The sequence below is a fragment of the Paraburkholderia sp. CNPSo 3272 genome (assembly GCF_024206495.1).
Taxonomy (GTDB): domain Bacteria; phylum Pseudomonadota; class Gammaproteobacteria; order Burkholderiales; family Burkholderiaceae; genus Paraburkholderia.
In genome coordinates this window covers 1-55,626 of the sequence record NZ_JAMBPQ010000046.1, presented here as the reverse complement: position 1 = coordinate 55,626, position 55,626 = coordinate 1, and the positions used below count along the sequence as shown (strand labels likewise).

General features: G+C 65.5%; 51 protein-coding genes and 2 pseudogenes (1 of these 53 only partly in view). 23 read left to right on the top strand and 30 right to left on the bottom strand.

The genetic code is table 11. From position 1 onward, the window contains the following. A protein-coding gene (locus tag M3I53_RS32955) for a DUF799 domain-containing protein (RefSeq protein ID WP_254319987.1) crosses the window boundary here: on the top strand, nucleotides 1-245 show its final stretch. It extends 421 nt beyond the left edge of the window; only the last 245 of its 666 coding nucleotides appear in the window; the start codon falls outside the window, past its left edge; the stop codon is at nucleotides 243-245. A gap of 92 nt (nucleotides 246-337) precedes the next feature. Here the strand turns inward: M3I53_RS32955 and rpoD are convergent, their stop codons facing one another. The 3 genes from rpoD to M3I53_RS32940 form a co-directional block, all read right to left on the bottom strand. Beyond that, entirely contained in the window at nucleotides 338-2,320 is a 1,983-nt protein-coding gene (rpoD, locus tag M3I53_RS32950; RefSeq protein WP_254319986.1) for an RNA polymerase sigma factor RpoD, read from the bottom strand. A 651-nt stretch (nucleotides 2,321-2,971) separates the two neighbouring features. After that, nucleotides 2,972-3,409: a GFA family protein gene (locus M3I53_RS32945; RefSeq protein WP_254319985.1), complete on the bottom strand. Its 438-nt coding sequence runs from the start codon at nucleotides 3,407-3,409 to the stop codon at nucleotides 2,972-2,974. Nucleotides 3,410-3,668: 259 nt separating this feature from the next. Further along, nucleotides 3,669-4,010, bottom strand: coding sequence for a helix-turn-helix transcriptional regulator (locus M3I53_RS32940; RefSeq protein ID WP_254319993.1), 342 nt, complete (start codon nucleotides 4,008-4,010; stop codon nucleotides 3,669-3,671). A 79-nt stretch (nucleotides 4,011-4,089) separates the two neighbouring features. Between M3I53_RS32940 and M3I53_RS32935 the strand changes: the two genes are divergently transcribed. Further along, nucleotides 4,090-4,986: a hypothetical protein gene (locus tag M3I53_RS32935; RefSeq protein WP_254319984.1), complete on the top strand. Its 897-nt coding sequence runs from the start codon at nucleotides 4,090-4,092 to the stop codon at nucleotides 4,984-4,986. After that, nucleotides 4,934-5,182, top strand: coding sequence for a hypothetical protein (locus tag M3I53_RS32930; RefSeq protein ID WP_254319983.1), 249 nt, complete (start codon nucleotides 4,934-4,936; stop codon nucleotides 5,180-5,182). Before M3I53_RS32935 ends, M3I53_RS32930 begins: the two co-directional genes overlap by 53 nt. A 210-nt stretch (nucleotides 5,183-5,392) precedes the next feature. Here the strand turns inward: M3I53_RS32930 and bcsR are convergent, their stop codons facing one another. From bcsR to bcsB, 9 genes are all read right to left on the bottom strand, one after another. Then, nucleotides 5,393-5,602 (bottom strand): BcsR/BcsP family cellulose biosynthesis protein, encoded by a 210-nt coding sequence (gene bcsR, locus M3I53_RS32925; protein WP_254319982.1) that lies wholly within the window; start codon nucleotides 5,600-5,602, stop codon nucleotides 5,393-5,395. After that, complete coding sequence (gene bcsG, locus M3I53_RS32920; RefSeq protein ID WP_254319981.1) at nucleotides 5,602-7,188, bottom strand: cellulose biosynthesis protein BcsG; 1,587 nt, start codon at nucleotides 7,186-7,188, stop codon at nucleotides 5,602-5,604. The genes bcsR and bcsG overlap by 1 nt, the downstream gene beginning before the upstream one ends. Before the next feature lie 39 nt (nucleotides 7,189-7,227). Beyond that, nucleotides 7,228-9,822 (bottom strand): UDP-forming cellulose synthase catalytic subunit, encoded by a 2,595-nt coding sequence (bcsA, locus tag M3I53_RS32915; RefSeq protein ID WP_254319980.1) that lies wholly within the window; start codon nucleotides 9,820-9,822, stop codon nucleotides 7,228-7,230. Continuing rightward, complete coding sequence (gene bcsQ / locus M3I53_RS32910; RefSeq protein WP_254319979.1) at nucleotides 9,819-10,652, bottom strand: cellulose biosynthesis protein BcsQ; 834 nt, start codon at nucleotides 10,650-10,652, stop codon at nucleotides 9,819-9,821. The genes bcsA and bcsQ overlap by 4 nt, the downstream gene beginning before the upstream one ends. Beyond that, complete coding sequence (locus M3I53_RS32905) at nucleotides 10,649-10,852, bottom strand: hypothetical protein (RefSeq protein ID WP_254319978.1); 204 nt, start codon at nucleotides 10,850-10,852, stop codon at nucleotides 10,649-10,651. Before M3I53_RS32905 ends, bcsQ begins: the two co-directional genes overlap by 4 nt. Before the next feature lie 12 nt (nucleotides 10,853-10,864). After that, entirely contained in the window at nucleotides 10,865-12,703 is a 1,839-nt protein-coding gene (bcsE, locus tag M3I53_RS32900) for a cellulose biosynthesis protein BcsE (RefSeq protein ID WP_254319977.1), read from the bottom strand. A gap of 72 nt (nucleotides 12,704-12,775) precedes the next feature. After that, complete coding sequence (locus M3I53_RS32895) at nucleotides 12,776-16,903, bottom strand: cellulose synthase subunit BcsC-related outer membrane protein (RefSeq protein ID WP_254319976.1); 4,128 nt, start codon at nucleotides 16,901-16,903, stop codon at nucleotides 12,776-12,778. After that, nucleotides 16,885-18,219: a cellulose synthase complex periplasmic endoglucanase BcsZ gene (bcsZ, locus tag M3I53_RS32890; protein WP_254319975.1), complete on the bottom strand. Its 1,335-nt coding sequence runs from the start codon at nucleotides 18,217-18,219 to the stop codon at nucleotides 16,885-16,887. The genes M3I53_RS32895 and bcsZ overlap by 19 nt, the downstream gene beginning before the upstream one ends. 2 nt (nucleotides 18,220-18,221) lie before the next feature. Further along, nucleotides 18,222-20,636: a cellulose biosynthesis cyclic di-GMP-binding regulatory protein BcsB gene (gene bcsB, locus M3I53_RS32885; protein WP_254319974.1), complete on the bottom strand. Its 2,415-nt coding sequence runs from the start codon at nucleotides 20,634-20,636 to the stop codon at nucleotides 18,222-18,224. A gap of 720 nt (nucleotides 20,637-21,356) precedes the next feature. Here bcsB and M3I53_RS32880 point away from each other — a divergent pair. Together M3I53_RS32880 and M3I53_RS32875 are read left to right on the top strand one after the other, a co-directional pair. Beyond that, nucleotides 21,357-22,088 (top strand): PIG-L deacetylase family protein, encoded by a 732-nt coding sequence (locus M3I53_RS32880; protein WP_254319973.1) that lies wholly within the window; start codon nucleotides 21,357-21,359, stop codon nucleotides 22,086-22,088. Then, nucleotides 22,085-22,780: a 4-carboxy-4-hydroxy-2-oxoadipate aldolase/oxaloacetate decarboxylase gene (locus M3I53_RS32875; protein ID WP_254319972.1), complete on the top strand. Its 696-nt coding sequence runs from the start codon at nucleotides 22,085-22,087 to the stop codon at nucleotides 22,778-22,780. Before M3I53_RS32880 ends, M3I53_RS32875 begins: the two co-directional genes overlap by 4 nt. An 85-nt stretch (nucleotides 22,781-22,865) precedes the next feature. Here M3I53_RS32875 and M3I53_RS32870 read toward each other — a convergent pair whose 3' ends face one another. Beyond that, on the bottom strand, nucleotides 22,866-23,993 hold the full coding sequence (locus M3I53_RS32870) for an aminotransferase class V-fold PLP-dependent enzyme (RefSeq protein WP_254319971.1): 1,128 nt from the start codon (nucleotides 23,991-23,993) through the stop codon (nucleotides 22,866-22,868). Between the two features lie 436 nt (nucleotides 23,994-24,429). Between M3I53_RS32870 and M3I53_RS32865 the strand changes: the two genes are divergently transcribed. Then, the gene (locus tag M3I53_RS32865; RefSeq protein WP_254319992.1) at nucleotides 24,430-25,530 is read left to right on the top strand and encodes an NADH:flavin oxidoreductase/NADH oxidase; all 1,101 of its coding nucleotides are present in this window, start codon (nucleotides 24,430-24,432) and stop codon (nucleotides 25,528-25,530) included. 34 nt (nucleotides 25,531-25,564) lie between these two features. Here M3I53_RS32865 and M3I53_RS32860 read toward each other — a convergent pair whose 3' ends face one another. Both M3I53_RS32860 and M3I53_RS32855 read right to left on the bottom strand, forming a co-directional pair. Beyond that, complete coding sequence (locus M3I53_RS32860) at nucleotides 25,565-25,957, bottom strand: cupin domain-containing protein (protein ID WP_254319970.1); 393 nt, start codon at nucleotides 25,955-25,957, stop codon at nucleotides 25,565-25,567. Nucleotides 25,958-25,959: 2 nt separating this feature from the next. Then, on the bottom strand, nucleotides 25,960-26,550 hold the full coding sequence (locus M3I53_RS32855; protein ID WP_254319969.1) for a LysE family translocator: 591 nt from the start codon (nucleotides 26,548-26,550) through the stop codon (nucleotides 25,960-25,962). 101 nt (nucleotides 26,551-26,651) lie between these two features. Here M3I53_RS32855 and M3I53_RS32850 point away from each other — a divergent pair, with 101 nt between their 5' ends. Continuing rightward, nucleotides 26,652-27,542, top strand: coding sequence for a LysR substrate-binding domain-containing protein (locus M3I53_RS32850; RefSeq protein WP_254319968.1), 891 nt, complete (start codon nucleotides 26,652-26,654; stop codon nucleotides 27,540-27,542). A 27-nt stretch (nucleotides 27,543-27,569) separates the two neighbouring features. On the opposite strand, the gene M3I53_RS32845 is transcribed toward M3I53_RS32850, so the two are convergent. Beyond that, a complete protein-coding gene (locus M3I53_RS32845; RefSeq protein ID WP_309249562.1) occupies nucleotides 27,570-28,460 on the bottom strand; it encodes a LysR family transcriptional regulator in 891 nt (296 codons plus the stop codon). Between the two features lie 122 nt (nucleotides 28,461-28,582). Between M3I53_RS32845 and M3I53_RS32840 the strand changes: the two genes are divergently transcribed. Then, nucleotides 28,583-29,323, top strand: a complete 741-nt coding sequence (locus M3I53_RS32840; RefSeq protein ID WP_254319966.1) for an SDR family NAD(P)-dependent oxidoreductase — start codon at nucleotides 28,583-28,585, stop codon at nucleotides 29,321-29,323. 104 nt (nucleotides 29,324-29,427) lie between these two features. After that, nucleotides 29,428-29,523: pseudogene (locus M3I53_RS32835) on the top strand (NADP oxidoreductase coenzyme); the annotation flags it as partial. A 99-nt stretch (nucleotides 29,524-29,622) separates the two neighbouring features. Here M3I53_RS32835 and M3I53_RS32830 read toward each other — a convergent pair. Together M3I53_RS32830 and M3I53_RS32825 are read right to left on the bottom strand one after the other, a co-directional pair. After that, on the bottom strand, nucleotides 29,623-30,174 hold the full coding sequence (locus M3I53_RS32830) for a hypothetical protein (RefSeq protein WP_254319965.1): 552 nt from the start codon (nucleotides 30,172-30,174) through the stop codon (nucleotides 29,623-29,625). A gap of 146 nt (nucleotides 30,175-30,320) precedes the next feature. Continuing rightward, a complete protein-coding gene (locus M3I53_RS32825) occupies nucleotides 30,321-30,881 on the bottom strand; it encodes an isochorismatase family cysteine hydrolase (protein ID WP_254319991.1) in 561 nt (186 codons plus the stop codon). A gap of 167 nt (nucleotides 30,882-31,048) precedes the next feature. On the opposite strand from M3I53_RS32825, the gene M3I53_RS32820 reads away from it, so the two are divergent. After that, nucleotides 31,049-31,933, top strand: coding sequence for a helix-turn-helix domain-containing GNAT family N-acetyltransferase (locus tag M3I53_RS32820; RefSeq protein WP_254319964.1), 885 nt, complete (start codon nucleotides 31,049-31,051; stop codon nucleotides 31,931-31,933). Nucleotides 31,934-32,001: 68 nt separating this feature from the next. Here M3I53_RS32820 and M3I53_RS32815 read toward each other — a convergent pair whose 3' ends face one another. Both M3I53_RS32815 and M3I53_RS32810 read right to left on the bottom strand, forming a co-directional pair. After that, entirely contained in the window at nucleotides 32,002-33,261 is a 1,260-nt protein-coding gene (locus M3I53_RS32815; RefSeq protein WP_254319963.1) for a LysR family transcriptional regulator, read from the bottom strand. Nucleotides 33,262-33,301: 40 nt separating this feature from the next. Continuing rightward, a complete protein-coding gene (locus tag M3I53_RS32810; protein ID WP_254319962.1) occupies nucleotides 33,302-34,045 on the bottom strand; it encodes a GntR family transcriptional regulator in 744 nt (247 codons plus the stop codon). A gap of 373 nt (nucleotides 34,046-34,418) precedes the next feature. On the opposite strand from M3I53_RS32810, the gene M3I53_RS32805 reads away from it, so the two are divergent. From M3I53_RS32805 to M3I53_RS32785, 5 genes are all read left to right on the top strand, one after another. Beyond that, nucleotides 34,419-35,264: a gallate dioxygenase gene (locus M3I53_RS32805; protein ID WP_254319961.1), complete on the top strand. Its 846-nt coding sequence runs from the start codon at nucleotides 34,419-34,421 to the stop codon at nucleotides 35,262-35,264. Further along, nucleotides 35,261-35,620, top strand: a complete 360-nt coding sequence (locus M3I53_RS32800) for a protocatechuate 3,4-dioxygenase (RefSeq protein ID WP_254319960.1) — start codon at nucleotides 35,261-35,263, stop codon at nucleotides 35,618-35,620. Before M3I53_RS32805 ends, M3I53_RS32800 begins: the two co-directional genes overlap by 4 nt. Before the next feature lie 197 nt (nucleotides 35,621-35,817). Beyond that, nucleotides 35,818-36,933 carry a porin gene (locus tag M3I53_RS32795; RefSeq protein WP_375542618.1) on the top strand — a complete coding sequence of 372 codons (1,116 nt, stop codon included), beginning with the start codon at nucleotides 35,818-35,820 and terminating at the stop codon, nucleotides 36,931-36,933. 161 nt (nucleotides 36,934-37,094) lie between these two features. Then, nucleotides 37,095-38,204, top strand: a complete 1,110-nt coding sequence (locus tag M3I53_RS32790; RefSeq protein WP_254319959.1) for an NAD(P)/FAD-dependent oxidoreductase — start codon at nucleotides 37,095-37,097, stop codon at nucleotides 38,202-38,204. A 60-nt stretch (nucleotides 38,205-38,264) separates the two neighbouring features. Then, entirely contained in the window at nucleotides 38,265-38,537 is a 273-nt protein-coding gene (locus M3I53_RS32785) for an antibiotic biosynthesis monooxygenase (RefSeq protein ID WP_254319958.1), read from the top strand. A gap of 24 nt (nucleotides 38,538-38,561) precedes the next feature. Here M3I53_RS32785 and M3I53_RS32780 read toward each other — a convergent pair whose 3' ends face one another. Continuing rightward, nucleotides 38,562-39,683, bottom strand: coding sequence for a CmpA/NrtA family ABC transporter substrate-binding protein (locus M3I53_RS32780; protein WP_254319957.1), 1,122 nt, complete (start codon nucleotides 39,681-39,683; stop codon nucleotides 38,562-38,564). Between the two features lie 19 nt (nucleotides 39,684-39,702). Next, complete coding sequence (locus M3I53_RS32775) at nucleotides 39,703-40,287, bottom strand: ANTAR domain-containing response regulator (RefSeq protein WP_254319956.1); 585 nt, start codon at nucleotides 40,285-40,287, stop codon at nucleotides 39,703-39,705. Nucleotides 40,288-40,695: 408 nt separating this feature from the next. On the opposite strand from M3I53_RS32775, the pseudogene M3I53_RS32770 reads away from it, so the two are divergent. Further along, nucleotides 40,696-42,458 (top strand): annotated as a pseudogene (locus M3I53_RS32770) (SulP family inorganic anion transporter). A gap of 56 nt (nucleotides 42,459-42,514) precedes the next feature. On the opposite strand, the gene M3I53_RS32765 reads toward M3I53_RS32770, so the two are convergent. After that, nucleotides 42,515-43,534 carry an alcohol dehydrogenase gene (locus M3I53_RS32765; RefSeq protein WP_254319955.1) on the bottom strand — a complete coding sequence of 340 codons (1,020 nt, stop codon included), beginning with the start codon at nucleotides 43,532-43,534 and terminating at the stop codon, nucleotides 42,515-42,517. 150 nt (nucleotides 43,535-43,684) lie between these two features. Further along, nucleotides 43,685-44,653: a LysR family transcriptional regulator gene (locus tag M3I53_RS32760; RefSeq protein WP_254319954.1), complete on the bottom strand. Its 969-nt coding sequence runs from the start codon at nucleotides 44,651-44,653 to the stop codon at nucleotides 43,685-43,687. A gap of 108 nt (nucleotides 44,654-44,761) precedes the next feature. On the opposite strand from M3I53_RS32760, the gene M3I53_RS32755 reads away from it, so the two are divergent. Then, nucleotides 44,762-45,163: a hypothetical protein gene (locus M3I53_RS32755; protein ID WP_254319953.1), complete on the top strand. Its 402-nt coding sequence runs from the start codon at nucleotides 44,762-44,764 to the stop codon at nucleotides 45,161-45,163. A gap of 132 nt (nucleotides 45,164-45,295) precedes the next feature. After that, a complete protein-coding gene (locus M3I53_RS32750) occupies nucleotides 45,296-45,877 on the top strand; it encodes a LysE family transporter (RefSeq protein WP_254319952.1) in 582 nt (193 codons plus the stop codon). A gap of 68 nt (nucleotides 45,878-45,945) precedes the next feature. Here the strand turns inward: M3I53_RS32750 and M3I53_RS32745 are convergent, their stop codons facing one another. After that, nucleotides 45,946-46,845, bottom strand: coding sequence for a LysR family transcriptional regulator (locus M3I53_RS32745; protein ID WP_254319951.1), 900 nt, complete (start codon nucleotides 46,843-46,845; stop codon nucleotides 45,946-45,948). 186 nt (nucleotides 46,846-47,031) lie between these two features. Between M3I53_RS32745 and M3I53_RS32740 the strand changes: the two genes are divergently transcribed. After that, a complete protein-coding gene (locus tag M3I53_RS32740; protein WP_254319950.1) occupies nucleotides 47,032-47,808 on the top strand; it encodes an SDR family NAD(P)-dependent oxidoreductase in 777 nt (258 codons plus the stop codon). Here M3I53_RS32740 and M3I53_RS32735 read toward each other — a convergent pair. Next, the gene (locus M3I53_RS32735; protein ID WP_254319949.1) at nucleotides 47,793-48,413 is read right to left on the bottom strand and encodes a TetR/AcrR family transcriptional regulator; all 621 of its coding nucleotides are present in this window, start codon (nucleotides 48,411-48,413) and stop codon (nucleotides 47,793-47,795) included. The two genes, M3I53_RS32740 and M3I53_RS32735, sit on opposite strands and share 16 nt — an antisense overlap. 180 nt (nucleotides 48,414-48,593) lie before the next feature. On the opposite strand from M3I53_RS32735, the gene M3I53_RS32730 reads away from it, so the two are divergent. The 4 genes from M3I53_RS32730 (at nucleotide 48,594) to M3I53_RS32715 (ending at nucleotide 51,337) form a co-directional block, all read left to right on the top strand. Continuing rightward, complete coding sequence (locus tag M3I53_RS32730; protein WP_254319948.1) at nucleotides 48,594-49,364, top strand: alpha/beta hydrolase; 771 nt, start codon at nucleotides 48,594-48,596, stop codon at nucleotides 49,362-49,364. A gap of 142 nt (nucleotides 49,365-49,506) precedes the next feature. Continuing rightward, a complete protein-coding gene (locus M3I53_RS32725) occupies nucleotides 49,507-49,983 on the top strand; it encodes a carboxymuconolactone decarboxylase family protein (RefSeq protein ID WP_254319947.1) in 477 nt (158 codons plus the stop codon). Continuing rightward, nucleotides 49,980-50,837, top strand: coding sequence for a sigma-70 family RNA polymerase sigma factor (locus M3I53_RS32720; RefSeq protein WP_254319946.1), 858 nt, complete (start codon nucleotides 49,980-49,982; stop codon nucleotides 50,835-50,837). The genes M3I53_RS32725 and M3I53_RS32720 overlap by 4 nt, the downstream gene beginning before the upstream one ends. A 92-nt stretch (nucleotides 50,838-50,929) precedes the next feature. Continuing rightward, nucleotides 50,930-51,337 carry a DUF2000 domain-containing protein gene (locus M3I53_RS32715; protein ID WP_028202441.1) on the top strand — a complete coding sequence of 136 codons (408 nt, stop codon included), beginning with the start codon at nucleotides 50,930-50,932 and terminating at the stop codon, nucleotides 51,335-51,337. Between the two features lie 16 nt (nucleotides 51,338-51,353). On the opposite strand, the gene M3I53_RS32710 is transcribed toward M3I53_RS32715, so the two are convergent. The 4 genes from M3I53_RS32710 to M3I53_RS32695 all read right to left on the bottom strand — a co-directional run. Further along, on the bottom strand, nucleotides 51,354-53,156 hold the full coding sequence (locus M3I53_RS32710) for a chloride channel protein (RefSeq protein ID WP_254319945.1): 1,803 nt from the start codon (nucleotides 53,154-53,156) through the stop codon (nucleotides 51,354-51,356). Nucleotides 53,157-53,161: 5 nt separating this feature from the next. Then, a complete protein-coding gene (locus M3I53_RS32705; RefSeq protein WP_133186597.1) occupies nucleotides 53,162-53,575 on the bottom strand; it encodes a MarR family winged helix-turn-helix transcriptional regulator in 414 nt (137 codons plus the stop codon). Nucleotides 53,576-53,684: 109 nt separating this feature from the next. Further along, on the bottom strand, nucleotides 53,685-54,842 hold the full coding sequence (locus M3I53_RS32700; protein ID WP_254319944.1) for an HPP family protein: 1,158 nt from the start codon (nucleotides 54,840-54,842) through the stop codon (nucleotides 53,685-53,687). A 277-nt stretch (nucleotides 54,843-55,119) separates the two neighbouring features. After that, the coding region (locus M3I53_RS32695; RefSeq protein WP_254319943.1) for a hypothetical protein at nucleotides 55,120-55,626 on the bottom strand (507 nt) is incomplete at its 5' end.

The following is a 55,626-nucleotide window of genomic DNA, read 5'->3' as shown; positions in this document are numbered from 1 at the left end:
TCGATCTGAAAACCGGCAAGGTACTGTGGCAAGGCGCGGCAAGCGCCAACAGCAACGAAGGGAGCAACAGCAGTGGCGGCGGCTTGATCGGCATGCTGGTGATGGCGGCGGTCAAGCAGATCGCGAATTCGCTGACGGACAAGAGCCACGATATCGCCGGTATCACGAGCTATCGTCTCTTGCACGCGGGCCCACCGACGGGCCTGCTTTACGGCCCGCACTCGCCGAAATACGGCACGGATTGACCGGCGTTCGCGTCGCATAAAGAAAAAGCCCGTCACCGGAAGGTGACGGGCTTTTTTCAATCCAGCTCCAGAGAGCGCAGCGATAAAACCGCTTAGCGCTCCAGGAACGGACGCAGCTTGTCTGCGCGGCTCGGGTGCATCAGCTTGCGCATCGCCTTGCTTTCGATCTGGCGGATACGCTCGCGCGTCACGTCGAACTGCTTGCCCACTTCTTCGAGCGTGTGGTCCGACGTCGTGTCGATGCCGTAGCGCATGCGCAGCACCTTCGCTTCGCGCGGCGACAGCGCCTTGAGCGCCTCGTCGATGGCAGCGCGCATGTTCGCGTGAATCGCGGCATCAGCCGGCGAAGCCGAACCTGCGTCCTCGATCATGTCGCCGAGCGTCGCGTCGCCGTCGTCGCCCACCGGGCTTTCGAGCGAGACCGGTTGCTTGGCAATCTTGAGGATGCCGCGCACCTTCTCTTCGGTCATGCCCATACGCGCGGCGAGGTCCGCCGGATGCGCCTCCATGCCCGTTTGCTGCAGGATCTCGCGCGAAATGCGGTTGAGCTTGTTGATCGTTTCGATCATGTGCACCGGCACGCGGATCGTGCGCGCCTGGTCGGCGAGCGCACGGGTTACGGCCTGACGCACCCACCACGTCGCGTACGTCGAGAACTTCCAGCCGCGACGATATTCGAACTTGTCCACCGCCTTCATCAGGCCGATGTTGCCTTCCTGGATCAGGTCGAGGAACTGCATGCCGCGGTTCACGTACTTCTTCGCGATCGAGATCACGAGACGCAGGTTGGCCTTGACCATCTCGCCCTTCGCCTGACGCATCTTCGATTCGGCGGCGGTCATGCGGCGATTGATCGCCTTGATCTGCTGCAGCGACAGCGACGCGGCCGCTTCGATCTCGGCGAGCTTGCGCTGCTCTGCCTGGATAGCCGGCAGGCTGCGCTCGATGGAGGGACCGTACTTGCTCGACGCGGCTGCGGCGCGCACACCCCAGTCCAGATCGGTTTCGTGGCCCGGGAACTGCTCGACGAAGGCTTCGCGCGGCATGCCGCAGCGATCGACGACGATGGAGAGCACATTGCGCTCGATCGCGCGAATCTGCGCGACCTGCTCGTGCAGCAGCGAGCACAGGCGGTCGATGGTGCGGGCCGTGAAGCGGATCGGCGCGAGTTCCGTCTGGATGTCGGCGCAGATCTTCATTTCCGCAGCCGAGGCGCGCGCATTGGCGTCCGTCGTGCAGGCCATCTGTTCGAACAGCGTGCGAACGCGCGCGAAGATCGCGAGGCTGTCTGCCTTCAGCTGCGCGAGCAGGGCTTCGTTGGCCTTGCTGTTGTCCGCGTCGCTGTCTTCGTCGTCGCTCGAGTCGTCCGACTCTTCTTCTTCCGCCGCCTGGACTTCCACTTCTTCGCTCGCGTCGGGGTCGGCTGCCGTGGCGGGTTCCTGCGCGGCTTCGTCGCTGCCGATTCCGTCGACGAGTTCATCGATGCGCATCTCTTCAGCCGCGACGCGGTCGGCGTCGGCGAGGATGGTCGCGACGATCGACGGGCATGCCGCGATCGCCTGGATCATTTCCTGGAGGCCGTCTTCGATGCGCTTCGCCACTTCGATTTCGCCGGCGCGCGTGAGCAGCTCGCTCGAACCCATTTCGCGCATGTACATGCGCACCGGGTCGGTCGTGCGGCCGAATTCGGAGTCGACAGTCGAGAGCGCGACTTCGACTTCTTCGTCGGCTTCGTCGTCGGCCTGCCGGTCGGCGCGGGAATCTTCGTTCAGGAGCAGCGTGTCGGCATCGGGCGCCTGCTCGTACACCTGCACGCCCATGTCGTTGAACGTGGCGACGATCGTTTCCAGCGCGGCCGTCTGCGCGAAGTTGTCGGGCAGATGGTCGTTGATGTCCGCGTGGGTCAGATAACCGCGTTCACGGCCGAGCTTGATGAGCGCCCGCATTTGATGCTGGCGTTTTTCGAGTTGCGAGCCTGCGTCCATGGGCGTCGTATCGCCGGTCTTGTCTTTGGACGAGCGGCGTGCGGGGCGGGCAGACGAGGTCAGCGCGTCGTCCCGGTCATGGCTTGTCAATACATTCTCCTCGAAGGGATAGCCCGACAAGGGCAAAAAGGGTCACGCGCCAGTGGCGTGGCGTCCTGGCGATGACGAAATTGCAGGGGAGTGGGCGGGGGCGCATGCCGGTCCCGCCAAGCGAGCGCCAAACGTCTGACGACGTGGCAGCCTGGATTTTCGTGCAATGCAGAAAGACCGCGTATGGTAGTGCGTTACGGCATGCGAGGCAACCCGAATCGTCGCGTTTGCGGCACATTGCCCGCCTTCAGGGTCGTATCGCTGGGTAGCGCTCCACCTTACATATTTCCTACATGAGTCCCTTAGACCATTTTTCAAGTGAGAAGTTCCGGATTTTGTCACTCGCCTGGCCTATCGGATGCCGACCAGCCATGCCACATCGCGGCCCGATTCGCAGCCGATGTCCAGCGTCCCTTGGGGCCGGAAATACCGCATGAGACGCATAGAGGTCGTCGCGCGCAGGCTGGTTCGCCCACTTCGACCTACATGTCGCCATGGAGTCCATATGGGGCTCGCGGTTCCGGTGACAAGGGGGAAGGACGCTTCGAGACCTGGCCGATCAATGCCGCGGGCAGTAGCACAGTAATACCGGTATGGCCGCTCTGCCACCCTCGCCGGTGGCCCCACGCGACGGACACGACGCAGGCGGCGTCAGAGCGGGAATTCGTCGTACTGGGGCAGCGAGTCGGCGATCTCGAACCACGGCGCTTTCGAGCGCACGAAGATATGGCCGGCGGGGCGGATATCCGGCGGATCGGTCAGCGTGCCGAGCGTCACGTGCACATACGCTCCTTCGCGCACGACTGAATAGAGCAGCGAGCCGCAGCGGCCGCAATGCATGTCGTGGGCGGCCTGCGGATCGCCGTAGATCATCGTCTGCCCTTCGCCCTCGGTGAGTCGGAGCGCCTCGCTTTCGATGCCCGCGAACGGTTTGAACGCGGACCCCGTGGCACGCCGGCACTGCGAGCAGTGGCAATTGAACGCGTAGCGGAACGCATTGGCTACCGCATAGCGCACGGCGCCGCAACGACACTGGCCATGCAACGTGGCAGGAGCATTCGTGGGGGCGGGGGCAGTATCGGCGGACATGATGGGCGCGGTGCTCTGATGGCAAGTGTCGAACATTGCGCACGGGCGGCTGCCGTGTGTGCCGTCACATCATACGTTTGAGTTGTCTGAGGCGCAGGGAAAACGCAAAGGTCACCACATATGGGGATTGGCCGGCCAGTCATGGCCTTCGCCCGGTTCGTGGCGCCGCTATTGCACCGAAATGCACGGCAAATTTCCCATGGATGGTTACCTTTGGAGCCCTCGCGTAAAACGCACCGCTCAAGCCCATCGGGGCGAATCACGCCCCCCGTTCCCTCAATTCCTTTAAACCCTTGATGACGACGAGCAGCGCGCGGCCGTGCTCTTCCGAACCGTCCCACGCCTCGACGATCGCATTGCGCAGCAATTCGTTGTAGGCGGCCGCGTGCCGGCTGGACGGCGGCGCCTGCACGCCATAGAAACTGCATAGCTTATTGAATGACGCGCTCCGGCGCACACGCCGCCCGTTCGACGTGCGAAGACGCGAGACAGTGGGCTGGCTGACTCCGGAAAGCCGCGCAATTTCACTAGCGGAGCGTGAATCGTCCGATAACCGCCGCAGCAGTTCCTGCACCGGAAAATGAGTGTCTGGGGCTTCCATGTCATGCATTATACCTATACAGTAACGGTTATTGAATTGCCCGCCAAACTCGGCGGGCGGCTGCATTCCGAGGAAGTCGATGGCACTACAACACCTACCGCCCACGTTTTGCTGGTCCCGCATCGGGCCAGAGCCCGGCGTGGATCTCCCCACGCTGATCCTGCGCAAGGAGTGGGAGCGGCGGCAAGGCGGCGGGCGCTTCCTGTGGGGCATCGGCCAGTCGCTCGGCAGCAGCGCTCAAATCGCCGCGCTGCGCACCGGCTCGCTTCTCGCGCTGTTCTCGCCGGCGGCAAGCCGCCCGCGCGCCATGCAAGACAAGCGCGGCAAGCGTGCCGGCGTGGTCGTCTGGAATGCGTGGGTCGATGCGAGCGGCCAGGTGCGCCAGCTTCCGCAGCACGTGTTCGTCACGAGCAGCGCCACGCTGCCCTCGGGCGCCGCGCGCGAGCATCACTACGCGCTCGCGTGCGTCTCGCCAGCCGAACTCAGCGTCGGCAGTTCGCTGCGGGTGGTTCCGGAGCGGCTGCGCAGCGTGAGCACGGCGAAGCCGCCATGCCGCTCGCAGGGCACGGTGGTGGTGGATTGCGTCGAGCGCGCCGCCCAGGCGGGCGGCAAGAGCCATCCGCTCGTGTTTACGGCGGAACTGGAGGCGCCGTACTTCGTGCGCCTCACGCAGCCCACGCTGGTCAAGGCGCGCGACCTCGCGGCCATTCACGAGGCGTCGCGCATGGGCGACTTCGACACTTACTCAGATCTCACCAAACGCGTGCGCAGCGAGGCCTGCGCGCAGCAGGCGCGCGGCGTTACGCGCGATCTCTTCGACGTGCCGCCTGCCGATCACACGGCGTCTTCACGGCTTGGCGGCGCAAGAACGCGCCATGTCTCCCGGGCGGGAGACTGGACACAGCTCACGATGGAACTCTTCCATGGCGATTCACATCCGTTCACAAGAGGCCGAGGCCGCGCAACGCTTTTTTGAGGCGAGCCGCAACGTCGACCGGGCATTTCGCGCCTTGCGTGCCGAGGCCCACGACCATGTGGCCGCGCCGCCCGCCTATGGCGCCGCGCAATCGCGGCTCGACCGCGCACTGGATGAACTGGCGCGTGCCGAGGCGTTGTTCGATTCGGTAACCGAAGTACAAACGCGTCAGATGAGTGATCATCAGGATCACTGAGGAACTGCTGCGATGACCCGCGAAGCGGCACCCCCCGGTACGGCTTCCACTACGCTGGCGACGATCCCGAAAGCGAGGCATTCGAGCGGCGCTACATCGCGCCCACGGGCCGCTCGCTGACCTGCATGCCGCTGGAGCACTGCGTCCTCGCGCAGCGTGCGGGGCCCAGCGGATCCTGAGCGCACCGCAGAGGCGAGTTCGCGCGCTAACTCAGCCTTTTCCCCCCTCCACCGGCAATTCCAGCACGGCCGCCACCAGCGGCCAGCGCTTCGCGGCCGCCTGCCAGGCGTCCTCGGCCTGAACGTCGAGATAGCGGTCGCGGTCCACGCCCTCGACGAGACGCGCGAGCGCGTCGATATCGCTCGGCAGCGCGGGACCACTGCGCGAACGCCGGCCGGACCCCCACAAGCGCATCGCCATTACTTGCCCTCCACCCACACGCCGTCCGGCGTATGGATCACATAGCCGGTTGGCGTCGTCATCGTCACCGTGCCTTCGTTTTCGCCGACCATGCGCGTTTGCGGCAGGTTGTTCGCATACTGAGCGAGCGGCGGCGCGCCGGTGGCGAACGGGCTGTGCGCCACGAGATTCGACAACAGCTGCGCGAGCGCGAGATAGCTCGTGGGCGTGTCGATCGTCGTCACGCCGCCGGTGTGCTCGCTGCCGGCCGGCAGACCCACCACCTTCACGCCCACCGGCACGTGGACGATGTTCGGCGTGGGGATCTCGCGCATGCCGGCAATCTGGTTCTCTTCGCCCTGCAGCGCCGCGCCGTGTTCGGGTACGAAGACGATCACCGCCTTGCGGCCCGACTGCGCGACGAGGTCGATCAGCTTGTCGACGTCTCCGAGCAGCCGCTGCAGGCGAATCGGGTAGGACTGCAGGCTCGTGAGCTTGTCGTTCGGCGCGGGCAGCCGGTTGCCGTCGTGCATCGAGACCGTGTTGTAGTAGAGCGCGACTGGCCCGCCGCCAGCGGCAATGCGCTGCTTGTACCAGCGCGAAAGCACGTCGTAGTCGTCGGCCAGCGCGGAACCGTCGAACTCCTTCATGAACTCCGGGAAGCCTTCGTTCGCGGGGATCGTCACGCCCGGCACGCCGATTTCACTGATCACCGTACTGCGGAAATTGTCGAAACGGCCGTTGTGGTTGAGCAGCGCGTTCGGCGTGTAGCCGGCCTGCGCGAGCTGCGCGAACAGGTGGCACTCGGCAGGCGCGGGATCGTAGAGCGCCTTGTGCGGCTCTTGCCCGCAGGTGGCGCGCAGCACGCGGATCGCGGCGGGCCCGCTATAGCTGGCACCCGAGCTGAAGTTCTGGAAGATATAGTCGAAGCGCGAGAAGAGCGGGTTGTTGCGCATCTTCACGACATCCATGTCGTTCCACGAGAGCGAGCAGATGTGCACCATGATGATGTCGAACTGCGCGTTCGCATCGGTGGTGAGCGGCGTGAAACTCACGTGCCGACCTTCCTCGTTCGCGCGGAACGCCGCGAGCTGCTGGTCGTAGCTGCCCGACTGCTCGTCGCGCTTCTTGCCCGTGCCGCTGTCCTCGTCGCCGTTGCTCGCAAGCGAAGCGTTGGCGGTGGCGTTCGCCACGAACGAACCCACGCCCTGCCAGACCGGCATGACGACGAGCGCGATCAGCACGAGCGTCGTCACGCGCACCCAGCGGTTGATGAGGAAGTAGAGCAGCACGGCGATCACCGCCGACACGACCATCGAAAGCGAAATCACGCGCCGCGTGAGCTCGAACATGTACGAGGGCGTGAAGGTGAGGAGCACGGGGATCTGCGAGATCGCCCGGCCGATATCGGGCATGCTCGACTCGTGGTACGCAATGGCGATGCCTACGATCACGGCGATCACATCGCGCGCGATACGCAGCCACCGGTTGTGCAGCGGCACGAGCAGCAGGATGACGAAAGCGAAGTTCATCCACCACTCAGGCTTGAGCGTGCCGATCGAGTAGAGGTACAGCTTGGCGAGGAAGTAAAGATTCCAGAGACCCATAGTGTTTCGTGTTCCAGGGTATAGCGGTGGTTCCGGTTATCAGGGCTGGCGGACCTGGCCGGCCCGGCGTCGCGTAAAGAAGTTTTCCAGCGCGTCGAAGAACGCGTCGATGAGGCGCATGTAGCCCTGCCAGCTCAGCTCGATCAACTGAACGAGCCCGTGCAGCGGCGCGTCGGAAGGCGGCACGTCCTCCCATTCGAGCCAGGCATCGGCGCGGCCGAACGTGCATTCCACGAGCTTGCGCTCGGTCTCAACCGTCATGCCGACGAAGCGCACGCCGAGGCGCCGGTCGGCCAGACGCGCGACTACGGCGGGGAAGTCGTGCTCCAGCACGCCGCGCGCGAGCGTCACGTTGATGCGCTCGCCGGGTTCGAGCTTCGCTACGGCGTCGGCGGGCAGCATGAGACCGAGGCCGCCCATCGAATAGTTCTCGGTCTTGCACGCGAGCGTGCGGCCGTCGGGCAGCGTGAGCATGGCGGGCACGCGCAGCGGAATGCGGTGCGCCACGCGCACCTGCTTCGCCTCTTTGGCCACGCCGAGCGCGAGCCCGAGAATGGTGAGATTCACGCCGGCCCAGAAGAGGTTCATGAACACGGTGGCGGGCTCGTCGGACCGCCAGATCGTGAGGCGGCCGATACCGGCGAGCACAGAGCACACGTTGATCGCGAGCAGCACGAGGTAGGGCTTCGAAATCGTCCAGTCGAGGTACTCGTGCTCGATATGGCCGCCCTTCGAGGTCACGTTGAACTTGCCGAGCTTTGGATTGATGAGCGCCATGGTGGTGGGCAGCACGATGTACCACGCGAGCACGGACTCATAGGCTTCGGCCCAGAACGAGTGCCGGTAGCGTCCCTGGATGCGCGAGTTGGCAATCGCGGCAATCACGAGATACGGCACCACGTAGGCGAGGATCACGGGCGCGGGCGTGTTGATCACGTGCAGTCCGAAATACAGGTACGCGCCGGGCATCACGAGGAAGATGAGCCGCGGGAAGCCGTAAAAGAAGTGCAGCATGGCGTTGCTGTAGCACATGCGCTGGAAGAACGAGAGCCCCTTGCCGATCCACGGATTGTCGACGCGGAAGATCTGCGTCATGCCGCGTGCCCAGCGGATGCGCTGGCCGATGTGGTCGGCGAGGCTGTCGGTGGCGAGGCCCGCGGCCTGCACAGTGCGCAGATAGGCCGAGGTATAGCCGTGGCGATGCAGCCGCAGCGAGGTGTGGGCGTCCTCGGTCACGGTCTCGGTCGCGATGCCGCCAATGTGCTCGAGCGCCGAGCGCTTGATGACCGCGCACGAGCCGCAGAAGAACGTGGCGTCCCAGAAGTCGTTGCCGTCCTGGATCAGCCCGTAAAAGAGGCTGCCTTCGTTGGGCACGCGGTGGAACGTGTCGAAGTTGCGCTCGAACGGATCGGGCGAGAAGAAGTGGTGCGGCGTCTGCACCATCGCGCATTTTTTGTCGGCGAGAAAAACGCCCACGGTCGTTTGCAGGAAAGAGCGCGTGGGAATGTGGTCGCAGTCGAAAATCGCGATGTACTCGCCCTGCGTGAGCGGCATCGCGTGGTTGATGTTGCCGGCCTTCGCGTGCGTGTGTTCGTCGCGGCGCAGGTAGCCCACGCCCGCCTCGCGCGCGAAGTCGCGGAATTCGTCGCGGTCGCCGTCGTCGAGAATGTAGACGCGCAGCTTGTCGCGCGGCCAGTCGATCGAGCTTGCCGCGAACACGGTTGGCCGCACCACCGAAAGCGGCTCGTTGTAGGTCGGTATGTAGAGGTCGACGGTCGGCCAGTCGGCGGGGTCGTCGGGCAGCGGCTGCGGCTTGCGGCGCAGCGGCCAGGCGGTCTGCACGTAGCCGAAGATCAGCACGATCCACGTGTAGAGCTCGGCCGCGTAGAGGATGTAGCCGACGATGGCCTCGGCGGGGCTCGAAAGATGCAGCGTTTGCGTGCTGCGCCACCAGACGTAGCGGCCCGTCATGAGGATCGAGAGCATCACCATGAGCATGGTGGCGAGGCGCCCCGGCAGGCGGCGCGCGATCATCACCACGACGTACACGAGCAGAAACAGCAGCACCTGGCCGGCGAACGGCAGCGGCGTCGTGCACACGGCGACAGCCGCGACGAACGCGAGCCACAGCAGGCCCTGGCGAAGGTAGGGCACGTTGTCGAGCGCCGCCGAAAGCTTCTCGAGCTGCTGCTCGATGCCTTCCCAGGGCACGTCGGGCAAGCGGGCGCCGACTGCCGCGCTCGCGCGCGAGGCGCGGCGATAGACGGGTTCGAGCCGCCTGTCGAGCCACGCGCGCAGCGCGAAGCGATGGTGTCCTTGCGGCGCCTTGTGAAGCTTGCGCAAGTCGGCGGCGAGACGCTGACGCGCGCGCCGCGGGCGCAGGAAGATGCGCAGGAGCCACGCGCCGACGCTGCGGTCGCGGCCCATGTTCAGCCGCTGGCCGATGTCCTTGCCGAGCCGCGCGAAGGCGAGCGCGGGCAGGTCGCGCTGGCCTGGGCGCGGCGGCCGGAAGAAGGCGCGCAGCAGCCACTGGCCGCCCGGCGCGTCCGGCGCGAGATTGAACTCGGGCGCGCTCAGGCGGCGCAGTGAGCCCCAGAACGCGGTCCACAGGGCGACGATGCGCTCGCGGATCATGGCGTGCTCCCGCGCGCGACGTGTTGCGCGAGCAGTTCGTCGGGTGCGTCGAGGCTCGCGCCCGTGCTCCAGTGCGAGAGCCACGAGGCGATGCCGTGAAGGTCGTGCGCGGCCTGCGAGCTGGGCGCGCTCAGGCAGAAGTTCTCGCCCGCGGCGAGCGCGGCGGGCACGCCGGTGTCCGCATGCACGAGATACGGGAGCATGGCGGCGCCGAGGCGCGCGCGCAGCAGCGCAACGACGTCCATGTGCAACTGGCGCGCCGGCACGACTGCATTGGCGACGAACACGCTGCGCTTCTGTGCGCGCACGAGCGCGGCGATCAGGCGCGGCAGTGTCGCGCACGCGGTGGCACAGGGCGTGAGGACGCCGAGCACGAGGTCGGCGGCGTCGATCGCCTGGCGCGCGTGAGCCGAGGGCCACGTACCCGCATCGACGAGCGCGATCGTCTGCGCCGGCAGGTCCACGCGGGCGAGCAGTTCGCGCAGCCAGCCGGGGCGAGCGTCGAGTAAGGCGCTGGCGTCGTCGTCGCGCGGGTCGTCGGATGCATGGCCATCAGCGAGGCTGCCCCACGGCAGCACGAGCACGCCGTCGTCGCTTTGCAGCGCGGCCCGCGACCAGGCGTCGCCGGCGCCGGGGCCGCCCGCCAGGTGCGTGACGAGCCCTTCGCGCGCGTTCTCGCGCAGCCCGAAATGGAGTGCCAGCACGTTGCGCGGGTCGCATTCCGCGGCGAGCGCAACGTGTTCGCGCGCCGCCAGCAGACCGGCGAGCGCCGTGGTGAGGGTGGTGCGGCCCGCACCGCCCACACTGGAGACGATGGCGATGGTCTTCATCGGCGCGGCCCCGTCTGGCTGAAGCGGCGCTGGCCGCGAATCAGCAGGGCGTCGACCTGCGGCGGGAGCTGGAGCGGGCGCGAGCGCGCGGGGCGCAGCCACATGGGCACGAAGCGCGCGAGGCGCAGGCGCCAGCCGATCCAGTAGAGCGGCACGGCGAGTATCAAGCCCCAGACGAAGTAACCGAGGAAGAGGTCCATGTTGTCGCTCTCCTATGCTTTGAGCGGCAGCGGCGCGCGCTGCGGCGCGGCTCGCGGTTTCGCGTTGTCGGTGCGCGCGGCGGCGTCGAGCGCGGGCAACAGGTCGCCGTTTATGGGAGCGATGTTGTCGGGCACTGCGGGTTCTGTCGTGGGGGCGGTCGCTGCGCCAGGCGCGATCGCGGAGGCCGCCGCTAGCGGCACGGTCTGGCCGTTGGCATGCACCGAGACGGCCGCGGGCGCGGCGGGCTGCCCTTCGTTGATCGCGAGCCAGCCCGAATAGTCGGGCGGCGGCGTGGTGTTGATTTCCTCGCCGAGCGTGGCCAGCGCCTCCGTGATCGCGCGGCCGTCGCCGTAGCGCTCCTCGCCCTGGAACAGCTCGGCGAGCGGCCGCTGGAACACGCGTCGGCACACGGCGTCGGCGTCGCTCATACGGCAGGCGAAGAAGAACACGTAGAGGCTGTCGCCGCTCGCCGTCACGATGTCGCCCGCGCGGCGCAGATGGCACGCCTTGAGCGCATCCACGTGCGCGACTTCCGGCATCAGCGCGAGGCGAATCAGCACGCTCGGCAGCTGGATTACACGGCTGCGCTCCACCGCTGCGCTCACGAGTTCGACGAAGTGCGCCGCGCCCACGTAGCCGCTCTCCTCGCCATGCACCACGGCGGCGAGCGCCGCACGGTAATCGGCGGGCATGGGCCGCGAATACACCTGGCCGTGCAGACTGTCGACGATGGCTTCGACCTGCGCGAGCGGCGTCTGCCGCGCGATTACGCGGTTCGCGCCGAGGTTGAGCATGAGCGACTCGTAGCGCATGGCCACGGCGTCTTCGCGCACCATGATCTTCAGCGCTTCGCCGCACTGCAGGCGCAGCGTGTGCACCTGCTCGGCGAGCATTTCGAGGTCGCGGTTCACGCTGAAATCGAGAATCACCGTGGCCGCGACCGAGGTGCGCGCGGCGGCCACCGCGGCCTCGTTGTTATCGACGATCTGCCAGGCCGGCGGCAGGACGCGCTCGTGCAACATCGCGTCGCGCGAAACGATCACGCGGCCTTCGTCGGGCGCGAGCAGGCCCGCCTCGCCGATCTCGGTTTCGAAGGTGCCGCCGGAAACCGTGAGCCGGTGATCGGCGGCGGAAAAGCGCAGCGGCACGCTCTGGCTGCCATGCACGGCATCGCCCGCGCGCCAGAACGCGACCTCCCAGTGATACTGCCCCTGCACCTGGTGCAATTGCGCGGCGCCCGCGAAGCGCGCCTGGAAGGCGGCCAGCTCGGGATGCTCCTGATCGTCGCCGAGGCCGGGCGGCGCAGCCACCATCAGCACGCCGTAACGATGCTGCGCGCACCAGCCCGCAAGCTGCGCGCCTTGAGCTGCGAGCGCGGCGGGGTCCTGCCAGTTGAAGAACGCCTCCGCGCCTTCGATGAAGAACTGGCTTTCGGGCGCGGCGCACTGCTCGGCGAGCGCGTTGAGCGCTTCGATCAGCACCTGCGCGCCGTCGCGCTCCGGCAGGGGGCGCAGCGCGCATACGTTTGCCCACGCATGCGTCGAACCGTTCTTGTCGAGATCGACGCCATGATCGCGCAGCGCGGCCGCGAGGCTCGCGCCGTCACGGGTGGACAGGACGGTGGCGGGACCCGTGAGCGCGGCGGCGGCGGTTTGCCAGAACAGCGCGTCGCGTGCGGGCGACGCGCTCGCGTACACCACGTGCACCTGGCCCGCGCCGAGCGAAGCGAGCGAGGCCGGCAGGCCGTCGATCGCGAGCGGCTCGCGGCGCGCGAGCCGCGAGAACAGCGAGCGGCGCGTATCGCGGCCGGCGCCGGCGGGCGCAGCGGAAAGGGTGGCGGGATCGTTCATCGTATTGCTCGTCTCGCGAATTTCATCGTCGCGGGTTTCATCGTCGTCATGCGCGCTCGCTCCGTGGCCATGTCAGTAGGCCGAATAAGGGACGACCGGCCGCGGCGGGAACGGCACCGGCCCCTTCTGCGGCGAGAAGAAGTAGCGCAGGTAAAGCACCCCCACGTTCGGCGCATAGTCGCGCGAGCGGTCGAGCCGGAAGCGGCCGCCCACCACGAAGTGCTCCGTCACGCGATATTCGGCCGCCGCTTCGACCGCATAGCTGAAGCCGCCGCCCGAGCCGCCGCCAAAGAACGGCGAACCAAGGTCGTTGGCGCTCATGAACGCGAGCGCCTGGGCCTGCAGGCCTGGGCGCGTCGGGTAGAACGGCGACTCGTTCTCGTTCGTGAACGACATGCCCACCGATCCGTCGATCTCCCAGGAGAGCTTCTTGTAGCGTCCGGTCCAGTCGAGCGGAATGCTGACCGAAAAATAGCTTTGCGGACTGTAGTAGCCGCCGTTGCCGAACGTGTAGTTGTGTTCGTTCTTCGAGTACTTCCAGTAGTTGAGCGTGAGGCCGCTCGACACGATCTGGTCGGGCCGTTTGAACACCGACCAGTCGTAGCCGCTGCGAACCTTGAACTCCTGATTGGTTTCCACGTTGGTGCCGGTCAGCAGGCCGAAGCCGATGCTCGTGAAAATCGTGCCGGGCCCGAAGTCCTGCGCGCCGCGCGCGGTGAAGCCGTTGCGCACCACGCCGCCCCACTTCTCGCCCGTGACCGGATCGATGCCGCCCGCATAGGAAACGAGGCTCGCGGTCACAGGACGGCGCGAGACGTCGAGCGCGAGCGACGAACCGCTCGGGAAATCGTGGCGGTACTGAATGCCGCCGAGCACGCTCGTGATCGGAAAGCCCACCGGCGTGCTGCCGATGTCGGCGCGCCAGCTATTGTTCGCACCGCTGAACTCGTAGCCCGCCGCGAGCGCGACGCCCGTCGCGGTCTCGTTGACGGATCCGAGCCCGGCGTTGCCGAGCGCGGCGATCTTGCCGTACTTGTAGGCGATGTCGAGGTCGTTGCCGGGCAGCGTGCCGGCGTTCAGATAAACCGTATCGGCGTGGAAGAAATAGTGGCCCGTATACCCATCAGGAATGCGAACGTATACCGGGACTTCGGTGGCGTGCAGCTCGGAAATGCCGGGGTCGCCCGAGAGGTTCGACTGGTACCAGCCGGTCGCGACCTGCCCCTGCTTGCGGTCTTCCAGGCTTTGCAGCGCGCGGCCCGCCGACGTCGTGCCGTCGGCGTCGGGCTGTGTGCCTTCGGCCACTTCCTGCGTGCGCGAAGTGCGATAGAGGCTCGCGGCTTCGTTGTAGTTGCCGCGCGCCTGCGCAACGCGCCCCGCCTGGATCGTAATGTCCGGATTGTCCGGATACTGCTCGCGCAGTGGTTCGACCACGGCGGAAGCCTCGTCGTTCAGCCCGAGCGCGGTGAAGCGCCGCGCCACGGCAAGGCGCGTGTCGATGTCGTTCTCCGCGGTGTCGGCAAGCACTGCGCGCACCATGTCGGCGGCCTCCCGGTCTCGGCCCACGCGCTCCAGCATACGCGCAACCGCGAGGCGTGCATCGGCGTCGTCGGGTTGCGTCACGAGCACCTTCTGCGCGGAGGCCATCGCGCCCTTGTAGTCGCCCTTCGCTTCGCGCAGATCGACGTCTTCGAGCAGCCAGCGTTTGGTCGTCTTGAGGCGGTCGGGCACGGCGTCGAGCGTGTGGCGGGCGCCCGTCAGGTCGCCCGCCTCGATCTGGCGGTCGGTCTCGCGCGCGACGAGGCGCAGTTCCTGGTCGTCGAGGCTGGCCTTCTGCTCATCGGTGATGCCGGGCTGATCGCGCGTCGCGTCGATCCAGTTCGCCCACGCGTCGTCGCGGTTGGCTGCCGCCAGCAGCTCGCCGTAGCGCACGCGCGCGCCGTTCGCCGCCGGGTCGTCGGGGTGCGCCGCGAGCCAGTCCTGCACGAGCTTCAGGCCCCGGTCCGGCTCGCCGATCGCGATCCACTCGCGCCCGACCGTGGCGAGCATCTGCGGGTCGTTGGCCGCGTTCGCGTCGGCGGCGGCGGAATCGAGCAGCGCGCGCGCCTCGTCTTCCTTGCCCTGAGCGATGAGCTGGCGGGCCTGCGCGATCTTTTTCTGCGCGGCGAGATTGCCCATCAGTTGGCGCATGCCTTCGCTGCGCTGTGCTTCGGGCACGGCGTCGAGTTGCGCGGCGGCCGCATCGACGTCGTCCACGGAATTCAGATAAAGCGCCGTGGCGTAGCGCATGTCGGGCGCCTGAGAGACCTTCAGGCCGTCTTCCATGACCTGGCGGCCCAGTGCGGGCAAGCCCAGATCACGGTACTGGCGCGCGAGCCTGAAGCGCGTCCAGGCGTCATCGGGCGTGAGGCGCACGGCTTCTTCGAGTTTCGCGATGGCCGGGCTCTTGCGGTTGTCCGCGAGCAGCTGGTCCGCCTGGATCGAGAGCAGTTCGGCGCGCAGCTGCTTTTGCTCCGCGCTCGAACCGCTCACGCGCGGCGTCGTGGCGGCGATGAGCGGCTCGATCTCGCTTGCGCGGCCCGTTTCGCGCAGTACCGTCACGAGGCCGCGCAGCGCGTCCATGTCGGGCTTGGGCGCGTTCACGAGCGGCCGCAGCACGGCTTCGGCTTCGGGCCACTTCTTCTGCGCGATGAGCGCGTTGCCGAGGATATCGCTGGCAGTCGTGTTGCCCGGATCGAGCTTGAGCGCCTCGCGCGCGAGCGTTTCGGCTTCTTCGGGCTTGCCCTGCGAATTGGCTTCGCGCGCCTTCGCAATGGTGCCCCAGATGGCGGCCGTCTTTTCGAGGCTGCGCCACTTGCCGGCGTTGTCCGGGTCGAGCTTGAGGGCGCGCGCGAACAGCTCGCGCGCCTCGTCGTGGCGGCCTTCGCGCAGCCGCACGAGACCGAGCGCGCCGATGGTTTCGCCGTCGTTGGGGTTCGCGCGCTGCGCGCTTTGCAGCGAGGTTTCGGCGTCCTTGAGATCGCCGCGATCGAGTTGCGCAAGTCCGCGCGCGCGATCGGCGGCGCCGGGGCCGGGGGGCCGTGCACGCGCCTGGGTTGACGCTCGCGCGTTGCCCGCTGCCGTGGCCGGCGGCGCGCTAATGACGGCCGATGGGTTCTGCGCCAGGGCTTGCGCCTGCGCCTGGCCCTTCGCGCCGAGCTTCTTGCCGAGATCGGCGACGGTCTGCTTCGCATCGGAGTCGTCGGGCACTTCCTGCAGATAGCGCAGATACCACACGTAATAGGCGGGATCGTCGTGCCCGGCGCTCGCGAGCGCGCGCCGCCAAAGTTCGAGCGCGAACGCACGGTTGCTGTCCTGCCGCTGGTACACGTGGTAGATCAGGTTGAGGCCTTCCATGCGCGTATCGGCGCGGTCGGTGAGCAGGTCGCCGAGGATCAGCGCGAGACGGGGATCGTTCGGATTCTGCTTCACGCGCGTGCGCAATTCGCCGATCGCCTGCGCGCGGCCCGCGGTCGTGCCGGCAAGGATGCGGTAGTAGTCGCCCGCGAGATCGCCCGCGGGCGCACCGTTCGGAAAGAGCTTGAGCAGGCGCGCCGAGGCTTCCTCGCTCTTGCCGGCGGCCGCGAGCAGGCGGATCTGCGCCATCTCCATCTTGCCGCTCGTGGCGACGCGGTAGGCGTCGTCGAGTTCTTTCGTCGCGCTCGCGTTCGGTGCGACCTTCTTGAGCTGCGCGAGGATTTTCGCGGCTTCGGCCGGGCGATTCGAGCGCAGCTCGATTTCGCCGAGCAACGCGAGCGCGTCGGGCTGCTGTGGATCGAACAGCAGCGCTTTTTGCACGAGCCCGCGTGCGATATCCGGACGATTCTTGCCTTCCCACATCCGTGCGGCCGAGAGCAACTGCGCGGCTTGGGCGGCCGGCGTGGCGGCGTTGGCCGCCGGCTGCGGGCCTGCCTGCGCCGAGGCGAGATACGGCGAGGCCGCGAAGAGCAGCGCGACGATCGGTGCGAGTCGGGGTGCGAATTTCGGTGCGAGTTTGGGTACGAAATGCGGTGCGATGCTCGGCAACAAGCGTTGCGGCACGCGTGTAAGCGCCTCGCCTCGCAAGGCGTGCGCAGCCGCGCGCCGCGCTTCACGGCGCGCGCTGCGCAGATGGGCAGCGCGGCGGGCAGACACGAGGGCGTTCAGCGCGGCGTGGGGCATGCGCTCGTCCATGCTGGGGCAACGCGGCCTTGCGCGTCGAAATGATAGAGCCCGTCGAGGTAGCCGAGCCCGAACAACATCAGCACGCTGCTGTAGTAGCCAGGCGGCGACTTTTGCGCGAGCGTGCGGCTGCGCTCGGCCTGAGCGCTCGCGAGATCGCCGCGGCCAAGTGCAGCCAGATACGGCGCGACCGCGGCGGAAAAGCCGCCGTTGCCCTCGTTGGGCCCCGGTGTGCCAGTGGTCGTGTCGACGCGCTCGGGCGGAAAACCATGCGCGCCGACGAAGTCCGCGAGCGGCCTGAAGGTGGCGAGCGTGCTGGCGCGCAGTGGGTCGCCGCCCGCGAGCATGCCGGCCCACAGATACACGCGGATCGCGTTGTAGGCGCTTTCGGCGTGCGTTTGCGCGTCGGGGGCGAAGCCGCCTTTCACGTGATATTCGACCCAGTCGGGCGAGTAGCCCTTGGGCGCGGTCTCGTTGACGAGTCTCGCCGACGAGGCGAGCAGCGCCTTCCATTCGCCCGCCTCCGGCAGCGCGAGCATGAAGCGCCGCATGACCTGCAGCGGCACATAGCTCGGGTTCAGGCGCCAGCCGTCCTTGCCGATCGTAAAGCCCACGGGTCCCGGCAGCACGGTGCGGCCCAGACCCGGCAGTACGGCGGTTTCCTCGCGCACGATGTTGCGGGCCATCACCGTGCCGAGCGCGGTGTAGCGGCGCTCGTTCCAGAGGCGTCCGGCTTCGAGCAGCGTGTAGGCGATCCAAAGATCGGCGTCGCTGGCGGGGTTGCTGTCGATCACGCCCCACTGCGGCTCGCCGGCATGCGCGGCGCCTGAAGTGTCAGACGCCGCCGACGCCGCAACCGGCTTGCCGTCTTCGCCGATGTCGCGCCGCCCCCAGATCCATGCGGGCAGACGCGTGGCGAGGTCGCCCTGCGCGAGATTGTTTTCGGTCCACGTGAGGACCTTGTCGAAGCTCGCGCGGTCGTTCGCGACCAGCGCGAAAAAGAGCGCGTAGGACTGTCCTTCGGAGACGGTCACCTGGCGCGGCGTGCTCGCGTCGATCACGCGGCCATCGGCGCTCAGCAGCGTGCTGCGAAACGCAGTCCATGCAGGCCAGGCGCAGGACGCGGGGCCGGCCGATTTTGCGGCGCTGGCGCTGGGGCGAGCGGCCGGCGCGGCCGCGAGCGCCGTCGCAGCCGGCATTAGCAGCGCCAGTGGTGCGAGCGGCACGAGCGGCGCGCAGGCGAGCGCGCCCGCCGCGAGCCAGCGCATGAGCCGTGGCGCCAGAGCCGGCGCGAGCGTAGCCAAATCCGGACGCATCGTCAGGTCCCGGAGCGGCGGGAGGCCATGCGGCCGAGCGCCCAGAACACGGTGAGCGCAACGATCAGACCGGCCAGAATGCCCGCGAGCGCCATCAGCGCCGGGTAGCGCGAGATAAACACCCAGGCGCGCGCATACCACGGCAGATCGCCGACGAAATAGCGGTAGCCCACGCGCAGGCCCTCCACCTGGCCTTCGCGCACGAGCGTGAGATCGCCGTGCATCTGCGAGATCTTGCCGCCGTCCTGAAGCGCGTCGAGCACGTCGCCAAGCTGCGCCGACGAGGTGGCGGCGAGCGCCACCACGCTCCTGCCCGACTTCAGCGGCGACTCGAAGCCGATCAGCGCCGCCATCGGTCCGCCGAGCGTGACGATCGAGCGGCCCGACGGTGTCGGGTCCTCGTCTTCTGTGCCGCCAAGCCAGCCGGGCCAGCCGCTGCGCTGGTCGCGCGTGGTCACCTCGGTCCTGCCGCGCTCGATGAGAAGCGGCAGGTCCTTGCCCCACTTCTCGAGCAGTTGCGCGCCCGAGCCCGAGCCGATCACGAGCAGGTTGCTGTCGCGCACGCTGTCCACCTGGCTGGCGGGGACGATTGTCAGGCGCAGCGAGGGCAGGCCGGTCCACTGACCCATGTGGCCGAGCAGCGTGAGCACGGCTTCCTGATCCGTCGTGTCGGGTTGGTCCGGAATCACGAGGGCCGTGTCGGAGAGGTCGGCCATGCGCGTGAACGGATAGCCGCTGTTCGCGAAGAAGGCGAGGTTGGGCAGCGCCGTGTAGTGTGCGAAGCCGCTGAAGTCGATGACCGAGTCGGGATCGACGGCCGCGCGCGCGACATCGTTGGCGGTGGAGGTGCACAGCCCCGTCTTCTGTGAATCGATATGGAATTGGAACTGGAACTGGTTGTCGCTGCCCACGCGGAACGCGGGGATTTCCAGATTGCTCGATGAGCGGCTGTCCGAGCCAGAAAGCAGCGGCACGTTGATGCGCGCTTCGTCGGAGGCGCGCGTGACGGGACGCAGCCGTTGCGAGCGCACGAGTTGATCGTTGATGCTCACGTTGAGCACCGAGTCGTTCCATGCGGAAGGCGCCGTGTAGCGATAGCGGATGTCGAGCGGCACGTTGCCCCGCGCCCACGCGTAAAGGTCGGCGGGCACGCGCAGGTTCACGCGGATCGCGGGCGGGTTGTAGCCCGACACCTGGAGCTGCTGCGGGTCGGTCACCAGTTCGCGGAACAGCACGGGGCGGTCGGTGGGCATCCAGTTCGGGGCGTCGTAGGGCTTGCGCGCCGGACCGAGATCGATTGACTTCACCATCACGCTGTTGCCGGCCATGCCGGCCTGCCCGAGCGCGACCGCGTAGGCGGCGTTCAGGAGTTCCTCGGGCGTGCGGCCCGCGAGCACGAGGAGCTTGCGGCCCGACTGCGGGTCGGCGGCCGGGTTCGCCATGACCGAGACCGTGGGGCCCTTGATTTCCGGCAGGTTCAGCCCCTCGGGCACCTGGCCCGGCAGCACGAGCGCGATGGCGTTGGCGTCGGGCGGCACGGTGCGCGATACCGGGAAGCGCGAGCCGCGATAGCTCGCGAGCGCGCCAAGCCACGAGGAGACGATGCCCGCCGCGTGCAGCACGGGCACGCCCGCGTTGGCGGCGAGCACGAACGGCACGCGCACGAGGCGGTTGTCGTGGCGGTCGAAGAACGGCAGAGGCAAGAGCCCGAGGTTGTCTGGCAGAACGATGCCCGCCGTGTTGAGCGTGAGCGACGTGTCGGGACTGATGTCGGCCCAGAGGCTCGAATGATAGGGATCCTCGCAATGATCGAGCGTGTAGTGCGCGATCATCTGCACGCTGATGCGGTTGTAGTCGGTGAAAAGGCGCGGGTCGAGATCGATCTCGCTCGTCACGAGCTGCCCGGCGGTCTCCTTCACGAGCGGAATTGTCGCGACGACTTCACCGTTCACAAACACCCTGAGATGCGAAAGCGACCAGATCAGCGAAGGCGAGTAGGTGTAGACGAGCTTGAGCTTCGCGCTGGTCACGACTTCGTCGGTGCGCACGTCTACATTCATGCCGCCGGTGGGATCCAGGCCGCGCAGCTGGATCGGCCCGTACGCACCCATCTGGCGCAACGTGAACGTGCGCGTGCGCGGCTGCCCGAGCGGCGTCGACGCGGCAGGCTCCGGAATGACGGCGCCCGGTGCCGTCTGGATGACGACGGGCCCCGCGACGGCGGTGGAAGCAGCGGCCGGAGCGGAGGCCGCAACTGGGGCGCCGGGAGCAGACGCGGGAACGTCACTTGCTCTGGGCGCTGCCGCCTTGGTCGTCTGCGTAGCGGCGACAGCCGATTGGTCCACCGCGAAGAGGCTCGCCCCCAGCAGCAATCCGGCGACGAGCGCGCCCAGCCCAGCTTGAACGGAGAGTCGCATCGCAACAGCCCTTTGTTTTCTTCGCAGTGGCTGTCTTTGTCTCGCAAAGACAGCGGCCATGGATATTGGCGGCGTGGTGCCGCCAAGCGTTATCTCGAAACGGCGTCAATGTGTGGTGGAGTTTAACGGAGAGCCACGGATCGCGCCCTATGAATGCGCCTGTTTATGCCCGTTGCGTAAAGCGTGCAGATGACGGGCTGGCGCGGCCTGGCGGCCGGTTTGACAGTTGGGCGCACGGGTTGGGCCAGGAGTCGGAGCGCTTGACAATTCCTGCGCGCGCAACCAAAGACGGCGGCGTTGCGAACGCGCAACGCGGGCGCCGGAGGTAGTGCGCCAAGAGCCAGCCTCCCGTCTCGTTCGATTACTGAGGATGACGAATAGACGAGGCACGCTCTGTCACTCGCCCACCTCGTGAACGCAAACCCGGCCCGGCCTTTGCTGCCCACCATCGGTTGCGCGCGCTAACATCGCGCGGGCGGGGCTCGATGCGAAGGTGACGGTCGTGGCGGGACGCGCGACGAGCGCATCGAGCGCATCGAGCGATTCGAGCGCGGGGCATGGCCGCATGGGGAAGACGCGGCCCGGCCCCGTTTTCGCGCCGCGTTCCTTGCGACGCCGATAAGCAGATTCGATGCCTTTCGGCAGTCCTTTCGTTGGTTAGCACGGTGCGCCCAAACCTACAATGGGGCTTCGTGATGATCGACGTCTGGTGAACCGGAAATGACTGAAAAATCGATGCTCGTGGTGAGCGCGCACAGCGCGGATTTCGTATGGCGCGCAGGCGGTGCGATTGCCCTGCACAAGGAGAATGGCTATCGTGTGAAAGTGGTGTGCCTCTCGTTCGGTGAGCGCGGCGAGTCGGCGAAGCTCTGGCGCAAGGGCCCCGACATGACCATCGAGAAAGTGAAAGCCGCGCGCCGCGAGGAGGCGCTCGCCGCGGCCGAGATTCTTGGCGCGGAATGCGAGTTCTTCGATCTGGGCGATTACCCGCTGCGCGTTTCCGATGAAGCGCTCCTGCGCCTCGTCGACGTCTATCGCGACGTGCAGCCCGCGTTCGTGCTGAGCCATTCGCCGAAAGACCCGTACAACTTCGATCATCCGCTCGCCATGCACGTAGCGCAGGAAGCGCGCATCATCGCCCAGGCCGAAGGCCACAATCCGGGGCAGAAGATCGTCGGCGCGCCGCCGGTCTACGCGTTCGAACCGCACCAGACCGAGCAGTGCGAGTGGATTCCGAACACCTTCCTCGACATCACCGAAGTGTGGGATGTGAAGCGCCGCGCCATCGAGTGCATGGCGGGTCAGGAGCACCTCTGGGAGTACTACACGCGTGTCGCGCAACAGCGCGGCGTGCAGGCCAAGCGCAACATCGGTATCACGGCGAAGCGCGACATTCAATACGCGGAAGGCTATATGCGCCTGACGCCCGCAGTGGTGGGAGATCTGTCATGAAACGTGGTGTCGTCGTCACCCAGATTCCGCGCGCCGACGCGCGCCATATCGAAATCCTCAAGGAAGCCGGCACGGCGACCGTGCACGAGGCGCAAAGCCGCCTCGGCCTGCTCGCAACGTATCTGCGGCCGATTTATTCGGGCGCCGCGATTGCGGGCTCGGCCGTGACGGTGCTCATGCCGCCCTCGGACAACTGGATGCTGCACGTGGCCGTCGAGCAGTGTCGCGAAGGCGACGTCGTCGTGGCCGCGCCCACGTCGCCCTGCGAAGATGGCTATTTCGGTGAACTGCTCGCCACCTCGCTCGCGGCGCGCGGCGTGCGCGGTCTCATCATCGACGCCGGCTGCCGCGACGTGCGCGCGCTGAAGGCGATGGACTTCCCGGTGTGGTCGAAGGCCGTTTCGGCGCAAGGCACGGTGAAGGAAACGCTCGGTTCGGTGAACGTTCCGGTGGTGTGCGCGCAGCAGATCGTGCATCCGGGCGACGTCGTCGTGGCCGACGACGACGGCGTGGTCGTGGTGCCGTTCGCCACCGTTGCGAAGGTGGTGGAAGCGACCCAGGCGCGCCTCGCCAAGGAAGAAAAGACGCGCGCGGTGCTCGCCGGCGGCACGCTCGGCCTCGACTACTACGGCATGCGCGAGCGCCTTGCCGAAAAGGGTCTGCGCTACGCGGACACTCCGGCAGACGCTTGAGTCCGCTTCACACGAGGCGCGCCAAAAACGACAACGAGCGCCGCAAGGGCGCTTGTTTCGCTTCGCGATGAACTAACGAAGCGATTTAAAGAATGCGGTCCAACGCCTTCGCGAACCTCGCGACCGTGCCTTCGATGTCATGCAGTTTTTCGAGGCCGAACAACCCGATGCGGAAGGTCTTGAAGTCTTCAGGCTCGTCGCATTGCAGGGGAACGCCCGCCGCGATCTGCAGGCCGGCATCGGCGAACTTCTTGCCGGATCGAATGCCGTCGTCGTCCGAGTAGCTGACCACGACGCCCGGCGCCTCGAAGCCTTCGGCCGCGACGCTTCGGAAATCCTTGCTGATTAGCAGTGAGCGAATGCGCTTGCCGAGTTCGAGCTGCTCCGCCATCACCTTGTCGAAGCCGTATGCTTCGGTTTCCTTGATCACGTCACGCAGCGTCGCGAGACTGTCCGTGGGCATGGTTGCGTGGTAAGCGAATCCGCCGCTCTCGTAGGCTTCCATGATCTGCAGCCACTTGCGAAGATCACAGGCGAAGCTGGTGCTAGTCGTGGCGTCGATTCGTTCGCGGGCGAGCGGGCCGAGCATGACGAGCGCGCAGCAGGGTGACGCGCTCCAGCCCTTTTGCGGTGCGCTGATCAGGATATCGACGCCGCTTTTCTCCATGTCGACCCAGACCGTACCGGAGGCGATGCAGTCGAGTATGAACATGCCGCCTACGGCATGCACGGCGTCGGCCACCGCGCGCAAATACGCGTCGGGCAGCATCATTCCCGATGCGGTTTCGACGTGCGGCGCAAAGACCAGATCGGGCTTGTTTTCCTTGATCGCCGCGACGACGTCTTCGACAGCGGGCGGTGCGTAGGCGGCCTGCCTTCCCTGTTCGACCGGGCGCGCCTTCAAGACGATCGATTCAGAGGGAATGCTGCCCATGTCGAAAATCTGCGACCAGCGGAAACTGAACCAGCCGTTGCGAATCACGAGGCACTTCCTGTTCGTCGCGAACTGCCGGGCAACGGCTTCCATGCCGAAGGTCCCGCTGCCCGGGACGACCACGACCGACTTCGCGTTGTAGACTTTTTTCAGGGAACTGGAGATATCCCGCATGACGCCCTGAAAGAGCTGCGACATGTGATTGATCGAGCGGTCGGTGTAAACCACTGAATATTCGAGGAGTCCCTCGCGGTCGACGTTGGGAAGTAAACCTGGCACGCTCGCCTCCAAAAAAAGGATGAACAAGGTGAGCAGCATGTGCGATTCGATGCTGCTGCACCCATGCAGATGGGTTTTGTCGCGACGAAAATAGATTCTAGCGAAAGCCGTCTGCAGGCTGGCGCATATTTTTCTGTGCTACCTGGACAGGTCCAAAGCGCTGGTGCGTCCCAGCCAATGGTGCGATGCGGCAGAACCGCAGTCTGGCTCACCTGCCCCGAGGGACAGCATAATCCCTCAGAAGCGGCCGCGACTCGTCGTTGATGATTATTCCCGGCGGGAATTGGCCTTATGAAGAATCTGCGAATTAACGCTCCACGATCTGGCCACTAGGATCTATCTGTCACTCATCACCCGATAGAAGATCTTCATGCTCATACTCGCAGGCAAGGTCGCCGCCAATAGCGGCGCAAGCGGCGCAACAACCGGCACCCATTTGAGCCATCCATTGCTGTTCACGCCGATACAGGTCGGCAACCTGGAGCTGGCCAACCGGATCGTGATCGCCCCGATGGCCCAGTACTCGGCCGAAGACGGGCAGATGAACGATTGGCACCTGATTCATCTCGGCCAACTGGCGCTTTCAGGCGCGGCGGCGCTCACCATCGAGGGGACGGCGGTCACCCCCGAGGGGCGCACGAGTTACGGCGACGTGGGGCTCTATTCCGACGAGAGCGAAGTCGCCATGGCACGCGTGCTGCAGAGCGTTCGGCGCTGGTCCGACACGCCGGTCGGCATCCAGCTCAACCATGCTGGCCGCAAAGGGTCGCGGCAGAAGTTGTGGGACGGCGGCGCACAGATTCCCCATGGTCACGCAAATGGCTGGAACACCTATGGCCCATCCCCGGTCGCTTTTGCGGCCGGCGACACACCGCCCACCGCCCTGGACCGCGACGGACTGGCCGCCATTCGCAATGCCTTCGCGGCCGCCGCGCAACGCGCCTCCCGGCTCGACCTGAACTTCATTCAGATCCTCGGTGGGCACGGCTATCTGCTCCATCAATTCCTCTCGCCGCTCTCGAATCACAGGGACGACGAATATGGCGGCTCATTGGAAAACCGGATGCGCTTTCCACTCGAGGTTTTCGAGGCCGTGCGAGACGCGTTTTCGCACGATCGCCCCGTGACGATGCGGATCTCCGCGACTGACTGGGTGGACGGCGGGTGGTCCGTGCACGACGCGATCGCTTTTGTCCACGCACTGGAGGCCAGGGGCTGCGCCGCGATCAACGTCTCGAGTGGCGGCTCGAACCCCGCCGCGCAAATCCCGGTCGGGCCTGGCTATCAGGTTCCGTTCGCGCGGGCCGTGAAGCAGGCGACGACGCTCCCAGTCATCGCCGTTGGCATGATCACCGAATTCGAACAAGCCGAGTCCATCCTCAGCACGGGAGACGCCGATCTGATCGCGCTGGCCCGGGCCGTGCTCTTCGACCCGCGCTGGCCGTGGCACGCTGCCGCTCACTTCGGGGCCCAGGTCAAGGCGCCGAAGCAGTATCTTCGCGCTCAACCGAATCGGCTGCCTAAGCTGTTCGTTTGAAGCCGTCTTGTCGAGGCCCGCGGGCGGGCCCGCATCAGCGTGCTTTGCCTAACTGCTCTTCGATCGTCCTCGTCAATGGGGATTCCACGCGCCCCGTATGCATCGTCTGCACGGGCTCGATCAGCACGACCCAGCATTCGTCCTCTGCGACGGGATTGTGCAGCGTGCCGCGCGGCACGACGTGCATCGAGCCCGCGGGCAGATCGACGACACGCCCGTCCTCATACTCGATTTTCAGGTGCCCGCGCACGACGAAGAACAGTTCGTCCTCGTGCTCGTGGTCGTGCCACACGAGCTGCCCGCGCACTTTCGCGATCTTCACGTACTGATCGTTGACCTGGGCGACGACTTTCGGCGACCAGTAATCGGACACGCCGGCGAATGCGGCTTCGAGGTCGAACGATTCGGCAAACGGATGACCAGACATCGTTATCTCCATGCTGGAATGACGGATGCGGCGAGCAGTACGCCCATCGCAAGATTGAGGATGCGCCAGTGACGCGGCGTGCGAAAGAGGCGGGCGAGCAGCACGCCGAGCGCGCACCACAGTGCGAGTGAGACGCACGCAGACACGCCGAACGCGGCGCCGAACAGCAGCGCGAGTCGGTTCGGACTGCTTGCGAGCAGCGAGAACGACGCCGCCGCGCCGACCGTCATCGCCCAGCTTTTCGGGTTGAGCCATAGCAGCAGGAATCCGTTGACGAGCGTGATGGGGTGCGCGGGGCCGTTACCTGCGTTCGGCGGCCCGCTGCGCGCGATGCGCCACGCGAGCCACAGCAGATACGCGGAGCCGACTGCCTTGACGGCCGTTTGCAGCGACGGTAGCGCGAGCAGCAGACCGCCCAGCCCGAGTCCGGCGACGGCGGCGAGCACAGCCAGGCCGATCGCGATACCGAGCATCAGCGGAATCGAACGCGCGAAGCCGAAGCGCGCGCCCGAAGCGGTGGCGAGCGTGGTGGCGCCGCCGGGCGTCACGGTCGCAATGACGACAAACAGGAGAAGCGGCAGGATCGAGGTCATCGGTGCACATCCGGAAGAATGAAACTTGCACTGTACGGATTGCCGACGCATCATCAAAGGCAATAATCCTGATGCGATCCATTACGCAGCATAATGCATCCATGAGCCGAAACCTCGACCTCGATCTGATCCGCACCTTTGTTGCCGTCGCCGATAGCGGCAGCATGACGGTCGCCGCGAATCTGCTGCATATGACGCAAGGCGCCGTGAGCCAGCAGGTGAAGCGTCTGGAAGACGTGCTGGATTGCCTGCTGTTCGTGCGCAAGACGCGCAAGCTGGAGCTATCGCGCCATGGCGAGCTATTTCTCGTGAAGGCGCGCCAGCTGCTGCAGCTGAACGACGAAATCTGGGCCGACATGACCGGCCGATCGCTGCGCGGCAGCCTGCGCGTGGGCGTGCCCTACGATCTCGTGACACCGCTCGCACCCGCGATGAAGGCGTTCGCCGATGCGCATCCGCAAGTGGAAATTTCGCTCGTGTGTGCGGCGTCGCCGGAATTGAGCGAAGCGGTGCATAGCGGCCGCGTGGATATATCGCTGGTCGAATATGTCGCGAGCGAAGCCGAAGGCGAGGTGGTCCGCATCGAGCCGTTGGTGTGGGTCAAGGGGCGGGGCAGCGATGCCTGGCAGAAGCGGCCGTTGCCGCTGTCGATGGTGGACGAGCGATGCGCCTTCCGGCCGGTCGTGCTCGGCGCGCTCGCGGACGAAGGCATTGCGTGGCGCACGGTATTCGAGAGCGGCAACATCGAGGCGACCGCCGCGACGGTGCGTGCGGGCCTCGCGATCACGACCTGGCTCGCCTCCACGGTGCCGGCGGACCTCGAGACGCTCGCGCCTCAAGCAACCGGCTTGCCCACGCTGCCGCCGTTTGCGATCTGCCTGCGATTGCCCGCAACGGTTCAGCCTGCGGCGCAAGAATTCGCGCGCCACGTACGCGAATCGATGTCGAACGACGCAGGCACTCGACGCCCGCAGCTCGCGAGCATTGCCTGATGTCTTGCGTTCGAGGCCGTCGCGCTTCTACAAGCGCTGCGGCAGGGCATCCGCAAAAAAGTCGGTAATCCTGCGCACGCGCGCAGGCACGAAGCGACGGCTCGGCCAGACGATGCTGATATCACGGGCGTCCCCAATGAAGTCGTCCAGCACGGTGACGATATCGGGATGCTTGAGTTCGTCGGTCAGCGAAAGCTTCGCGAAGAGGCCGATTCCCACACCCGCGAGCACGGCCGATCGGATAGTCTCGACGCTATTGGACGACAGGTTGCCTCGCACCGGCACGCTGAACCGGCCTTGCGGTCCATGAAACGGCCAGTTCGCCGATTCCATCAGGCCGCCGTAGACAAGGCAATTGTGCCTGGCGAGTTCCGCAGGATCCTTCGGTATGCCGTGTTGCTCGAAATAGCGGCGCGATCCCACGCAGACCAGCGGGGTGCTGGCAATTTTTCTCACAACCGAATCCGGATCGTTGACGGTGCCCACGCGAATCGCGAGGTCGATTCGATCCTCCACCATATCGCGGACGAAATCCGACAACACGAGATCGACCCGCAGCCCAGGATGGCGCGACAGCAGTGCGGGAATGAGCGGGAGAATGTGCAGACGGCCGAACGTCGAGGCGGCGGCGATGCGGACAAGGCCCGAGACATCGAGCGTGCTGCTGCTCAGTTCGTTGTCGGCCACTTCGATCTCGTCCAGCAACGGCTTGGTGCGCTCGTAGTATTTCTGCCCCTGATCCGTAAGGGTCACGCTGCGTGTGCTTCGGTTCAATAGCTGCACGCCGAGGCGCTTTTCCAGCGCACCGATCGCCTTGCTGATGGCGGACTGTGAATCGCCGGTTCTACGCGCCGCGGCGGAAAAGCCGCCCGCTTCGACAACGGCGATGAAGGCGTTCAGTTCGTGAAACCGATCCATTGCATATCTCTCGTGAGACCCATTCCCTCGAAGAATAGATCTCATGATAACTCCGCTAATTATCATTCGTTGGGGTGGCAATTACGATGTCTCTACCATTCACGACGAGGCAGAAAATTCCAATGTCCACTCTCACAGGCAAGGTTGCCGTCATTAGCGGCGCGACGACCGGTATCGGCTTGGCGATCGCCCAGCGGTTCGTCGCCGAAGGCGCTCATGTGTTTATCTTCGGCCGTCGGCAAGGCCAGCTCGACGAGGCCGCCGAACTGATCGGACGCAACGTGACGGCGATCCAGGCCGACGCCGCGAATCTCGATGACCTCGACCGCGTCGCCGCGGCAGTCAGGGAAGAAAAGGGTGTCGTCGACATCATCGTGTCGAACGCGGGCTTTACCGAGCAGGCTTCGATCGACACCATCACGCCCGAGCATTTCGACAAGGCATTCAACCTCATGGCGCGCGGCCCCGTATTTCTGGTGCACAAGCTGCTGCCGATGATGACGGGCGGTGGATCGATCGTCCTGGTTTCTTCGGCCATGCACGTCATGGGCATTCCCGGGCACACCGCCTACGCGGCGACCAAGGCCGCGTTGCGTTCCTATGCGCGCACCTGGGCCGCCGAATTCAAGGATCGCGGCATTCGCGTCAACATGCTCAGTCCTGGCGTCACCGACACGCCGATACTCGACGCCCAGTCGGCGACACGCGAGGATCTGGTGAGCATGTACAAAAGCATGGTCCCGCTCGGTCGACTCGCCCGGGCCGAGGAAATGGCTAGCGCGGCACTCTTTCTCGCCTCCGAACAGAGTTCCTATATGACGGGCGCGGATTTGATGAATGACGGCGGCATCGGCCAGGTCTGAGGACCGGGGCACGCGGTCCGCCCAGAGTGATCTTTCCGTTATGCAGGAATGCGAATGGACAATTCAATGAGCTACGCAATCATCGGGCTTGGCAAGATCGGCACGAACTCGGGAAGATCGGCGAGGGCGGTCTCCTCGTTCAGGCTCGCGGCAACACGTGGGCCCAGCTGGTTTTCCAGGATCTGGTCAAATTCGACTGACCGGCCGCGCGCCAACTCGCTTCCGGCGAGAGCGCATTCGGAACGGGCATAGCGTTGCCGGCGGACGGACGCTAGCCGTTCGCCATGCGGGACCACGGCTCACCGTATCGAGTCCGGCTGGGCCCGCAGCTTGTCCTTGATTGCAGTCAGGCAGTTCGTGAACTGGGTGCGAAGTCCCACGGAGTTGCCGCTCGGTGCCGAAATGCTGTCGGTTGTCACAGTCCATCCATCGGGCGTACGCGAAACATCTAGCTCGAAGTACTCGGCCGATTCGCTGTCGAGGACCGCCGACTCGCGAAAACTGCCCTTCGCTGATCGAACGACCGCCTCGCAGCCCTGCTGGAGCCGGGCTGGGGCATGAGCAGACAAACCGGGCGAGCCGTCGCGAAAGGGGACCGCGCCGTACATGCGGAACGCCTCGAACTGCGCCGGCATGGCGGCCGTGACGAACTGGATGTCCGAATCCGAAACGGCATTTCCGCATCCCGCGAGGGCGGTGACGAAGGCTGCGAGCGCGATGCGGGCGCAATGACTCCGGTAAGTGGGTTCGTGGTTCCTGCCTGCTCGTAGTCTCTGCGCAAACGTTAGCGTTCTCATCTCCAACGGGCCGGCCTCGATGTAAGAATTAGTATTACGGCGTGCGTTATGCATATATTCATCGAGGTTAACCCTGGCATTGCACATATCGAGTCGACGAGTAGGGCAATGCATGCGCGGATCGGCGCGACTCGAATGACGTCGACGGATCGCTTTTCCGCCGTTGTATGAGCCGTGCGATCGAGGTGGTCGTGACGGGTCTAGGCAAGCAGCAGCAAGGCGTCCGCGAGCGAGAGTACCGTGGTGCGCGAATCGAATGCGGTGGAGAACAGATGTTCGTGTACCACCGGATCCGGGTCGTAGCAGCAATCCTTGACCGTGTACAGGCGGAAGTCCGCGTCGCTCGCATATGCGACCGACGACAGCACAACGCCGGTCGATGCAATGCCGACCATAATCAGCGAATCGACACCTTGTGCGCAAAGTCGCGCCTGCAAATCGGTGCCGAAGAACACGCTGGCCCGGTGTGCAACGACGACCGGTTCGCAAGCCCGCTGGCCCAACTCCGGCGAGGTCTGGTCTTCGACGAAGAGACCGAGTTGCTTGATTCCCTGCCCGTTCTTGTTCAACGGGCTGACTTCCGGGTAGCCCGGACTGAAGCGGAGGTTGGCGAAATAGACGCTCACGCCTTTGGTCCGCGCCGCGTCGCAGAGCTTGCGCGTATTGGCAAGCAAGGCCGGCGCGACCGAGGGAAAGAGCCCGAGAATATCGGTCTGATAGTGCATGACGAGAAGCGCGGTTTGCGCCGGCGTGATTGCCATCGCACCATCTAACGCGTTTTCCTGATTCACGGCTTCCCTCACTCGATATCCGCTGGCAATACTACCGTTTCCAGCGGCCATAAGCTCCGGGGGCACCGCATCTCGTCGACTGCGTGCGCCTTGGCTAGAGGTTGACGGATTCAAAATCTCTGACTAAAGTCAGAGATATGAGTGCGTCCTCCATTCGACAGATTCGTCGCTTTAACCGCATCGTCGCGGAAAGCATCGGCGCTATCGACGATCATTTTCTTGGACGAGGCCGCCCGATGGGTGAATCGCGCCTGCTATGGGAGATCGGTGTCGAAGGGGCGGATATTCGTACGCTGCGCGTGCGGCTCAGTCTGGATTCGGGTTATGTCAGCCGTACCCTGGCGTCGCTCGAGCGGCAAAAACTTGTCGTTATCCTAACTGATTCGAACGACCGCCGGGTTTGCCGGGCCTGCCTGACGGAGGCGGGCCTTATCGAAAGGGCTGAACTCGAACGGCTCTCCGACGCAGTCGCCTTGCGCGTGCTCGAACCTCTCGGCGACAAGCAGCGTCGGCGACTAATCGAAGCCATGTCCGAGGTCGAATGCTTGCTGCAGGCGTCGCTCGTGCACTTTGCGACTGAGGACCCGGATAGCGATGACGCGCGGTGGTGTTTCGAACAGTATTTCAGCGAACTCGACCAACGCTTTGAAGCCGGATTCGACCCGTCCATGAGCTTGTCGGCAGATGCTGTCGAACTGACGGCGCCGGCAGGCGCGCTGATCGTCGCGAGACTCCATGGAAACGCGATCGGCTGCGTCGCGCTGAAGTTTCACAAGAAGTCCCCGGCCGAACTCAAGAGAATGTGGGTGAGTCCTTCCGCACGCGGTATGGGCGTGGGCCGCCGCTTGATCGTCGAGGCGGAGAAACGTGCCCGGCAGGCCAAGGCGCGCGTTATTCGCCTGGAGACGAATCGAACTTTGCGTGAGGCGATATCGCTATACAGGCAATCAGGATTCGTCGAAGTCGATGCCTTCAATGCCGAACCGTATGCCCATCACTGGTTTGAAAAGCGCCTGGACTGAACGACCGCAACGCTTTGCAGTACGGACTTTCGATTCTCGCTGACGATCGTCACACGGGGGTTGCGGATTCACCCTGCGCGCCGCCCCTCCACGACGCGCGTGGCGGGCGCAACATCCATCACCGCGAGCCGGATCGCGTCGATCAGCGCGCGTGCCGCAGGCGAAGGCGAGCCCTGCGCGCGCAGCGTAAGCCCGATATCGCGGCGCGTGTGCTGCAGCGGCACGTCGAGAACTACCAGTTGCCCCGACTCGATTTCGTAGTGCAACTGCTGCGCCGAGAGCGCCGTGATCATGTCCGTGCCGAGCAGCAACCCGCGAATCACGGCAAGATCTGCGGTTTCGACGGTGGGCAGGGGCGGCTTGAGCTTCACGCGGCGGAACTGCGCTTCGAGCAGCCCGCGCGAGGGCGAATGCGTGCGCGAAAGTATCCATTGCGCATCACGCAAATCGTTCAGCGTGAGGCCGTGCTTCTTCGCGAGCGGATGATCGCGCCGCGCGAGCACGACCATGTCCTCCGACATCAATCGCTCGTTGCCCAGGCCGCTTGCGGCGTCGTTCTCGCGCAGCGCGCCGAGCACGAAATCCACGTCGCCCGCGCGCAGTCCCGCCACGAGCAGTTCATATGCGCTTTCGTCGGTCACCACGCGCACGCCCGGATGTTGCGCGGAAAGGCGCGCGATGGCGACCGGCAGGATCAGCGTGCGGCCCAAAGGCAGCGCGCCCACCGTCACCGCGCCCTGGATGTTGCCGTGCAGCGCCGCGATATCGTCGGGAACGTGGCGCAACTCGTTGAGCGCGCGCCGCACGTGCAGCAGGAAGGTCTCCCCCTCGGCCGTGAGCAGCACGCCGCGCGGACCCCGATGGAAGAGCGTGACACCCGAGCCGCTCTCGAGCACGCGCATGGCGCTGCTCACGGCGGGCTGGCTGATGCCGAATGCATTAGCCGTGCTCGGCATATGGCGGTGCCGTGCGAGAGCGACGAATAGCTGCAGCCGCCGCGTGTTGAGCAGATACGCGGGCAGTGTGCCTTCGCTCAGCGCGCGCCGGCGCGCCTGGCGCGCGGCGCACCACTGCGCGAGCTCTTCCAGTTCGCCGAAAATGCGCGCGCAGCGCTCGAGCACCACGCGGCCCACGGCCGTGGGCAGCATGCCAGAAGGTTTGCGCTCGAAGAGCGGCGCGCCCAGCGCTGTCTCCAGTTCCTGGACCGAGCGTGTGACGGCCGATTGCGCGCGATACAGGGCCGAAGCGGCGCGCGTGGCGCTGCCCGTGTCGGCAACGAGGCGAAAAGCGCGCAGATGCGCGAGGTTCAGGAGTTCGGGCTGGCTCACGGCTCGATCATGTCGTTTTGGGTGGGATACGCGCCGTGTCTCATGCGGCGACCGTGGCAACCATGGCAACCGCGGCGGCGGCGCCATCGTCGACCGCGCTTAGATGCAGCCGGTCGACCGAAAGATTGAGGCTCTCCTTCGAAATATGCGTGTGCTCTTTCATCAGCGCCTCGACGCGTGCTCCTTCGCCGCTGATGAGCGCGCCGACAATGGCGTGATGCTGGCGGTGCGCATACGAGAGCATCATGAACTGACGCTGCTGCGCGGACTTGTCGAACACCACCGTGCCCGGCGAGACGAATGGAATCTTGTCGTTGAGCCCGAGCGCGGCACTCACCGCAAGATTGTGCGCCGCTTCCACAATCAGTGCGTGGAAGCGGCCGTTCATCGCGGCGTAGCGCGTTTCCGCTTCGCTGTCGAGCACGCCGGCCGCGAAAATCGCGTCGCCTTCGCGCAGACAGTCTTCGAGTGCGCGCGCGAGCGCCTGCTCCACGCCGCGCTCGGCGACCGTGCGCGCGGCGAGCCCTTCGAGCACGCCGCGCACGTCGATGGCGTTGAGCACATCGGTCACGGAAAAGCGCCGCACGGTGTAGCCGCGCGCGCCCGAGCGCTCGACGAGGCCTTCGGTCGCGAGCACACTCAGCGCATAGCGCAGCGGCGTGCGTGAAATGCCGAGGCGCTCGGCCAGCTGCGCCTCGACGAGCCGCTCGCCGGGCTCGAGTTCGCCGGAGAGGATGCGCGTGCGCAGCGCCTGCACGATGGTTTGCTGTGTCGTTCCGTTCATGTCATGCGTGAATCGCAGCGGCCGAAGCGCGCGGCGTATGGCGCGCGCGGCCCTTGCGAGTTCGTTCTTTTGATATCTGTTTCGTTTATGAGGGAGTGGCCGGGCCGGATCGGCCGCAGTTCCCGCAATGGTGTTTCAGGATACCAAAAACCGTTGCGGCGCGCGGGTTTGCGCGATCGCCGGAATGTGCGCAAGCGCGCACAAGCCTTGAATTCACGATCGAACGTGAAAAATTCGTGGTTAACCCTTGCTTACGGTTCCGGGGGCGTTTTTGTAATTTCGTATCCCAAGTGATGGATCGAAGGTGTCTGCGGGCGCATCGGGTCCAGCGCGGCGCGAGTGCGCCGCATGAACAGCAGCAGAGGGCAATATCATGGCAAGAATAGTGGGCGGCATCGGCACATCGCACGTGCCGACAATCGGCATGGCATACGACAAGGGCAAGCAGAACGAACCCGCGTGGGCGCCGCTTTTCCAGGGGTACGAACCGGTGGCGCAGTGGCTCGCCGAGCGCAAGCCGGACGCGCTCGTGATGTTCTACAACGACCATGCCAACAGCTTCTTCTTCGACTGCTACCCGACGTTCGCGCTAGGCGTTTCCGCCAGCCACGAGTTCGCCGACGAAGGCGGGGGCAAGCGCGCGCTGCCCGACATCGCGGGCCACCCCGATCTCGCCATCCATATCGCCGAGCAGCTCGTGAACGACGAGTTCGATCTCACGATCTTCCAGGACAAGCCGCTCGACCACGGCTGCAACTCGCCGCTTTCGCTCATGCTGCCGCACGAGAGCGGCTGGCCCGCGGCGCTGGTGCCGATCCAGGTGAACGTGCTCCAGTATCCGCTGCCGACGGCCAACCGCTGCTACCGGATCGGCCAGGCGCTGCGCCGCGCGATCGAATCGTTCGAGCAGGATCTCGACGTGGTGGTGGTCGGCACGGGCGGGCTCTCGCACCAGGTGCACGGCGAGCGCAGCGGCTACAACAACACCGAATGGGACATGGAGTTCCTCGACCTGATCGTGAACGATCCGGAGCGCCTCGCACGCATGAAGCACGTGGACTACGTGCGCCTTGGCGGCGCGGAAAGCGTGGAGACGATCATGTGGCTCGCCATGCGCGGGGCGCTGGGCGGCAAGATCCGCGAAGTCCATCGCAATTACTATCTCGCGACCAGCACGGCGATGGCGGTCACCGTGTACGAGGAAGAGGGCCAGCAATGAATCCGCAACTGGTTGGCATCGAGGAACTGACGGGCACCTACCCCTTCGACATTCGCCAGAGCATGAAGGCCATGCGCCTGAATCGTTTCTTCTGGGAAATGCGCCTGCCGCAAGCGCGCGATCTGTGGCTGCGCGACCGCAAGGCCGCCTACGACGCCGCCGCGCTCACCAGCGAGGAGCGCGTGCTCGTCGAAGCAACGGACTGGCTCGGCCTCATTCAATACGGCGTGTGCTTCTTCGTGCTCGAGAAGTTCGCGCGCGTAGTGAAGATCACGAATCTCGGCATGTACGCGAGCATGCGCGGCGAAACCCTCGAAGCGTTCCTGAAGACGCGCAAGGTGCCCGACGCGGTTTGAGCAATTGCCTGACCGCTTGATGTCCTGAATCGCTTTTGCGTTCGGGCGGGCGGCGTTTTGCCCACTCGAACGCAATTGACCCGCGTGGCCTCACATGCCGCGCGCTTCTCGTGCGGCTCGCCGGATCTCGGGGCGGCGAGAGCGCTACCCTTCGATGCTCGAATAAACAGGTTTGTTCAAAACAGGAGACTAGGAGAATGCAGGATCATAAGCAGTACAAAAAGATTGCATTGGCGATTACGGGGGCCATCGGTGCGATGGCGTGTGCTGCACCGGCGTTCGCGCAGAGCAGCGTGACGCTCTACGGCATGATGGACACGGGCATTACCTACGTGAGCAACCAGGGCGGCAAGCACAACGTCAAGATGGACGACGGCGTGAACGGCCCGAACCTCTGGGGCATGACCGGCACGGAAGACCTGGGCGGCGGCACGAAGGCTTTCTTCCAGCTCGTCAACCAGTTCCAGGTGGACAACGGCGCCTTCATGCCGAACAAGAGTCTCTTCAGCCGTACGTCGATCCTCGGTCTGAGCAACGACAAGCTGGGCAAGCTCACGCTCGGCAACCAGTACGACTTCATGACGGACTCGCTGTATTTCGCGGGAGACGATCCGGCGGAGCTCTCGGGCCACTTCTACGATTTCCGCGCGGGTCCGTTCCAGAAGCTCGCGCTGCCGAACAACCCGACCGGTTCGTTCGACTGGGACCGCATGGCTGGCGAGACCGTCAACAACTCGGTGAAGTATCTGTCGCCGACGTTCGGCGGCTTCAGCGCGGGCGCGATGTACAGCTTCGGCGGCGTGGCCGGTTCGATCGGCACGGCCAACGGCACGAGCTTCGCGCTGAACTACTCGGCGCATGATTTCGGCGTGAACGCGGCCTATACGAACCTCAAGACGGTCGTGACGGGCGAAGGCGACGTGAGCGTGCGCAACTGGGGTATCGGCGCGCACTACCGTTTCGGCGGCTGGATCACGAACGCGCTCTTTACGACCGTGCATAACTCGGCCAATGGCGGATCGGTGTATCAGGGCTCGGTGGGCGCGCACTACAACTTCACGCCTGCACTCTGCGCCGGCGCGTCGTACATGTACATGAAGGGCAACGACGTGGTCGACAACAATCACGCGCACCAGGTCGCGGCGACCGTCGATTACGCGCTTTCCAAGCGCACCAGCGTGTACGTGCTGGGCGTGTACCAGCGCGCGAGCTCGGGCGGTCTTGCCCAGATCAACGGCATGAACTCCTCGGATGGCGCTTCGAGCGGTCAGAGCCAGGCCGTTGCGCGCGTGGGCCTGCATACTCACTTCTAACGCCCATCTAGTTCCATCATCCCCGGTAGTTGTTTGACGCCGCCCGATCGACCGATCGGGCGGCGTTTTTTTCGTGGTGCGCATCCTTTCACGAAAGGCTCGGGAATTGGGCAAAATAACGCCAGTCGCAACAGCACTCGCGTGACGAGAAAGGAAGTTTCATGACGGACACGGTGGATTGCGTCGTAATCGGCGCGGGCGTGGTCGGTCTCGCGGTTGCGCGCGCGTGCGCACAGCAGGGCTGGGAAACCGTCCTCGTCGAGGCGGAGAACGCCATCGGCACGGGCACCAGCTCGCGCAACAGCGAAGTGATACACGCGGGCATTTACTACCCGCAAGGCTCGCTCAAGGCGCGGCTGTGCGTGCAAGGCAAGCACAAGCTTTACGCGTATTGCGAAGAGAAGGGCGTGGAGTTCAGCCGTTGCGGCAAGTTCATCGTCGCGACGCACGAAGCGCAGCTCGACGCGCTGCGCGCGATTCGCGCGGCGGCCGCCGCCAATGGCGTGGACGACCTGCGCTGGCTCGACCGTGGCGAGGCGCGCGCACGGGAACCCGCGCTCGAGTGCGTGGCTGCGCTCGAATCGCCCTCCACGGGCATCGTCGACAGCCACGGTTTGATGCTCGCGCTACAGGGCGACTTTGAAGCGGCGGGCGGCATGCTCGCGTTTTGCTCGCCGGTCACGGGGGGGCTCGTGCGGCCGGCCCAGCCGACGCTTCTCAAGGTAGGCGGCGACGAGCCGATGGAATTGCTCGCCACGCGCGTGGTGAACAGCGCGGGCCTTTACGCGCAGCAGGTGGCGGCGTGCATCGAGGGCGTGCCGGCCCAATCAATCCCGCCGGGGCGCTACGCGAAGGGCAGCTACTACTCGCTGGCGGGCGCGGCGCCGTTTTCGCGGCTCATCTATCCGGTGCCGGAGGAAGGGGGCCTGGGCGTGCACCTGACGATCGACCTTGGCGGCCAGGCGCGCTTCGGTCCCGACGTGGAATGGATCGACACGATTGACTACACGGTGGATCCGGGCCGCGCGGCGAAATTCTACGAGGCGATTCGCACCTACTGGCCAGCGCTCCCTGACGACGCACTGCAACCGGGTTATGCTGGCATTCGCCCGAAGTTGGCCGAGGGCAAGCATGGCGGCGACTTCGTGATCCAGGACGCGCGCGAGCACGGCGTGAGCGGGCTCGTGAACCTCTACGGCATCGAGTCGCCGGGGCTGACGGCTTCGCTTGCGATTGCGGACGAAGTGATCGAACGGCTGAACACACACTGACTGCAGTGGCGGATCAAACGCGAATCAACGCGAATCAACGCGAATCACAAGGAGAACAGGATGGTCTACGAGATGGCGCACATCACGGTGAGCGCAGGCAAGAACGCCGAATTCGAGGCAAACTTTCATCGCGCACGCGGCTGCCGCAGCGTGGAATTGCAGCGCGGCGTGGAAGAGCCGAACCAGTATGTGCTCGTCGTGCAGTGGGATACCGTCGAAGATCACATGGTGCACTTTCGCGAGTCGGATGACTTTCAGGAATGGCGCCGGCTCGTCGGCCCGTACTTCGAGAAGCCCCCTGTCGTGGGGCATACGCAGGTCGTCGTGAAGTAAGCGGCTGGGCGCGGACAGCCGCGCTCAGGCCTTGATACCGAATCCCTCCACATACCCCACCGCGTCTTCCCCGTCCCAAACGCGTCCATCGACGAACGGCGCGGTGGCCGTCTCTGCCGGCAGCGCGATTCCCATCGCCGCCGCCGCTTGTCCGTACAGCGCCGTCTGGTTCAAGCCGCGCGCGATCTCGCGATAGTCGCTACGGCGCGCGAGCATGCTCCATCGTTCGAACTGCGTCAGAAACCACACGCCTTCGGATTCGCGCGGATAGTTCACCCGGCCGTGCTCGAAGAACTTCATGCCCGGCGCGGGCGATGCCGTGTCCGCTTCGAGCCGTGCCGCGATCAGCGCGGCGTCGACGCCCAGCATCTCCGGGCGCGCGAGCCACTGCGCAATCTCGCGCCGATTGCCTTCGCCGTCCAGCCAGCGGCACGCTTCGAGCATCGTCCGTACGAGCGCGCGCGCCGCGTTCGGATGGCGCTCCACGAAATCGCGCCGGCAGGCGAGCACCTTCTCGGGATGATCCGGCCAGATCGCCCCGCTCGCGATGATCGTGCGCCCCACGCCGCGCTGCTGCGCGAGCCCTGGCCACGGCTCGCCCACGCACAGGCCGTCGAGGCGATCTTCGGCGAGCGCGGCCACCATCTGCGGCGGCGGTATCACCACGCTCTCGATGTCGCGCAGCGGATGCACGCTCTGCGAAGCGAGCCAGTAGTACAGCCACATCGCGTGCGTGCCGGTGGGGAAGGTCTGCGCGAACACGGGCTTGCGCGCCAGCGTCGCGAGCGCGCGCGGCAGCGAGCCGTGTTCGGCGAGCGCATCCGCGAGACGGTTCGAGAGGGTAATTGCCTGGCCGTTGCGGTTGAGCACCATCAGCACGGCCATGTCGGTCTGCGGGCCGCCCAGGCCGAGCTGCACGCCATACACGAGCCCGTAGAGCGAATGCGCGGCGTCGAGTTCGCCGCAGAGGAGCTTGTCGCGCAGCGCGGCCCAAGAAGGTTGGCGCGAGAGTTCGAGCGTGAGGCCGTGAGCATGGCCGAATTCCAGCAGCTTCGCGGCGACGAGCGGCGCGGCGTCGGCGAGCGGCACGAAGCCGATCTTCAGATGGGTTTTCTCGGGCGCGGCGAGGGTCGTGGTGGCGTTCATGGGCGAGCTTCGTTCCTGCTCAATCGGGTCGTTCCTGCGCTTGCGCGAGCGCGACGATCTGGCGGGCGACTTCGGCGAGCTTCACGCTCTGGTTCATCGCGCGCTTGCGCAGCGCCGCGTACGCGGCGGGCTCGGTCAGCTTCTGTTGCTCCATCAGGATGCGCTTCGCGCGGTCGATCAGCTTGCGCTCGGCCAGCTCGTTCTCGGCCTGCGTGAGACGCTCGCGCAACTGCGCTTCCTGTGCAAAGCGCGCGAGCGCGACTTCGAGGATCGGCGCAAGACGCTCGCTCGCGAGCCCTTCCACAAGATAGGCGGTCACACCCGCGTTCACGGCCGAGCGGATCAGCTGCTGGTTGGCGTCGTGGCTGAACATCAACACCGGGCGCGGCGCGGTGGCGTTCATCACCGCGAGCTGTTCGAGCGTGTCGCGCGAGGGCGACTCGGTATCGATGATGATGACGTCAGGCCGCTCGCACTCGACGACGCGATGCAAGGCCTGCGGCGTGGCGGGATCGGCGAGCATGTCGTAGCCGAGCTTGGCGAGCGCGTCGCGCAGGTCGCCGATAGGCTTGTCGGTGTCGGTTACGAGCAGTACGCGCAGCATGGGGATTCTGTGGTCGTCGGCATGACGTCTCCGACGGTTGAACGGTGCATTGCGCGCCATCGCTGGGCGCGCATGAGGTTTCAGCAAAGTGCGTGCCAGTTTGTCGGTTGGCCGCAAAGCCGTGCCGGATGGGGTTTCGGGCGCGCCTTGCGGAAATGCGGCGCGTAACGCGTTGTGCACCGCAGCAGTGCGGGAGTCGATGCGGCGCACCCGGTTGGCGCAGCGCCGGCGGGCGATGCCCGAAAAAGTGCGGAAGGACGGACTGAATCCGTGTCCAGGATCCCGAAGTGTCGAGACCGCCGCGCGGCTTTTGTGACACGCATATTTCACCTATTCTTTTTAGCGCACGCCGTCGGCTCCACGATTCCCAGCGCCAGCATTCTCACGACAATTAACCGGCCAATGGATATGGAAGGACCTGTCTCCCCTCACGCACGGGCCGCCAGTGGAAGCGCAAGCCAGCCCTGGCTGCGCTGGCTGCCCGGCGTGACGTTGTTGAAGACTTATCAACGCGCCTGGTTGCTCAACGATCTCGCTGCGGGACTCGTGCTGACCACCATGCTCGTGCCGGTCGGCATTGCCTACGCGGCGGCGTCCGGTGTGCCGGGTGTGTACGGTCTCTATGCCACGATCATTCCGCTGCTGGCCTACGCCATTTTCGGGCCCAGCCGCATTCTCGTGCTCGGCCCCGACTCCGCGCTTGCCGCGCCCATCCTCGCCGTGGTGGTGCAGGTCGCGGGCGGCGACCCCGCACGCGCCATCGGCGTGGCGAGCATGATGGCGATCGTTTCGGGGCTCGTCTGCGTCGTCATGGGGCTGTTGCGCCTCGGCTTCATCACGGAGCTGCTGTCCAAGCCCATTCGATACGGCTACATGAACGGCATCGCGCTCGCCGTGCTCATTAGCCAGTTGCCGAAGCTCTTCGCCGTCTCCATCGACGAGCAGGGCCCGATGAGAGACCTGCTCAGCCTCGTTAAGGGCGTCGCGCGCGGCGAGGCGAACTGGTACAGCTTCGCCGTGGGCGCGGGAAGCCTCGTGCTGATCCTCGTGCTCAAGCGCTTTGACAAAGTGCCCGGCATCCTGATCGCCGTGATCGTGGCCACGCTCTCGGTCAGTCTCTTTCATCTCGACACCATGGGCGTGAAAGTGCTCGGGACGATTCCGCAGGGCTTGCCTGGACTCTCGCTGCCGTGGGTCGCCAACGCGGACCTCGTCAAGATCGTACTGGGCGGCGCGGCCGTCGCGTTGATCGCTTTCGCCGATACGAGCGTGCTCTCGCGTACCTATGCAGCGCGCTTTCATGCGCGCGTCGACCCGAACCAGGAGATGGTGGGCCTCGGCGTGGCGAACTTCGCCGCCGGCTTGTTCCAGGGCTTCCCGATCAGCAGCAGCGCCTCGCGCACGCCCGTTGCCGAAGCCGCGGGTGCCCGCACGCAGCTAACCGGCGTAGTCGGCGCGCTCGCCGTGGCGGCGCTGCTCATGGTCGCGCCCAATCTGTTGCGCTATCTGCCCAATAGCGCGCTCGCCGCCGTGGTGATCGCCGCCGCACTCGGCCTGTTCGAAATCGCAGATCTCAAACGCATCTACCGGATTCAGCAGTGGGAGTTCTGGCTGTCGATCGGTCGCTTCGTGGCAGTCGCGGTTTTCGGGGCGATTCCCGGCATTGGCCTCGCCGTCCTGTTCGCCGTGATCGAATTCCTTTGGGACGGCTGGCGGCCTCATTTCGCGGTGCTCGGCCGCGTGGAGGGGGTGCGCGGCTATCACGACATCGAGCGCTATCCCGACGCCGTGCGCACGCCGGGGCTCGTGCTGTTTCGCTGGGACGCGCCGCTGTTTTTCGCGAATGCCGAGTCCAGCAGCGCCTGATGGAAGCAGTGGAAGCGTCGCCCACGCCGGTGCGCCGGGTCGTAGTGGCGGCGGAGCCTGTGACGAGTGTGGACGTCACGTCCGCCGACATGCTGCGCGAACTGACTCATGCGTTGCGCGAGCGCAGCATCGCGCTGCATTTCGCCGAGATGAAGGACCCCGTGCGCGACAAGCTCAAGCGCTTCGATCTGCTCGAAGACATCGGCCCGGACCGCTTCGATCCGACCGTAAGCAGTGCTGTCGATCGCTATGTCGACGAGACCGGCCTCGCGAAGGACGAAGCCGGGCCTCAAGCGGGACGGTAGTGCAAAGCCGATGCGGTGCCGGCCTTGCATCGCACCGCATTTCGCCTCGCTGCCCGTCAGGCACCGGGTCTGAGCACCACGCGAAAACGCGCCTTGCCGCTCATCATCCGCTCATAGGCTTCTGCCGCGCGCGACAGCGGATACGCCTCGATCATCGGCTTCACCCCCGAGAGCGCGCTGAATGCCAGGGTATCCTGAGAATCGGCGGCGGTGCCCGAGGGCCAGCCCTGCACCGAGTGGCGGCCCATGATGAACTGCGTAATCGGCACTTCCACGGGCTCCTCCGACACGCCGATCATGATCAGTTTGCCGTTCAGGCCGAGCCCGCCCAGCGCGGCGCTCATGGCTTTGCCGCTCGTGGCCGTGGCGAGGATCACGCGCGCGCCGCCCAGCGCGAGCAGCGCTTGCGCGACGTCTTGCGAGGAACTGTCGATGTAGTGATGCGCGCCGAGCTGTTTGGCGAGCGGCGCCTTGTCCTGCCCGCGCGCGATGGCGACGGTGACGAAGCCCATTTTGCGAGCGTACTGCACGCCGAGATGGCCGAGACCGCCAATGCCGAGAATCGCCACGACATCGCCCGCGCGTGCGCCGCTGTTGCGCAGCGCGTTGAAGGTGGTGATGCCCGCGCACAGGAGCGGCGCGGCGTCGACGTCGGAGAGGTCGTCGGGCATGCGTGCCAGGGCTTCCTGCGGCGCCACCATGTAGTCGGCATAGCCGCCGTCGTAACTGATGCCGGGAATCTGCCCGTTCTTGCAGAGCACGAAGTCGCCGTGACGGCAGTGTTCGCAATGGCCGCAGTGTCCGCCGTGCCAGCCCACGCCGATGCGCTGACCAACCTTCCATTCGTCGACGCGCGCGCCGAGCTTTTCGATCACGCCTGCGATCTCGTGGCCGGGCACGCGAGGAAACTGCAGGCCGGGCCACTGGCCTTCTTTCGTGAGCGAATCGCTATGGCAGATCCCGCAAGCCTGTACCTTGACGAGGACGTGTCCCTCGGGCGGCTCGGGAATATCGCGTTCGACCTGTTCGAGAGGGGCGCCCGGTTTTGCTACCTGCACTACGTGCATCTTTGGCATCGTCTGCTCCTGGGAAAGTGAGGTTTGCGCCGGTGATGTCGTGGCGAAGTGTGGCTACTGCGCCATTGTAGGACGATGGTGCGGGCGCTTCGCGCCGCGCGGCGTGGGAGATGTTTGTTAGCGTCCGGCGTTTGTGAATGCTTTGCGGCATCAGCCTTCTTTTCGGGACCCCGCGCGTTTCGCGTCGGCTGTTACGCGGGCTTTTCGATCGGACGCCGTGCGGTTCTTCATATGATCGATGAATGCGCGCAGTTTCGGCATGACCTGACGGCGGTCCGGATAGCACAGGAACACCCCGGGCCTCACCGGCGCGTAGGCCTCCAGCACTTCGATCAGTTCACCCGATCTCAACCCGACAGCGGCCAGCGGCTCGGGTACCTGGGCGAGCCCCAGGCCTTCTAACGCAGCGCCCAGCACGGTGGGAAAGTCACTGGCGATGAGGGGGCCGGATACGGCGATCTCGATCGGCTGCTCGTCGTCGTTGAACGACCAAAGGGCGAGCGCGCCGTTGGACCGCCGCCATCGCAAGCAGGCATGGTGGCGCAGGTCGTTCGGGTGCGTGGGCGGGCTTGACCCGGCGAAGTAGGCAGGGCTGCCGACGACGATGAGACGGAATGGCGGAGTCATCGGCACCGCGACCATATCGGGAGCAACGAGATGCCCCTGGCGGATAGCGGCGTCGAAGCCTTCGGCAGCAAGGTCGGTCACCTCCTTGCTTGCAGCAAGCTCCACCTCGACCTCGGGAAAAGCCTTGCAGAACGATGTGACCAGCTCAAGCAGAGTGGGGATGACCGCGCGCGGCGCCGAGAGACGCAGCAATCCAGCCGGTCGCTGGCCGAGCCCACGCGCCACCTCACTGGCGGCGACCAGTTCATCGAAGGCAGGCTTGGCGCGCGCGAAAAACTGTTCGCCCGCTTCGGTCAAACCGACACTGCGCGAGTTGCGGATGAAGAGCGCTGCGCCAATTCGCGCTTCTAGGACACGCACCGTCTGGCTGATCGCCGAGGGCGTCACACCGAGCTCCGCGGCCGCCTTGCGAAAACTGCGATGGTGGGCCACGCGCAGGAACACCTCCACGCCGTCCAGCGCGCCCTGCCTGACTGTGAAGTTCTGCTTCATGGCCCGTCAACAATGCGATGAATAGCCGCTTGCGAATAGCGATGATACCTTGGCACCAGCCATTGGGCTGGAGCATCAGCGGCTCACACCACGGTAACTGGACGCTGAATGAAACGCCTTCTTCTTAATACGACCATCGCCTCTGTGCTGGTCGCTTCTGCTGGAGTTTCCATGTCGCAAACCACGCCTATGCCTGCCACGCCAACCACGAAAATTCTGGCGATTGGCACTTTTCCGCCGGGCACGGACATGCAACTTGTGCAACACACGCTTTCGACCGAAGTGCGCGAGACGGCGCAGCTTTACCTCGAGGGCAAGATCGACCAGTGGTATTCACTGCAAGACCGGGCCGGGGTGGCATTCATCCTGAACGTAACGGACGTCAATCAAGCGGATGAAATGCTCGAGGCACTGCCCTTGGGGAAGGCGCATTTGATGACGTTCTCGCTCTTCCCAATAGGCCCGTTAAAGCCATTGAGCAAGCTTTTGAATCCGCCTTCCCCCGAGTAGCAAGCGCTATGGCGTGCTGAGCTGATTTAACTCGTTGTCGGGAGCGAACATGAAGCTCTATTACTCGTCGGGAGCATGCTCGCTTGCATCGCATATCGTCGCACGCGAAGCGCGTACGCAATTGAACTCGAAATGGTGGACATGGCGTCGAAGCGCACGCAAGGCGGGATCGACCTTCTCACCATCAATCCAAAGGGAAATGTGCCGGTGCTCGAACTGGACCACGGAGCATTGCTTACAGGAAGCCCAGGCTTGGTCGTGGATGAACGCGATGTTGCCGTGCATATCGCTGACAAGGGTTTGTTCGTGTTTACAGCCTGTTCACACGCAGGTCTCATCAACGTTTTGAAACCCCTTTCAATCATGACTGGAAACGCCTTCTTGTCGACCAACCTGCTGCTTGCCTACACGGAACGAGCATCGACATTGACGAGCGTCTACCTCCGCGGCGCGATGCTCCATCTCACCAATCCAAAGGCGATCCTCTTGTGGGTTTCCATTGTCGCCCTGTCGTCGAACGGCACGGCATCCGCCCATAGTGCGGTTATCGCTGGCTGTGCGGCCATCGGGTGCCTCGTGTTCGGCGGTTATGCCGTCCTGTTTTCGACGGATTCGGCTCGCAGGATGTACGTGCGGACCCGTCGCACGCTGGAAGGATGCCTGGCCGTCGTATTCGGGATCGCCGGGATCAAACTCCTGGCGACGCGGGTCTAGCCCGGTTTCAGTATTCAATTTTCGCTTCTTGCGTTGAACTGACGTTCGTTCTTCAGAGCGCGCGCCAACTACTCACGCAAGGTTGCAACGGGAAGTTTGGCAACCAGCTCGTCGAATACGACGCGAACTCGCCTCGATACCGGGCCGCGTTGGGGACGATAAACGTATAGCTTCCAGGGCTCGGGGTCGAGGCGGGGAAGAATCCGGACGAGTTGACCGCGCTGCACGTAAGGCCGGATCAGATATTCGGTACATTGGCTGTACCCAATTCCCGCACACGCCGCGTTGACTTCCACTGAAGTGTCATTGGTCACGAATGCAGGCGCAGCGGGCTGAAAGTGACGTTCTCCGCGAAATATCCATGGCCACGGACGGCCGCTTGCGGGGTCGATCAAGCACGTAACCGGTAGTGCTTCCAGGTCCTTCAGGTTCCTTGGCTCTCCCACCCGCTCGATCAATGCAGGCGACGCGACGGTCCATACCGGTAGTGGCCCGATAGCGCGCGCGACATACCGGTTGTCGCCTATTGCGCCCGCACGCACGCCTACGTCGATTTGCTCATCCACCACGGCAGAGGGGGCATCCGAGATTCTGAGGTCGGCAATCAGACCGGGATGACGGGCCATCAATTCCATCAAAATCGGCTGGACGTAGTAGCGGCCAAGGGCTGACGGCGCGGTAATGCGCACGACGCCCATTGCGTCGTCACTCTTGCTGGCCTGCCCGAACAGACCGTCGACGCCCGCTAACGCCGCCTGAGCATGCGCGACGAACGACTGGCCGAACGTCGTGATCTGCACGCGTCGCGTATTGCGATGGAAGAGGGTTTCCCGCAGTTGCTCCTCCAACTCACGCACCGCGCGCGTGACCACTTGCGGCGAAACGCCGAGTCGCGCGGCGGCTTCGCGAAAGCTCGTACACGACGAGGCGGCCAGGAAGATCCTCAGGAGATCAAGGCGATTGAGCATGATTGTTCCCGCGCTGAGAATGAAGAGTCATTGTCGTTGAAAATTCCCAAAACAGGAATTGTGAATGCGGGACTATTCCATTCACCTTCGAGCGCCGACTATCCATACTTCGTCCCAGGCGTGAGGCAACGTAGCTCGCCAGATCGACCACTTTGCAGACTATCCACTGGAACAAAGGACGAAATCATGAACACGATCAGCACACCACGGCAGCTCGAAGGCAAGATTGCGCTCGTGACCGGCGCAAGCTCCGGCATCGGCCGCGCTTCGGCCGTCGAACTCGCCCGCCGCGGCGCAAAGGTCGTCGTGGCGGCCCGCCGCAAGGACGAACTCCACCAGCTCGTGCAGCAAATTTCTGCGCAGGGCGGTGGAGCGTCGGCCTGCGTGGCGGACGTTTCGAAAGAAGCCGACATCAAGCGTCTCGTCGACTACGCGGTGCAGACATACGGGCGCCTTGACATCGCCTTCAACAATGCGGGAACCGAGGGCGTATTCGCGCCGCTCGTCGAGCAGGATTCCGAAAGATTCGACATGGTCTTCGAGCTGAACGTGCGCGGCGTGCTGAACTCGATGAAATACGAAGCGCAGGTCATGCTCGAGCAAGGCTCGGGCAGCATCATCAACAACGCCTCGATGGGCGGGCTAATCGGTTTCGCGAACGCGTCGGTGTATATCGCCAGCAAACATGCGGTAGTCGGCATGACCAAATCGGCTTCGATCGAATGGTTCCGCCAAGGCATACGTGTAAACGCACTGTGCCCGGGGTTGATCGAGACGCCGTTCCATCATCGCGGCATCTGGCCATCGGCCGAAGTGCAACAGCAGTTCGCCGCCGGCACGCCCGCTGGCCGCTGGGGCACCGCGCAGGAGATGGCGACGATCGTAGCGTTCCTCGCCTCCGACGACTCGAGCTATGTTTCGGGCCACGCTCTGGTGGCCGACGGCGGCTATTCGGTCGCCTGACCGGTGGCGTGTGTGCGTTTGCGATGCTTGACCAGTCTTTCGACGGCGCCCTCCGTCACCTGCTTGAACAGCTCGACGTTCGCATACGCCCGCGCAGCGAGCATGGCGCCGTAGACCAGCGAGACAAGCGTGGCCGCTTCGGCCTGAACCGACGACTCCAGTTTGAGGAGATCGCCCTTCACGCCGGCTCGGAGCACCCGTTCAAGCCACGCCGTCAGGTGATCGAAGAACGTCTTCACCCCTTGAGCCACTTCTTCAGGCAGCGAAGGCAGTTCGGCGCCCAGCATGCCCGCGACACAGAACGGAGCCGTGTCGTCGGCAATGCAGCGCTCCCAGTGGCCGATGTAGGCGCGCAACTGTGCGATGGCGTCCGCGCCGCTCGCCTCCAGTGCCGCCACGTCGGCGTCTAGCGCTTCCTGCCACGCGCTCAGCACAGCGACGACGAGATCGGTCTTGGCTGGGAAATGGTGGTGAATGCTGGCCTTGCGAATCTCGATCGCATCTGCGATGTCGGCATAGCTGAACCCGTTGTAGCCGCGCCGCATGATGAGCTGCCGTCCCGCCGCAATGATCCTGTCGGCCGTCAGTTCGCCGCTTACTGTCATTTCGCCTACCATCTAGTCGGTTGAATTACCGACAGCTTACGCGGAGTGGGGGCCGATTGCCACTCCGAAGCTGCCCTCAGATTTTTCTTGCCTCTTAGCCATCCTACTAGTAGGATGGCTAAATCGAACAGGCAGTGCCTTGTCGAGTTCTCAAATTCCCTCACTCGCTGGAGCATGAAAATGACGATTTCCTCATACGTAACCCGCATCGCCGCCGCCGTTGCCCTTTGCGCCGCCGCGCTCGGCTCGCAGGCCGCCACGGCCGCGCCGGTCAAGAACATCGTGCTCGTGCACGGCTACTTCGCCGACGGTTCGGGATGGCAGGCCGTGTCGAAAATTCTCACGCGCGACGGCTACAAGGTCTCCGTCGTGCAGGAGCCGGAAACGTCGTTCGATGACGACGTGAAGGCGACGACCCGTGTCGTCGATGCCCAGGACGGCCCGAGCATCCTCGTCGGCCACAGCTACGGCGGCGCGGTCGTGACGGAGGCCGGCAAAGACGACAAGGTCGCGGGTCTCGTCTACGTGGCCGCGTTTCAGCCGGACACGGGGGAATCGCCGCTCGAACTGACGAAGAAGACGCCGCCCGCCACCCAGGCGATCAAGGCCACGGCCGACGGTCACCTGTATATCGACCCGGCCAATTTCCACGCGGATTTCGCCGCCGACCTGCCCGCCACCGAGGCCCGCTTCATGGCCATCTCGCAAGTCACGCCCGCCGCGCAATCGTTCGGCGTTCCGATCACGCACGCCGCCTGGAGAACGAAGCCGAGCTGGGCCGTCGTGGCGACGGCAGACCGCGCGATCAATCCCGATCTGGAACGCTTCATGACCCAGCGCGCCGGCAGCAAGACGGTCGAGATCAACTCGAGTCATGTGGTCTACATGTCGCATCCGACGGAAGTAGCGAAGGTCATCGAGCAAGCCGCAGCGCAGTCCGGCAAGGAGTGATGCAGCGTGACTCGCCGCCTCTAGCCGCGCTACGGGCCGAGGCGGCTCAAGCCCCGCGGTGAAACTTTTTTCACCCCGATGTCACACGCGGCCCAGGCTGTCTCGTCATGTCATGGCAACCCAACCGAAAGGAGATGAAACCATGACTGCCAAGCTCGACCTGTTCGCCGCCGCTCCGACCCTGATGAAGTCCTGGATGGGCACATCGCTCGCCGTGTCCGGGAGCCTCGAGCCGAGCCTCATTGCACTGGTGGAGGTGCGCGCGTCGCAAATCAACGGCTGTGCGAATTGTCTTAACATGCATACCGCGCACGCGCGCGAGGAAGGCGAGACGGAACAGCGTCTCCACCTGCTGTCCGCGTGGAAAGAGGCGCCGTGCTACACCGACCGCGAACGCGCGGCGCTCGGCTGGACCGACGCCCTCACGCGCCTTTCCGAAGGTCATGCGCTGGAAGAAGCACGCGCGGCGCTCACCGGCCACTTTACCGAGGAGGAGCAGGTGAAGCTCACGCTGATGATCAATGTGATCAACGGCTGGAACCGCCTTGCGGTCGGCTTCGGCCTGTGGGTCGATCCGGCGGCGGCGAAGGCCATGGCCAGAAAGATGGTTGCCGCATGACGGACGCTGGCCTCAGGGACGCCGCGGCGAGTTTCGATCCGCTGCGGCGCAAGCTGATCCGCGTGGCGTACCGCATGCTCGGCTCGGTCGCCGACGCCGAGGACATCGTGCAGGACGCGTTCATCCGCTGGGCGGACGTCGAGCGCGACGAGGTGCGTGTGCCCGAGGCGTTCCTGCGCCGCATGGTGATGCGCATGTGCCTCGACCAGCTCAAATCGGCGCGGCATCAGCGCGAAACCTATGTCGGTCCGTGGCTGCCCGACCCGGTCGTCGAAGAGGACGAGCAGGAGGACGTCACGCTGCCGCTCATGCTCGCGCTCGAACGCCTTTCGCCGCTGGAGCGCGCGGCGTTCCTGCTGCACGACGTGTTCGGGCTCGAGTTCGACGAAGTCGCGGCCACGATCGGGCGCGAGAGCGCCGCATGCCGCCAGCTCGCGGCGCGCGCCCGCGCTCACGTGAGAGAAGCGCGCCCGCGTTTTCATGTGGAGAAAGCGCGCGGCATCGAACTGGCGCAGGCGTTCTTCGCGGCGTCGCGCAGCGGCGACATGAGCGCGCTGGGCGCCATGCTCGCCGACGACGTGAGCCTGCACGCGGACGGCGGCGGCAAGCGCCCGGCGATCGGCCACCCAGTGTTCGGCTTCGAGAGTGTGATGAAGCTGCACGCGCGGCTGGCCGACCTGTTTCGCAAGAATGGCTCGACGTTCGTGCGCGCGGGTTTCATCAACGGGCTGCCCGGCTTTGTCACGCGCGAGGCCGATGGCGAGTTGCAGACCACCGCGCTCGAGATCGAAGGCGGCAAGGTCACGGCCATCTACGTGATGCGCAATCCGGACAAGCTGCGGCATCTGCACTGAGGCGCGCGTTCCAGGCGCCGGCGTCGTGCACAAACGTTCCAGACTTGCAGCCGCGTCTCGCGGATCATGACTGCCTCGAAAAAGGAGGCAGCATGTTCGATACGAAAGTCGCGCTGGTCGTGCGCGAAAATCTCGCGGTCTGGCAGAAGCTCAATGTGACCGCGTTTCTCGCCACGGGCATCGCGGCGGCGGTGCCCGAAGCGCTTGGCGAGCCCTACGAAGACGCGCGCGGGCAACGCTACGGCAGGATGCTGGGCCAGCCGATGATGATCTATGGCGCGGACGTTGAGGGTCTGCAGGCCGCGCTGCGGCGCGGCGTATCGCGCGAACTCACGATCGTGCCGTATGTGCACGCCATGTTTTCGACGGGCCACGACGCGGCGAACCGCGAGGTCTTTCGGGCCGAGGACCCGGAGAATCCCGATCTGGTGGGAATCGCGCTATACGGCCCGAAAAACGCGGTGGACAAGGCCGTAAAGGGCCTGGCGCTGCATCAATAGACGCGCGCCGTCACCCTCATCCGGCCTTGCGTACCGGCGGAAAGCGCCGTTTGCCGTTGCCCACGGAAATGCGGCGGAAGCGCTCCTTCTTGTGCTCCTCCTCGAAGTGCGAGAGCGAGAGCTTGACGAGGTCGCTGCGCGAGACGATGCCCACGAGCTGCCGCGATTCGCGGTCGGCCACCACGGGCAGGCGTTCGAGCCCGTGAATCGCGAGGCGCGTGGCAATCTGCCTGCAGGTCTCCCCGGGGAGCGCCGTATCGGGGGAACGTTGCGCGAGCAACGAGCCTAACGGCGTATCGAGGGCTTCGGTCGCGGCGCTCGCGCGCACGGCGTCGAGCATCGCGCGATCCACCACGCCGAGCACCGCGCCGTCGCGCAGCACCGGGAAGGCGCGGCGCTGCTGCGTCGAACCGAAATAGCGCTCGAGAGCATCGCGCACGGTGACGTCCGCGTCGATCGTATCGACATTGCGCGTCATCACTTCATCGACGTAATGGCGCTCGAGCGGATCGACGCCGTATTCGCGAAAGATGTGATAACCGCGGCGCGCGATCTTTTCGGTCATGATCGAGCGCTTCATGACGACCGTCGCGAAGCCGTGCGCGACCAGCGTGGCCGTGAGCAGCGGCAGCAGTGCATTGGTGTCGTGCGTGAGGCCGAACGCGAACACGATGGCCGTGAGCGGCGCGCCGAGCGTGGCGCCGAGCGTCGCCGCCATGCACACGAGCGGCCACAGCGCCGGGTCGCTGCCGGGCAGCACGTGGCTCAACACCGAGCCTAGCCCCGCGCCGAGCATGAGCAGCGGGGCGAGCACGCCGCCCGAGGTGCCGGAGCCGAGCGCCACGACCCAGATCACGGCTTTCACCACCAGAATCGCAATGGCGACCTGAAGAACGATGTGCTGATGCAGCAGATCGCCGATCACGTCGTAGCCCACGCCGAGCGCGCGCGGCTCGATGAAGCCGCCGATGCCCACCACGAGCCCGCCGATGGCCGGCCACCACGACCAGTGCAGCGGCAGATGGCCAAACAGGTCCTCGACCTTGTAGAGCGCCGCCGACAGCCCCGACGCGAGCGCGCCCGCCAGCAGCCCGGCGATGATGCACGAGAAGAGCGCCACGGCGTGCGGCGGCAGGGTCTGCATGGGAAAGAGCGGCGCCGTGCCGAAGAACACGGAGCGCGCGAAGCCGGCCACCGCGCACGCGAGCGCCACCGGCAGGAAGCTGCGCGGACGCCATTCGAACAGCAGCAGTTCGACGGCCAGCAGCACGGCCGCGACCGGCGTGCCGAACACGGCGGTCATGCCCGCGGCCGCGCCCGCCACGAGCAGCGTCTTGCGCTCGGCGGAGGTCACACGCACGCACTGCGCGAGCAGCGAGCCGAGCGCGCCGCCCGTCATGATGATCGGGCCTTCCGCGCCGAACGGACCGCCGCTGCCGATTACGATGCCCGACGAAAGCGGCTTGAGCACGGCCACCTTCGGCGACATCTTGCTCTTGCCGAACAGAATGGCTTCGATGGCTTCGGGAATGCCGTGGCCGCGTATTTTCTCGGAGCCGAAGCGCGCCATCATCCCGACGATCAGGCCGCCTATCACAGGCACGACGATGACCCACGGCCCCAGCGTGTTGAGCGCGGGCGAGCGGTCGGCAAACGAAAACTGGCCGAAGAAGAACAGGTTCGTGAACCAGTGGATCAGGCTCAGCAGCACGAACGCCGCGAACGTGGCCAGCGCGCCGATTACGGCGGCCAGCACGCTGATGCCGGGCAGGCGTGCGTTCGCCGAAAAGTCGCGCTTGTGGGAATCGTCGGAATGCATGGTGTCTATAGATCGATATGCGGAATGGTGAACGCGCCGTCGAGCGATCTCAACTCGGCGCGATGCAGTTCGGCCAGGCGCGCGAGCAGCTTTTCGCCTGCGGCGAGCAGATGCACTTCCACCTGGCGGCGGTCGCGCTCGCTCACGCGGCGCTCGACGAGTTCAATCGCCTCGCAGCGCGAGACGAGCGCCACCACGCCGTGATGCTGCGCCTGCAAACGCTCGGCCAGCTCGCCGATGGTCGCCCACGTGCGGCCGGGGTAGCCCTTCACATGCAGCAGCAACAGGTATTGCAGCGGCGTGATGCCCTCGGCCTGCGCGGCCTGCTCCGAGAAGCGCTCGAAGCGGCGCATCTGGTAGCGAAATTCGGACAGCTGTTCAAAGTCGACCTTGTCGAGGTCGCGCGCGCTTTTTTTCATCGGGAGTCCATGGAATGGTTCAGTCTCCTAATATATCATACCGTGATATTTATGCCCGAAAACGCCCGTCACATCCGCATCGCAGCCAGGTGTATGGCCGCTAATCGGCTCAGGCCGGCGCCTGCTGCGGTGTCTTCGCCTGGTGATAGAGCCCCGAGATCAAGTCGGCCTGGGTGATGATGCCGGCGAGCCTGTGTTCGTGATCGACCACCGGCACATGATGGTGTCCGCGACCTGCAAAAATACGCACGAGCTCGACGATCGGCGTCGTGTTCGCGACGGTGAGCACATGCGTGGTCATCAGCGTGCCGACGCTCTGGGCGGACTCGGCGTGCGGCCGGAACATGCGCGCGATCGCATAGAGCATGAGACGCAGCGGATGCCGCTCGCGTCCGTCGGCGGCGAGGTCGGCGCGCGTGACGATGCCCTTCACCTGGCGATGCGCGTCCACCACGGGCAGCGCCTTCACATCGTGGCGCTTGAGCAGCGAGCGCGCTTCGCCCACGGTCGTCGCGGGCGTGATGCTCACCACGTTGGCCGACATGACGTCGGCGCAGGTCAGTTCGCCGAAGCTGCGTGCGTACGCGCGGATTTCGGCGTCCTGGAGCACGGCTTCGAGGTCGTCGGTGTCGATGTCGAGCATTTCATCGCGCTCGCGCAGCACGGCTTCGAGGTCGGCGCGCGTGAAACCGGCTTGCGCGGGCGCGGGGCCGGCCACCCGCGGACGCCGCGCGGCATGCGGATAGCGATGCCCCGTGGCGGCGTGATAGACGAGCGCGCCGCCGAGCAGCAGGAACGACTGCAGCGCGACGGGCACGAACACGAACTCATAGCCGAGCGCATGCACGGCCGGCCCGCCCAGCACCGCGGTCAGCGCTACGGCGCCGGAAGGCGGATGCACGCAGCGCAGCGTAAACATCGCGACGATGGCCACGGCGACGGCCACGGCGGCCGCCGGCACCGGCTCGTGGATCCACATCGCCGCGGTGACGCCCACGGTGGCGGAAACGAGGTTGCCGCCGATGATCGACCACGGCTGCGCGAGCGGGCTGGCGGGCACGCCGAACAGCAGCACGGCGGAGGCGCCCATGGGGGCGATCAGGTACGGAATGCCCGGATCGCCGCCAAGGATCCGATGCGCTAGCGCGCCCGTCAGAGCGATGCCGACCAGCGCGCCGCCGCCCGAGCGCAGGCGCTCGCGCCATGTGATGGTGGCCCTTGAAGGGATGAAGCGGGTGAGCCAGCGAAGGACCTTGAAGCGTGACACGATTCGGAACGGAAACGGATGGGAAGCGCAGACGGCTCGGCGCCGCCAAAGAACGGGATTATATCGCGATGTGATATATATCGCGACACTTGGTCGCGACAGTGTTGTAGCGAAGATCCGTTTCAGGCGGGAATTTTGGGGACGCAAGCGCAGCCGCGCAGCGTGCGGCGGCAGGTGAGGCAAAGGAGGAGGTGCCGCTGCAGGCAGGCGGTGACGCCTTCGAGGTCGGCCAGCGAACGCTGACCGACGGTATGAACTTCAGCGGTCTTGGCCGGGATTAACCGGCATGCGGCGGCTGGCCCGCGAAACGCGGCGCAGGTGCGCCGTTGGGATGCCCATCGGGGTGGCGATGATGGCCGGCATTCGCATTGGCGCTGGCATTCGCGTTGCGGTTCGGCGCAGGCGTCGGGCGATGTGTGGCGGTGACCGCCGGGGGATGCCCGCCTGGTTGGGGGCGGGAGCCATGCGGCTGCATCGTCACGCGCACGCGCTGGGGCTCGGGCATGCGTGCGTGTTGCATCGGCAGATGGCCTTCGTTATGCGCCATCACCACGCGCAATTCCGCGCGGCGGTGCAGGACTTCGCCGCGCAGGTCGCCGCGGCCGTAGTAGCGGCGCTGGCGGTGGCCATCCGACCCCACGATCCAGATATACGTGCTTCCGCCGGCGTAGACCACGTCGCGGTCGAGCACGACCGAAACATAGGCGTCGTACGGCTGCGGCACGTAAACGGGTTGTGCGACGACGACAGGCGGGGGCGGCGGCGGGGGAGCGACAACCACGGT

What these genes read in the sequence shown, in the direction of transcription:
- M3I53_RS32755 (WP_254319953.1), top strand. Translation starts at nt 44,762, where the DNA reads ATGAAACGCCTTCTTCTTAATACGACCATCGCCTCTGTGCTGGTCGCT.
- M3I53_RS32725 (WP_254319947.1), top strand. Translation starts at nt 49,507, where the DNA reads ATGACTGCCAAGCTCGACCTGTTCGCCGCCGCTCCGACCCTGATGAAG.
- M3I53_RS32710 (WP_254319945.1), bottom strand. Translation starts at nt 53,156, where the DNA reads ATGCATTCCGACGATTCCCACAAGCGCGACTTTTCGGCGAACGCACGC.
- M3I53_RS32715 (WP_028202441.1), top strand. Translation starts at nt 50,930, where the DNA reads ATGTTCGATACGAAAGTCGCGCTGGTCGTGCGCGAAAATCTCGCGGTC.
- M3I53_RS32845 (WP_309249562.1), bottom strand. Translation starts at nt 28,460, where the DNA reads ATGGATCGGTTTCACGAACTGAACGCCTTCATCGCCGTTGTCGAAGCG.
- M3I53_RS32905 (WP_254319978.1), bottom strand. Translation starts at nt 10,852, where the DNA reads ATGGACCTCTTCCTCGGTTACTTCGTCTGGGGCTTGATACTCGCCGTG.
- M3I53_RS32775 (WP_254319956.1), bottom strand. Translation starts at nt 40,287, where the DNA reads ATGCTGCGCGTACTGCTCGTAACCGACACCGACAAGCCTATCGGCGAC.
- M3I53_RS32840 (WP_254319966.1), top strand. Translation starts at nt 28,583, where the DNA reads ATGTCCACTCTCACAGGCAAGGTTGCCGTCATTAGCGGCGCGACGACC.
- M3I53_RS32860 (WP_254319970.1), bottom strand. Translation starts at nt 25,957, where the DNA reads ATGTCTGGTCATCCGTTTGCCGAATCGTTCGACCTCGAAGCCGCATTC.
- bcsG (WP_254319981.1), bottom strand. Translation starts at nt 7,188, where the DNA reads ATGGGTCTCTGGAATCTTTACTTCCTCGCCAAGCTGTACCTCTACTCG.
- bcsE (WP_254319977.1), bottom strand. Translation starts at nt 12,703, where the DNA reads ATGAACGATCCCGCCACCCTTTCCGCTGCGCCCGCCGGCGCCGGCCGC.
- M3I53_RS32830 (WP_254319965.1), bottom strand. Translation starts at nt 30,174, where the DNA reads ATGCATAACGCACGCCGTAATACTAATTCTTACATCGAGGCCGGCCCG.
- M3I53_RS32850 (WP_254319968.1), top strand. Translation starts at nt 26,652, where the DNA reads ATGAGCCGAAACCTCGACCTCGATCTGATCCGCACCTTTGTTGCCGTC.
- M3I53_RS32735 (WP_254319949.1), bottom strand. Translation starts at nt 48,413, where the DNA reads ATGACAGTAAGCGGCGAACTGACGGCCGACAGGATCATTGCGGCGGGA.
- M3I53_RS32855 (WP_254319969.1), bottom strand. Translation starts at nt 26,550, where the DNA reads ATGACCTCGATCCTGCCGCTTCTCCTGTTTGTCGTCATTGCGACCGTG.
- bcsQ (WP_254319979.1), bottom strand. Translation starts at nt 10,652, where the DNA reads ATGAAGACCATCGCCATCGTCTCCAGTGTGGGCGGTGCGGGCCGCACC.
- M3I53_RS32745 (WP_254319951.1), bottom strand. Translation starts at nt 46,845, where the DNA reads ATGCTCAATCGCCTTGATCTCCTGAGGATCTTCCTGGCCGCCTCGTCG.
- M3I53_RS32935 (WP_254319984.1), top strand. Translation starts at nt 4,090, where the DNA reads ATGGCACTACAACACCTACCGCCCACGTTTTGCTGGTCCCGCATCGGG.
- M3I53_RS32945 (WP_254319985.1), bottom strand. Translation starts at nt 3,409, where the DNA reads ATGTCCGCCGATACTGCCCCCGCCCCCACGAATGCTCCTGCCACGTTG.
- M3I53_RS32785 (WP_254319958.1), top strand. Translation starts at nt 38,265, where the DNA reads ATGGTCTACGAGATGGCGCACATCACGGTGAGCGCAGGCAAGAACGCC.
- bcsR (WP_254319982.1), bottom strand. Translation starts at nt 5,602, where the DNA reads ATGGCGATGCGCTTGTGGGGGTCCGGCCGGCGTTCGCGCAGTGGTCCC.
- M3I53_RS32795 (WP_375542618.1), top strand. Translation starts at nt 35,818, where the DNA reads ATGCAGGATCATAAGCAGTACAAAAAGATTGCATTGGCGATTACGGGG.
- M3I53_RS32800 (WP_254319960.1), top strand. Translation starts at nt 35,261, where the DNA reads ATGAATCCGCAACTGGTTGGCATCGAGGAACTGACGGGCACCTACCCC.
- M3I53_RS32930 (WP_254319983.1), top strand. Translation starts at nt 4,934, where the DNA reads ATGGCGATTCACATCCGTTCACAAGAGGCCGAGGCCGCGCAACGCTTT.
- M3I53_RS32805 (WP_254319961.1), top strand. Translation starts at nt 34,419, where the DNA reads ATGGCAAGAATAGTGGGCGGCATCGGCACATCGCACGTGCCGACAATC.
- M3I53_RS32730 (WP_254319948.1), top strand. Translation starts at nt 48,594, where the DNA reads ATGACGATTTCCTCATACGTAACCCGCATCGCCGCCGCCGTTGCCCTT.
- M3I53_RS32820 (WP_254319964.1), top strand. Translation starts at nt 31,049, where the DNA reads ATGAGTGCGTCCTCCATTCGACAGATTCGTCGCTTTAACCGCATCGTC.
- M3I53_RS32720 (WP_254319946.1), top strand. Translation starts at nt 49,980, where the DNA reads ATGACGGACGCTGGCCTCAGGGACGCCGCGGCGAGTTTCGATCCGCTG.
- M3I53_RS32780 (WP_254319957.1), bottom strand. Translation starts at nt 39,683, where the DNA reads ATGAACGCCACCACGACCCTCGCCGCGCCCGAGAAAACCCATCTGAAG.
- M3I53_RS32895 (WP_254319976.1), bottom strand. Translation starts at nt 16,903, where the DNA reads ATGCCCCACGCCGCGCTGAACGCCCTCGTGTCTGCCCGCCGCGCTGCC.
- bcsA (WP_254319980.1), bottom strand. Translation starts at nt 9,822, where the DNA reads ATGATCCGCGAGCGCATCGTCGCCCTGTGGACCGCGTTCTGGGGCTCA.
- M3I53_RS32940 (WP_254319993.1), bottom strand. Translation starts at nt 4,010, where the DNA reads ATGGAAGCCCCAGACACTCATTTTCCGGTGCAGGAACTGCTGCGGCGG.
- M3I53_RS32760 (WP_254319954.1), bottom strand. Translation starts at nt 44,653, where the DNA reads ATGAAGCAGAACTTCACAGTCAGGCAGGGCGCGCTGGACGGCGTGGAG.
- M3I53_RS32740 (WP_254319950.1), top strand. Translation starts at nt 47,032, where the DNA reads ATGAACACGATCAGCACACCACGGCAGCTCGAAGGCAAGATTGCGCTC.
- M3I53_RS32810 (WP_254319962.1), bottom strand. Translation starts at nt 34,045, where the DNA reads ATGAACGGAACGACACAGCAAACCATCGTGCAGGCGCTGCGCACGCGC.
- M3I53_RS32750 (WP_254319952.1), top strand. Translation starts at nt 45,296, where the DNA reads ATGGTGGACATGGCGTCGAAGCGCACGCAAGGCGGGATCGACCTTCTC.
- M3I53_RS32790 (WP_254319959.1), top strand. Translation starts at nt 37,095, where the DNA reads ATGACGGACACGGTGGATTGCGTCGTAATCGGCGCGGGCGTGGTCGGT.
- M3I53_RS32765 (WP_254319955.1), bottom strand. Translation starts at nt 43,534, where the DNA reads ATGCCAAAGATGCACGTAGTGCAGGTAGCAAAACCGGGCGCCCCTCTC.
- bcsZ (WP_254319975.1), bottom strand. Translation starts at nt 18,219, where the DNA reads ATGCGTCCGGATTTGGCTACGCTCGCGCCGGCTCTGGCGCCACGGCTC.
- M3I53_RS32880 (WP_254319973.1), top strand. Translation starts at nt 21,357, where the DNA reads ATGACTGAAAAATCGATGCTCGTGGTGAGCGCGCACAGCGCGGATTTC.
- M3I53_RS32875 (WP_254319972.1), top strand. Translation starts at nt 22,085, where the DNA reads ATGAAACGTGGTGTCGTCGTCACCCAGATTCCGCGCGCCGACGCGCGC.
- M3I53_RS32705 (WP_133186597.1), bottom strand. Translation starts at nt 53,575, where the DNA reads ATGAAAAAAAGCGCGCGCGACCTCGACAAGGTCGACTTTGAACAGCTG.
- M3I53_RS32825 (WP_254319991.1), bottom strand. Translation starts at nt 30,881, where the DNA reads ATGGCAATCACGCCGGCGCAAACCGCGCTTCTCGTCATGCACTATCAG.
- bcsB (WP_254319974.1), bottom strand. Translation starts at nt 20,636, where the DNA reads ATGCGACTCTCCGTTCAAGCTGGGCTGGGCGCGCTCGTCGCCGGATTG.